Origin of the sequence: Gilliamella sp. W8145 (assembly GCF_016101145.1) — a bacterium.
In the GTDB taxonomy this organism is placed as follows: domain Bacteria; phylum Pseudomonadota; class Gammaproteobacteria; order Enterobacterales; family Orbaceae; genus Gilliamella; species Gilliamella apis_A.
Window position 1 is genome coordinate 288,357 of record NZ_JACFRC010000002.1, and the last position, 40,919, is coordinate 329,275.

Below are 40,919 nucleotides of genomic sequence, written 5' to 3' on the forward strand. Positions count from 1 at the left end.
CCAATGATTATTGACCGTGATGTTGCTGTAATGAGTGATTTTGGTGCTGGTGCCAATATTGATCATAAACATTATTTCAATATCAATTGGGAACGCGATGTTGCTTTACCTCGCATCGAAGATATCCGTAATGTAGTTGAAGGCGATGTTAGCCCTGACGGCAAAGGTACATTGCAAATTAAACGTGGTATTGAAGTTGGACATATTTTCCAACTTGGTACTAAATATTCAGAAGCAATGAAAGCAACAGTGCAAGGTGAAGATGGACAAAATCATGTGATGATCATGGGTTGTTATGGTATCGGCGTTAGCCGAATAGTTGCCGCTGCAATCGAACAATGCCATGACGAACGTGGAATTATTTGGCCAGAAGCCATAGCACCATTTAGCGTTGTTATTATTCCAATGAATATGCACAAATCAGAAAGAGTACAGGCGACTGCAGAAAAACTCTATGCCGATCTACAATCTGCCGGTATTGAAGTACTATTTGACGACCGTAAAGAACGCCCTGGTGTAATGTTTGCTGATGCTGAATTAATTGGTATTCCACACACTATTGTTATTGGTGATCGTAACCTTGATAATGGTGATGTAGAATATAAACATCGTGCTGGTGGGGATAAAGAATTGGTAAAAGTAGATCAAATCCTTGAATTTATTAAAAGCCGTCAACAATAAACATAACAATAGACAATTGTAGTAATGATAAATAGAACACAACAAGTAATAGCTCACTTTGGTTTGCAAATCGCCAAAAGAGTGAACATTATATTGTTGTGTTGCTTGATTTTTTTTATTAGCAGTTGCCAGTCAAATATTAATTCCAACCTCATTCCAAATAACTTTTATCAAGTATCTAACGATATATATCGTTCTGAACAACCCTCGTTAAAACAGATAAAACAGCTTGATAAACTCGGCATTAAAACCATAATTAATCTGCGATTATGGCATAGTGATCGAGATAAAGTTGTCAATACAGGCATCACTGAGGTTTGGATCAATATGCGAGCAGGAAATATTTCTGATAAAAAAATAATTCAAATCCTTAAAACAATCAAAAATTCACCTAAACCGATATTGATTCATTGTTGGCATGGCAGTGACCGCACAGGCGTAGTTGTTGCTATGTATCGCTTAATTTTTCAAAACTGGAGTAAACATCAAGTTATTGATGAATTAATGCAACCTGAGTTTGGACATCATTATAATATTTATCCCAATATCAAAAACTATATTGAAAATGTTGATGTAGAACAAATTCGCCACGCAGTATTTGAATAACATTCATTATTTAAGATTATTAAATCGAGTAAATAAAATAATATAGAAGTAATAGCTCAAATTGATAAAATATTCAAAGTGATATTGTCTTTTTTTTAAGCTAGAATACTTAATTATCAATCTTTTTTATGAGTTAAAAGTATGTTAAAAAAAGCAATCGCATTAATAGTATCTACGTCGTTATTATTGCAAAATGCATCGATCGTTTATGCAGATAACATTAAGCTACCCGATATGGGCACCGCAGCTGCAGCTACATTAAGCATCGGGCAAGAAAAAGAGATGGGCGATTATTATATGCGCTTGTTACGTGGTAGTGCTCCGATTATTAATGATCCGGTTTTAAATCAATACATCAATGATTTAGGAAAAAAATTAGTTTCCAAATCTGAATCAGTACAGACGCCTTTTCACTTTTATGTTATGAGAAGTAATGTACTTAATGCCTTTGCTTTTTTTGGTGGCAATGTCGTCGTTCATTCAAGATTAATATTAGATACCGATAATGAAAGTCAATTAGCATCGGTAATGGCTCATGAAATCGGGCACGTGACACAACGCCATTTGGCTCGAGCAATGGAGGCTCAAAATAGTAATAGTCCATACGTTTGGGGGGCAACACTTGGCTCGTTATTACTAACTTTAGCCAATCCAGAAGCGGGTATGGCGGCAATGACAACTACTATGGCTAGTTCAACACAAAGTATGATTAGTTTTACCCAATCAAATGAACAAGAAGCGGATAGAGTTGGGCTTAGAACATTAACTAAAGCTGGATTTGATCCTTATGCTTCTTCTGAGTTTCTACAAAAACTTGCCGATCAAAGTCGCTTTAGCAGTAAGCCACCTGAAATCTTAATGACTCACCCTTTACCTAATAGCCGTTTATCCGATATTCGTAATCGTTCATTACAATACTCAAAAAAGAATGTTACGCCATCTTTAAATTATTATCTAGCCAAAGCTAGAATAGCAATATTGATGAGTAACAAAACTAATGCAAGATTATTGATTGAAGATTATCGTAAACTGAATAATGAACAAAGTAGAATGGCGGTAATTTATGCTAATGCTTTAGTTGATTACAATAATAATAATTACCAAAAAGCCAAACAGCAATTACAACCATTACTGGATAATGAGCCCAATAATATTTGGTATATTGATCTAATGACGGATATTGATTTAGCACTTAATAATAGTAGTACTGCTATTAGTCGTCTTCAATCAGCATTAAAAAGATCACCTGATAGTTCCGCATTGCAATTAAATTTAGCTAATGCCTATGTAAAAGCACGCAATTACCAACAAGCAGTAAGTTTATTACATCGTTATACTTTTGATCATAATGATGATACTAACGGTTGGGATTTGCTAATAACCGCTTATGGTGGACTCAAGTCAAGAGCTCAAGAGATGAGTGCACGGGCTGAGTCAATCGCTCTAGAAGGAAATTTTACTGACGCGATTCGATTATTAACTAATGCTAAAACTCAAGCAAAAGGTAATCAAACCTTAATTGCAAAAATTGATGCCAGAATTAATAAATTAAAACAATTGCAAAAACGTTATGCTGTTTATAGTAGAAGATAAACTCACATTTCAGGCTAATGCTACTAATAGCATTAGCCTGAAAATGTCAAAGAACAATAGTAATTAATCGTCTAAATGATCAACATTATTATAAAATTTAACTGAAAATTCGCCATCTTGTTGATCATTGTTCTGTTTATAATTAACCACGCTAATACTGGTATTTAACATTCGAGGAAAATAGTTTTCATCACGATGTTGACGCCAATCACCACCATTTAAAACACAAAGTAATATTCGTAACACCGTACCATGCGATACAACTAAAATATTACCATTATCTTGTGGCGCATTTTTGACAATTTCATTTAAAGCATTTTTCATACGAGAAAGGACATCAAGATAATTTTCACCTTGATTAATAGATGCATCAAACTTTTCTGGTTCAGTTAAATAGGTATTAAATTCTGGGAATTCTTTTTTTAGTGAAGGTACATGTCTCCCCTCCCAAAGCCCAAAATCCATTTCTCGCAAACCTTCCAGTTCAAAAGTAGGAATTACATTATCATTTTCATTAATAATATAGTCCCGAGTTTCCATTGCTCGTTGTTGAGGGCTAGAATAGGCTTGTATAAATGGCGTATTTTTTAGATGCTTTCCGGTTATTTTGGCACCTAAAATGCCATTTTCAGTAAGAGGCGAATTTTGTGACCCCTGCATCTGATCTTTAATATTCCATTCTGTTTGACCATGTCTAATTAAGTATAAATTAAGATCTTTCATGCTTATTAATTACCTTCTCATTTTAATCATTCTGTTTGTTGATATTTGTCATCTCTAATCTTTGTCAAACAATTTTGCAATACATCATCCAACGGAGCATTTAATTGCATCTCTTGTAAAGTTTTCGGATGAATAAATTTTACATTAGCGGCATGTAAAAATAATCGATTAAGTTTACTATCAGTTAATAATGCATCAAATTGACTATCACCATAGCGATCATCAAATGCAATTGGATGATTAGCATATTGAGTATGCACACGAATTTGGTGCGTACGACCAGTTACTGGGCTTGCCTTAACTAAGGTTGCAAAACCGAAACGTTCTTCTACTTTAAATCTCGTTTCTGAAGGTTTACCTTCGGCATTGACCTTAACCACTCGTTCACCACTTTTAAGAACATTTTTTAGTAATGGTGCTTGTACAACTTTACATTCAGAAGGCCAATTACCTTTCACTAAAGCTAAATAATTTTTTTGCATCTGTTTCAAACGTAATTGTTCGTGCAGTGACTTTAACGCAGAACGTTTTTTCGCAATCAATAAAATACCTGATGTTTCGCGGTCAATTCGATGCACTAATTCTAAAAATTTTGCTTCTGGTCGTAAGGCTCTTAATCCTTCAATAACACCAAAACTTAGACCACTACCACCATGTACGGCAATTCCGGATGGTTTATTAATGGCCAGAATAACATCATCTTCATAAATGATCGCTTTCTCCAAATCAGCAACTTTATTTAGTTTTGTGGAAATCTCAGGCACCGTTTTTTCAGAAACGCGTATAGGAGGGATGCGCACTTGGTCACCAATAGCTAACTTGTATTCTGGTTTTATTCTTTTTTTGTTAACACGGACTTCACCTTTTCTAAGTATGCGATAAATCATACTTTTAGGCACACCTTTAAGATATGTAATGAGAAAATTATCAATGCGTTGAGCCTCATTTTCTTCACTAATTGTGACAAATGAGACTTGTTGTTTTGTTTGTTGAACTTTTGAGTCCATAAGAAAAGATTAATCCACCGTTTATAAATAAAAGTCGTTTCACATTATTAAAAAATAAACTACACTACTACTGGCTAAAAATTAATATCGATTAATTTCAATAAAATGAATTTAACACGATTATAACGGAATCCGGAGGAATAAAACAGTATGTTATCTCTGCTCAATCAATACTCTCGCGGTAGAGTTGCTTGGTTTTTATTATTTCTTTCCACCTTTATTTTTGAAATAACCGCTCTCTATTTTCAACATGGCTTAGGTCTAGCCCCTTGTACATTATGTATTTATCAACGTTGTGCAATTTACGGCATTATGCTTGGTAGCTTAATTGGGCTGATTGCGCCTAGCAAACTAATTTTTCGTTTAGCGGGTATTTTGGTGTGGTTATTTAGTGCCATTAAAGGTTTTAACTTAGCAATGTTTCATGCCCATTTACAGTTTGAACCAAATTTAGGTGATACCTGTGCTATTAATGTGCAATTTCCTTCTTGGTTAGCATTAAATGAATGGTTGCCAAGCATGTTTAATGCTTATGGCTCATGTGCAGACAAAATTTGGTCTTTTTTAACTATTGAAATGTCGCAATGGATGATCATTATTTTTGCTTGTTACCTTTTGGTGAGTTTGGTGATACTCTTTTCTCAACTCTTTTCACCGAATAAAAAGTCAATCTGGAGTAAATAAACTTTTCGACTAGCACTTTTTGGTAAGTTTGTTAGAATGTGTGGCAATTTAATTTTACAAATTATCACACATTCATGCTTTTGGAATATCATCCCCCCATTGATCCGTGGCTAACTATTTTATATCAAGATGATCATATTGTTGTTGTTAATAAACAACCCGGTATATTATCTGTTTCAGGCAATAAGCCACAATTTATAGATAGTATTATCCATCGTTTACAACAAAAATATAGTTATGTTGAATCAGTCCATCGTCTCGATATGGCAACCAGTGGTATCATGGTTGCAGCTTTATCAAAATTGGCTGATAGAGAAATTAAAAAACAATTCCGCGAACGAATACCCAAAAAAAATTATATTGCCGTAGTTCATGGCCATCTTGAAAATGATATTGGCCAAGTCGAATTACCATTAATTTGTGATTGGCCTAATCGCCCACGGCAAATGGTTGACCACGAAAATGGCAAATATGCATTAACCCATTATCAAGTTATTGCTCGTAATGATGATAATACCACTAGAGTTGCACTATTTCCGTTCACAGGACGCTCCCATCAATTACGAGTTCATATGCAAGCAATCGGACATCCAATATTAGGGGATAAATTTTATGCTCATCCTGAAGCATTTTCGATGTCAAAACGATTATTGTTACATGCACAACTACTCACAATAAATCACCCTAAAACTGGGGAGAGTATGACATTTTGCTGTGAGCCTGATTTTTAAATTTTAAGCAATATTTCTATCAGTAATATTCAATTTACTAATAGCGATATAACACAAATTAGTTATGGAGTCATAAAATGCAAAAAATTGTTTTAGCTACCAACAATCAAGGAAAAGTCAACGAATTACAACAACTTTTAGCCAACGCAGGCTTTGATGTTGTAGCCCAAAGTGCATTCAATGTTCCTGATGCTGAAGAAACCGGTTTAACATTTATTGAAAATGCTATCTTAAAAGCTAGACATACTGCTAAGCTGACACAATTACCGGCGATTGCTGATGATTCTGGCTTAGTTGTTGATGCGCTCAATGGTCAACCAGGCATATATTCAGCTCGTTATGCTGGAGAACATGGCAATGATAAAAGTAATAATGAGAAATTATTACTTGCATTAAAAGATGTAGCAAAAGAAAAAAGAACCGCATCCTTTTATTGTGCACTTGCTTTTATGCGACACGAAAATGATCCAACGCCTATTATTTGTTTAGGAAAATGGAACGGATTAATTTTGAATGAACCACATGGCAATGGTGGATTTGGTTATGATCCATTATTTTTTATTCCAGAACTTAATTGTAGTGCAGCAGAACTCACCAAAGAGCATAAAAGCCAAATTTCTCATCGAGGACAAGCACTTAAACAATTAATTGCCAAAATAAAAACTGAGTACTAGCCAGATAATCTGGCTTTTCAGATCGCTGTTTATTTTCAATAATTGAACATTTTGAACTAAACAGTATATACTAGAACACCAATTATTTTGGAGTTGATATTGTGATATTATTGATAGTTAGTGGCCGTTCAGGTTCGGGTAAATCAATTGCATTACGTGCACTAGAAGATATGGGATTTTATTGTGTTGATAATATTCCTATTGCATTATTGCCCCAACTGGCTGAATCATTAAAAGATAATAATACCCCTGTTGCGGTCAGTCTAGATATTCGAAATTTGCCTGATCATTTTGATTTTAATCATGATATTCTCCAACGTTTACCTTCTTCTGTCACACCTGAAATAATCTTTTTTGATTGTAGTCGTAATACACTGATTCGACGTTATAGCGAAACCAGACGAATACATCCACTTACCAATCAAAAATATTCATTAGAAGAAGCCATCGATCGAGAAGAAACCTATTTAGAGCCTTTAAAATCACATGCGAGTTTGATGATAAATACCGACAACCTTTCTGTTCATGAGTTATCAACTATTCTTAGAACCAGAGTTTTAGGTAAAAAAGAACGAGAATTAACCATGATCTTTGAATCATTTGGATTTAAACATGGTTTACCCGTCGATGCTGATTTTGTGTTTGACGTTAGATTTTTACCGAATCCCCATTGGGATATCAATTTACGTCCATTAACCGGCTTAGATGAACCAGTTAAAAACTATTTATTAAAACATGATGAGGTAGCGAATTTCATTTATCAAACCGCCAATTATCTACAACAATGGTTGCCAATGTTAGAAAAAAATAACCGTAGCTACCTGACTATTGCCATTGGTTGTACTGGTGGGCAACATCGCTCTGTATTTATCGCTGAACAATTAGCCGAGTTTTTTAAAGCGCAAAATAAACAAGTTCAAATTCGTCATCGTACGCTTGAAAAGCAATAACTGTTGTTATTCTAGAGAATTAAGATTTGATATATCTATAAATCGTTTTTTATATTTTTCAAATATATCTTTAATTGTCGGTTTAAGTTTAGTTTTAGTTCGTGGTGTTGTGATCAACTGACTAACTTTTACTAGTTCAATATCGTCAGGTAAATTAGCTAATTTTGTACGTAAGACATTCACGGTTTGTGGATGAGGGTGACCAATAGCAATGGCATGTCCATTTTTTTGAGCTATTTTTATTGCCAAATCAAACTGCCGAGCAATAGCATATTCTTTTTGTTGATCATCTAAAAATACATCACGTCCAATAACCGCTATATTGTATTCACTTGCAGCATTTTTAACTTGAGTCTTACCTATTGTTTTACTATCTAAAAAAAACATTGAATAGTGACTTAACGCCTTCATGACGTTATGCATACCATTTAAATTTGCAGTCATTAAACTGCCCATATGATTATTCACACCAATGGCATAAGGTACACGCGAGACTGCATCATCAACGATTCTTTTTACTTCTAACTCACTCATATAGGGAAATAAAGTATCTTTCTCTAGAGGTTGTTTCCCCAAAGGAGCCATGGGTAAGTGAATAATAACATCATTACCATGTTCATGAGCAATGGTCGCAATCCGTCTAGCATTCGGTGAATGAGGTAGAACGGCAATTGTGATGTTGTTGGAGAATGAAATAATCTGTTCTTCATTGTGCTGGCGATAACCAAAATCATCTATTACTAATGCTAATTTTGCTGCTAATACATTCTTAGCATTAAATAATAAAAATAATACTCCTATTTTTAACAGATGTTTTATCATTTTAGCCAACCACTTGGATCTAATGCTTTACCATCTCGACGAATTTCAAAATAAAGGCCAGAGGTATTTTGACCACCACTGGAGCCAACAATAGCAATGGGTTGTTGAGCCCTAACTTTTTCACCTACTTCAACTAAAACTCGTTGGTTATAACCATATAAACTCATATCGCCCTTACCATGTTCAAGTGCAACAACAAATCCATAACCTTGTAACCAACTAGCTAAGATAACTCGTCCATCAGCAATGGCTTTAACTTGAGTACCATCTCTAGCATCGATGACCATCCCTTTCCAACGAAGTTCACCTTGTAATGCTTCACCAAATCGATGAACAGTATTTCCATTTACTGGCCAATTAAATTGGTGTTGTGGTTTACCAATACCACTGACTCGAGCCATTAATGCCCGCTCATTAGCATTAAGTGTGTAATTGGTATTCTTTTGTTGTTTTTCTTCTATATTTTTTGCTTGCCTAGCCTCTTCTTCGGCTATTTTTCTGCTTTCTCGTTCCGCTTGGGCAATTCTAGCCTGTAATTTTGCTTCATTATCTTTTAGCTCGTCTAATTTTTGTTGATTTTTCTGCATTGAGGATTCAAGTAGATTGATAGTTTTTTTACGATTTTGGTGATTTTTTTCTAGGGCTAACTGTTCTTGTTTCTGCTTAGTATTCAATGTTTTTTGCGTGCTCTGTGTCTTTTTCAAAGCCGTTTTCTTTTCACTAAGTTGTACTTGTGTTTCGCGAAGCATATTTATTTGCTGTTGTCGTGCTTCATTAATATAACGAAAATAAGTAATAAGACGCTCATTACGCTCACTTTGTTCGCTAGCAAAAATGAGTTTAAAGTTGGTGTTTTTTCCTAGCTTGAATGCACTTTCTAACTGTTTTGCTAACTCATTGCGTTGTTGTTGTTGTTTAATTTTTAAATCATCGATTTGCTTAATTAAAGAAATGATTTCACTATCTAGCTTTTTAAGTGTAAGACTATTTTTCTCAATTGATGTTAGTAATTTTGCTATTTCTGTTTCTTGCTCTTTAAGATCACTCATTAATTGAGTTCGCTCTTTTTTTTGCTCTGCTAAACGTTTCTCTTGTTCTTCGATTGAACGACGTAACGATTGTAATTGTTGATTATCATCAGCATACACAAAATGTGTATTTATTAATCCAATAAAAAATATAATCAACAGTTTATGATAAATAGACATGGCCTTTTTATTTTTGATTTTTTACCAAGCAATATAGATGACTTCACTATACCGATAAATGGCTAAAGATGCAAAATGAAAACTATCTTGTGTAGCTTAATCAATATAAAGTAATTAGGCATTTCACAAGCACTAATAAAAAGTATAAAATGTAGCACTATTTAATTTGTAGAAAAAATTAATTCAACCATAAAGATAACATCATGCAAAAGTTTAATGTCAAAACCTTTCAAGGGTTAATACTTACGTTACAAGATTACTGGGCTAATCAAGGTTGTACAGTGATTCAGCCATTAGATATGGAAGTAGGTGCCGGTACTTCTCATCCAATGACGTGTTTACGAGCACTTGGTCCGGAACCAATTAATGCTGCTTATGTTCAACCATCTCGCCGCCCAACTGATGGTCGTTATGGTGAAAATCCGAATAGGTTACAGCATTATTATCAATTTCAAGTTATCTTAAAACCATCACCAGACAACATTCAAGAACTCTATCTAGGATCGTTAAAGGAACTTGGTCTTGATCCAACTATCAACGATATTCGTTTTGTAGAAGATAACTGGGAAAACCCAACATTAGGTGCATGGGGATTAGGTTGGGAAGTATGGCTAAATGGCATGGAAGTAACTCAATTTACTTACTTCCAACAAGTCGGTGGGCTTGAATGTAAACCAGTCACCGGTGAAATTACCTATGGATTAGAACGACTAGCAATGTATATCCAAGGTGTAGATAGTGTTTACGACTTAGTTTGGAGCGATGGAGCATTCGGTAAAACTACTTATGGTGATGTTTTTCATCAAAATGAAGTCGAACAATCAACCTATAATTTCGAATACGCTAATATTGATTTCTTATTTTATTGTTTTGAACAACATGAAAAAGAAGCAAAATTATTACTTGAATTAGAAAAACCGCTGCCATTACCAGCTTACGAACGTATTTTAAAAGCGGCGCACTGTTTTAATTTATTAGATGCTCGTAAAGCGATTTCGGTAACTGAACGCCAACGTTATATATTACGAATCAGGACATTAACCAAAATGGTGGCTGAAGCATATTACGCATCTCGTGAAGCACTAGGATTTCCAATGTGCCAAAATTCAAGTTCTAACCAAAATGCAGCAAAGTAGGAGTTGATATATTATGCAAAAAACATTTTTAGTGGAAATCGGTACTGAAGAGTTACCACCAAAATCGCTCCGTTCTTTAGCTGAAAACTTTGCAGCTAATTTTATTGAACAACTTGATAATGCTAATTTAGAACACGGTGAGGTACTTTGGTATGCATCACCACGCCGTTTAGCGTTAAAAGTTTTGAATTTAAATGATACTCAACCAGATAGCCAAATCGTTAAAAGAGGCCCTGCAGTCAATGCAGCATTTGATGCAAATGGTAACCCAACAAAAGCAGCCGAAGGTTGGGCTCGTGGTTGTGGAATTGATATATCACAAGCAGAACGAATTCAAACCGATAAAGGCGAATGGCTATCGTATACTCACAATCAAAAAGGACAACCTGTTGTCAATTTACTTTGTGATATGGTTAAAAATGCCCTAAATAAATTGCCGATTCCTAAACCGATGCGCTGGGCAGCTCGTCAAGTTGAATTTATTCGACCTAGTCATACAGTCACGATGTTATATGGCGATGAACTAGTACCTGGTATCATTTTAGATATTGAATCAAACCGAATCATTCGTGGTCACCGCTTTATGGGCGAGCAACAATTTACTATTGATAATGCTGACCAATATCCTGAAATTCTTGAGCAACGCGGAAAAGTTGTCGCTGACTATGACAAGCGAAAATCAATCATTAAACAGCAAGCTGAAGCAGCAGCAGCTAAACTTAATGGTAAAGCAGACTTAACAGAAAGCTTACTTGAAGAAGTTTCATCATTAGTTGAATGGCCAGTGGTATTGACTGCTAAATTTGAAGAAAGATTTTTAGAGGTTCCAGCTGAATCATTGGTATATACCATGAAAGGCGATCAAAAATATTTCCCTGTTTATGACAAACAAGGAAAATTGTTACCAAATTTCATTTTTGTTGCCAATATTGAGTCCAAAGATCCGCAAGTTGTTATTTCTGGGAATGAAAAAGTCGTTCGTCCACGTTTAGCAGATGCTGAATTCTTTTATAAAACAGACTTGAAACAAAGCTTAGAAGATCGTCTTCCTCGCCTTGAAACGGTTTTGTTCCAACAACAACTAGGTACAGTTAAAGATAAAGCACTCCGCATTGAAGCCTTATCCGGTTTTATTGCTGAAAAAACTGGAGCTAATGTTGAACAAGCCAAACGAGCAGGAAAATTAACTAAATGCGATTTAGTCACCAATACTGTATTTGAATTTCCTGAAACGCAAGGCATTATGGGACGATACTTAGCGATTAAAGATGGTGAAAGTATTGAAGTTGCCACAGCTATTGAAGAACAATACAAACCACGTTTTTCTGGTGATGAGTTACCAAGTACAGCAGTTGCCAGCGCAGTCTCAATTGCTGAAAAAATGGATACATTAGCGGGTATTTTTGGTATTGGCCAACATCCCAAAGGAGATAAAGATCCTTTTGCGCTTCGTCGTGCAGCTATTGGCGTATTACGCATTATTGTTGAAAAAGATTTACCTATTGATTTAGTCGAATTAGCTAATTTTACCACATCATTATATGGCGATAAATTAACTAACCAAAATGTTGTTGAGGACATTGTCAACTTTATGCAAGGTCGATTCCGAGCTTGGTATCAAGAAAAAGGATTTGCTATCGATACGATTCAAGCTGTACTCGCCATCAATCCAACCAGACCAGCTGATTTTGATGCCCGTGTCAATGCAGTAACACATTTTAGAACGTTGCCAGAAGCTTCTTCATTAGCTGAAGCTAATAAGCGAGTATCAAATATTTTATCGAAGACCGCAGATACTATTCCTGAAAATATTAACGCTTCATTGCTCGAAGCTGGTGCTGAAGGCGAATTAGCGATGCAAATAGCGGTATTAACAGATAAGTTAGCTCCTTATTTTACTAAGGGACAATATCAAGAGGCTTTAGTTGAATTAGCATCACTTAAAGCACCTATAGATACCTTTTTTGAGAAAGTTATGGTAATGATTGATGATGAAAAAATTAAACTAAACCGATTGGCTCTTTTAAAGAAATTACAAAATTTATTTTTAAAAGTTGCCGATATTTCATTATTACAATCATAATTATTAAATTGAATTTATACTCCGTGGTAATACTTGTATTACCACATAGAAGGAAACATGATGGATTCACAAAGAAACCTTTCATTTACAGCTATTTTTCAACAAACGATTAACTTTATCCGTAATCGATTTTCCCTAATAGCGATATCAAGTATTGTACTTGGGTTAATTAATACCCTAATTATAAATTGTGTAATTGATCTCGAACGCCTATTGGTAGATTTAGAATTATTTAATCAATTCGGTATGGTCACCAATTATGTTATGCAATCCCTCCTAGTTCTATATTTAGTGAATGTAGTTTTGGTTTCAATCATATTGAGCATTATCAGTAATTTATCAATGAGTAACAAACTTAATCCAAGCTTAATATTCTCGCGAATACTATCAATATGCCTGAATATACTTGGTTTTTCTGTTTTATATATGTTAATTTGTATTCCTATCGTTATTGTATTCTTACTGGTCCTTAGCATAATAGGATTGCTTCTACCCCAAATGGTATCATTACTATTAATATTGATGATAGGTTGCACCGCTTTAGTAATTTATAAGTCGATTTTTAATTATTTTCTCGTTTCAGCAGCACAACCTAACTCGATGCCTTTTTTTCAAAGATTTAGTGCCTGCCACAAGTTTTTCTTCCAAAATTGGAAAGCGCCTGTTTTAATGATTTTAATCAGCGTTATTTTTACTGGAATACTGAGTGGTATAAGTTCTTTATTAGGAAAAAATATTGTTATTGATGTTATATCTACCTCACTAGCTGTGTTTGCTGATTTCTTTATATTTAGCTTCTTTTATCGTTTATACAGCGTAAATAATAGTATTGAATCGACAAAATTAGACGATAATGACAAACTAATAATTTCTTAATTATCATTAATCCCTATTAATAAAATTTAATAGGGATTATTAATTTCTAATTCTCACCGAAAATCTTTATGTTACGGTTATTATTATGACGCCAGCCATTAGATTACTAAAAAATCAGAAAATAAAATTTAATATTCATCAATATCAGCACGATGCCGATCAGACTCGTTATGGTCAAGAAGCTGCCAATAAACTTGGATTAGAACTTAATATTGTTACCGGTCAAATATTTAAAACCTTAATCGTGAGCATCAATGGTGATAATAAGACATTGGCAGTTTGTGTTCTGCCTGTTGATTGTTCTTTAGATCTAAAACAAGTTGCTAAAATACTAGATTGTAAAAAAATTGAGTTGGCTGATCCACATTTAGCACAAAAAACGACTGGTTATGTAGTGGGTGGAATCAGTCCTTTGGGTCAAAAAAAATTATTACCGACACTGATTGATATTAGTGCTAAACAGTACCAGACAATGTTAGTTTCAGGTGGCAAACGAGGATTAGAAATCGAAATATCCCCATATGATTTAGCCAATTTATTAAATGCCAAATTTAGCAAATTAACCACTTAAATAACTATTGAATTGATAAAGATTGATAATAATTATGAAAAATTAATAGACTGAAGAATAAAAAAGAAGAGAATTTGATATATTAACAACAAGGCCATAACTTATCCATGTATGGCCTTTGATGCTACCCTATCAATAATGATAGGAAAAAAGCAAACAATAATATTATTTGATTGCTTCTTTTAAGCTTTTACCAGAAACAAATGCTGGTACTTTGCTTGCTGCAATTTTAATTTCTTTACCAGTTTTTGGATTACGACCAGTACGAGCTTTACGAGCATTAACTTTAAATGTACCAAAACCAACTAGTTGAACCGGCTCACCAGCTTTTAGTGATTCAGTGATAGCAGCAAGAGTTGCTTCTAACGCTGTTTTAGCGGCAACTTTAGTAATATCAGCTTTACTAGCGATAGCATCTACAAGTTCTGTTTTATTCATGGAGATATCCTTACATATTTATTTTATTGTTAAAGTTAACATTTTTAGCAAAATTTAATCACTTAATTTTGCTTCTGTAAACATCATTCAGATTACATTGCTGTTAAATGTAGTCTATATTTGTGTAATGTTAAAGAAAAATTTAATAAAAATTAAAAAAATCACTCCGCAAGCGATTTAATCGCTCAAAAAAACACCAATATTACTCGTTTTAGTAGATCTTATATCCTCCTTTAAGCCTTTAATTAGATCAATCATTTCTTTGTTTTCATTACTTAATAATCGAAAAATATCCCATTGTAAGTCAAACTCTTCAATAACACTAGGTAATTGCGATTGTTCTTGCTCCGAAAGTTCAATATTGTCCCTTGTCATTTCAAATTCAGCTACCGTTGTTGCCGAGATACTACTTACTTTAGCCGAATGTTCGACTATTTCACCACTGATATAAGAATGTAAAATCTCACTCAGCGCCTGACAAGCATCAATAGCTGGATAAACCATATACGGACTATCTTCATTGAGGATTGGAATTATCAATTCCAGTTTTTCGAGTTGTAAATCAAAATTGATTTTAACATTTTCTACTAATAATGACTCCCAAATTAAATCAAGAATTTTTTTATAGCCGACAGCTGATTGTTCATCTTGTTGTAAATGGCAATAATAAACAAAGTTTGGATACATTCGTTCACATAAGCAAACCATGAATAAACGCTGTTGCCATATAGCTAACTTTGCTATTCTTAATTGAACTGGATTTTTAATCATAAGTGGAACCTTTTGGACTGTTGATGTACTGCTTTTACTAAATATTGTACATGCTCAATTGGTGTATCTTGATGAATACCATGCCCTAAATTAAAAATATGGCCATTATAGTGACCAAAATCAGTCAGCACCGATTCAACTTGAGACTCTATGGTTTCTTCATTAGCGTACAATATTGAAGGATCTAAATTACCTTGTACAGCAATATTACCCTTTTGAGCAATTAGATTCAAATCTACAGTCCAATCAACACCTATTGCATCACTTCCTGATTTACAAATTGTATCCAACCATAATCCCCCCCCTTTGGTAAATAGCGTAACAGGGACATAAGAAGTAATATTGTTACTTTTCTTACCACGCTTTAATTGCGAAAGAATTAATTGCATATAATGCAAAGAAAATTCACGATAACTCTGATGGCTAAGTACTCCACCCCAAGTATCAAATATCATAATCGCTTGCGCACCGGCATCAATTTGTGCATTTAGATACAGTGCCACACTATTAGCCAATTTTTCTAATAATAGATGTAACGCTTTGGGTTCGCAATAAAGCATTTTCTTTATTTTAGTAAAAGCTTTACTACTGCCACCTTCAATCATATAAGTGGCTAATGTCCATGGACTACCAGAAAAGCCGATTAAGGGTACTTTCCCGGCCAACTCTTGTTTAGTTAAACGAATAGCATCCATCACATATTTAAGTGATTGTTCTGGATCGGGTATTGGCAATTGTTCTATATCTACCAAACTAGAAATTGTTTTTTCGAATTTGGGGCCTTCACCAGCTTCAAAATACAATCCAAGTCCCATAGCATCGGGAATGGTTAAGATATCAGAAAAGATAATTGCAGCATCAAGTTCAAAGCGTCGCAACGGTTGTAAAGTCACTTCACATGCGAGTTCTGGCGTTTGACACATTGTCATAAAATCGCCGGCTTTTGCTCTAAGCTGTCGATATTCAGGCAAATAGCGACCAGCTTGACGCATCATCCAAACTGGCGTGTAATCTACCGGCAAACACTGTAATGCGCGTAAGTAACGATCGTTTTTCAATTGGCTCATCTTTTAGTTCTATAAATTTGCTAGTTGGTAATAAAATAGTTAAAGCGACATTTTAGTTAGCTAAAAAATAGTTTATGCGACAGTTATTTTCGTTCCGCAGGCTGAGATAATATACGCTGCGCATAACGAATTAACGTTTCGGAAATATTTTGCATTACACTACTTTCAGGAGCAAAGCGATGCCAATACAGCATCCGTCTTTGGAATAAACCTTCAGTTAAATTAACTAATTCCCCTGTTTTTAACTCTTGCTCTACTTGTAACATAGGAATCATACAACATGCAGAACCTTGTTTAGCTAACTGAACAAAAGCTTCTGACGAACTAGTGATATGGCAAATTACACTGCCTGGTGTCAAATTAAAATTTTCCTGTAAAAATGCTTGATGCATATCGTCTAAGTGATCAAAAGCGACCGCTGGTGCTTTTAAAAGTGATGAACGGGTTACCCCATTCGGAAAATATTTTTTTGCAAATTCAGGCGAAGCAACAAAGATATAATCTAATGCGCCTAATAAATCTGATAAGCATCCTGGTAAAGGATTTGGTTGAATACTAATTGCCGCAACAACAGTACCTAAACGTAAAAGTTCTAAGGTATGCTCTTCATCTTTAACTTGAATATCAAAACGTAAAATATTTTTATCAAGAACTGGTTTTAATGCTGGTAAAAACCATGTTGCTAAAGAATCAGCATTAATAGCAATTGATAGTGACAATGGGGTTGTATTTTGTTCATTATCACCTAACCATTGCTGCTCTAATAATTCAACTTGATGCAATAATCCGAGAAGATGCTCGCCTTGTTTGGTCGCTTTTGGAGGAATAGTTCGTACTAATAGTTGCTGACCAAAAAAGCTTTCCAATTGCTTAATACGTTGCGAAACCGCTGGTTGTGTGATACACAGTTTATCGGCCGCTCGTTCAAATCCTCGTTCTTTTATCACTGCATCTAATGCTTGTAATGCTCTATAATCTGGACGCTTCATAATCTCTTTACTAATGATTTGATCTTTGCTTGGTCATTCAAGCTATTTTTATTTCGCAAAAAATTTGAAATCGATCTAAAACTTTATAGATTTTCTTAAAATACTAATGATTTTTGCTTTCCAATTGGTTACTATGCCATATATTGAACAATTTTGCTTTTAAAATTTTAAAATTTTTTTGATCAAAATCATATTTACATACGGTGATATCATGACACAAGATGAACTAAAAAAGGCTGTAGGCTGGTCAGCGCTAAAATATGTTAAGCCTGATTCATTAGTTGGCGTTGGAACTGGGTCTACTGCGGCGCATTTTATTGATGCACTTGCGACAATAAAAGATCAGATAAAAGGAACTGTCTCTAGTTCAGAAGCATCAACTGAAAAATTAAAAAGCTATGGAATTCCCGTATTAGATTGTAATGAAGTAGATAGCTTAGATATTTATGTCGATGGTGCCGACGAAATTAATCATCATATGCAAATGATTAAAGGTGGTGGAGCAGCACTAACCCGTGAAAAAATCGTATCAGCTTTAGCTAAGCAGTTTATTTGTATCGTTGATGAATCTAAAGTTGTCGATGTCCTTGGCAAATTCCCTTTACCAGTAGAAGTCATTCCTATGGCTCGTTCTTATGTTGCTAGAGAATTATTCAAACTTGGTGGCAAACCAATTTATCGCCAAGGTGTTATTACCGATAATGGTAATGTCATTTTAGATGTTCATGATATTGTTATTGCCAAGCCAATAGAACTGGAAAATCGTATTAACAGCATTGCTGGAGTAGTTACTGTTGGATTATTTGCCAATAAAGGGGCTGATATTGCCTTAGTCGGTACTAGTTCTGGTGTAAAAGAATTAACAAAATAAAAAATTGCATTTTTGATGGATAATTTTGTGTTTACAATCAATTAAAATATTAAGCATAGAGAGGAATAAATGGCTGTTCAGGCATTAACGAAAGACGAAAACAAGTTTCTATTACTTGAAGGTATCCACCCTAGTGCAGTTGAAACACTTAAATCGGCGGGCTTTAACAACATTGAGTATCATAAGGGCGCACTATCTAAATCTGAGCTTGAAACAGCTTTAAAAGATGCCAGATTTATTGGTATTCGTTCCAGAACCCATTTAACTAAAGAGATCATCGATGCAGCGCCAAAATTAGCAGGTATTGGTTGTTTTTGTATTGGCACTAATCAAGTTGAACTTGATGCAGCGACAGTTAAAGGTATTCCGGTTTTTAATGCGCCATTTTCAAATACTCGCTCTGTAGCGGAGCTGGTATTAGCTGAAGCAATATTATTACTTCGCCGAGTACCTGAAGCTAACGCTAAAGCCCATCAGGGTAAATGGAATAAACTAGCCACAGGTTCGCACGAAGCTCGAGGTAAAAATTTAGGTATCATTGGTTATGGCCATATTGGTAGCCAGTTGAGTGTATTAGCTGAATCATTAGGAATGAATGTCTTTTTTTATGATATTGAAACCAAATTATCACTAGGAAATGCCAAACAAATTCCAACAATGCGAGAATTACTTGCTATCAGTGATATTGTCAGTATGCATGTTCCAGAAAATCCAACCACAATTAAAATGATTAGCCAGCCTGAAATTGATATGATGAAAACAGGTGCAATATTGCTCAATGCATCACGTGGTAGCGTGATTGATATCGAAGCGCTAACACAAGCTTTAGAAACCAATAAACTAAGTGGTGCTGCAATTGACGTTTTCCCAACGGAACCTGCTACCAATAATGATCCTTTTGAATCACCTTTATGTAAATTTGATAATGTTATTATTACCCCTCATATTGGCGGTTCAACCAGTGAAGCACAAGAAAATATCGGTATTGAGGTTGCAACTAAATTAGCGAAATATTCCGATACTGGTGCAACCCTTTCAGCGGTTAACTTCCCTGAAGCTTCATTACCGATTCCAGCAAAAGGTTCAAGCCGTTTTATCAATATTCACCATAATCAACCTGGGGTATTAACGGCTATCAATACATTATTTGCTGAACAAGGTCTAAATATTTCTGCCCAATATCTACAAACTGATGCTAAAATAGGTTATGTCGTTATTGATATTGATAGAGTTGAACAAAATAAAGCCGAAGAGTTATTAATTAAGCTGAAAAGTGTTACAGGTACAATTCGAGCAAGATTATTGTTTTAATTTTTATCATTAAAAATGATTTGGGTCGTTATTATTTAAGAGATTAAATAATAACGACTTTCCCAAAAACATATACTCGAAAATTCCATAACGCTATTCAGTAAAAAACTGGTAACAATTTAGAACAATTTTAATATAATAGTAAAAATGTAGCGTTTGTTACCAAATTTAACCAATAATTTCAGGCTAAAAACCCCTTTCCTCAATTTTTTTGATTTATATATTTATAATTATTTTGCTTATCTCATGATTTTAGATTTTTAAAAATAGTAAATAGCATCAGTCAAGATTGTCATTCAGAGTTAAAGTAAGTCAACAAATATTAGTTTAACAAATAAATTTAATTATCTAATTTATAAAAATATTGATGCTATAAATGATTTAAAATGGCTTTAATTTGATCATAATTTGCAAAATTAATTATTATTTTGAAATTGATTTTTAACGATTTAGTAAATATTTTTTTGATTAATTTATCCATAGACTATTGATATAACAGCAATAGTTAATAATGACTGTTTTTTACTGATGAGTTGGCGTAATTTGATATTACAAAGTTATTTTACTTTTCAATTAACAGGAGAATCTAATATGGCTAAAAGTACGACTTCGGCAAAAAAGCTACAACAAGCAGCTATTTTGTTTCCAACTGATTTAGGTCAAAAGGCATCAAAAGATATTTCCGGTGCCATGAACTCTGTATTAGCAGATGTATTTGCTTTATATTTAAAAACCAAAAACTTTCATTGGCATGTAAGTGGTCCTCATTTTCGTGATTATCATTTAATGTTAGATGATCATGGAGAAGAGTTATTTGCAATGACTGATCCAATTGCTGAACGTGTCCGGAAATTAGGCGGTACAACTCTACGTTCAATTGGTCATATTTCAAAATTACAGAGTATCTCTGATAACGATGCTGATTTTGTTGAACCATCGGATATGATAGCTGAACTCTGCCAAGATAATATTAAACTTACTACTCGTATGCGTGTAGCCCATGATATTTGTGATAAATATAATGACTCGGCAACAGCAAGTTTAATTGAAGAATGGATAGATCAAACTGAAAAACGCGCATGGTTCTTATTTGAAACAGGCCGTAAATTGGACTCTTCTGGTCACTAAAATCTAGTGGCGATGAGTGATCATCCCGAATAAGAGACACATATTGTGTCTCTTTATCTTTTGAATAAGGGAGAATTACAAATGAGTAAAAAAATTGCTGTACTTGTTGGTAGTTTACGTAAAGATTCCTACAATTTAAAAGTCGCAAAAGTATTACAACAGATAGCGCCACAATCACTTTCTTTAAATATTATTGAGATTGGTGATTTACCGTTTTATAACGAAGATATTGATGTAGATTCACCACCCAAATCTTATGAACGTTTTCGTCAACAAATTGCCAATTGTGATGGTGTTATATTTGTGACACCAGAGTATAATCGAGGCTTGCCGGCAGTGATTAAAAATGCTTTAGATGTGGGTTCTCGCCCTTATGGTAAAAGTGTTTGGTCGCAAAAACCAGCTGCGGTAGTTTCTGTCTCTCAAGGTGCTATTGGTGGTTTTGGTGCAAACCATCAATTACGACAATCATTCGTTTTTCTTGATATGCCAACACTACAACAACCAGAAGCTTATATTGGTAATATTAACAGTGCTTCTGATGAAAATGATGATATTAGTGAAAAAACTAAAGCATTTCTTTCATTGATCATTAATAGTTATACTAATTGGGTTGAAAAACTAAGTTAATAATGATTTATTTTAATATCCACAGCCAATATAATGAGTTGTGGATATGATTAAAGTTATTTAAAACAGATTAAATGAAAAATTTCCAACCTTGCAATGAACAAGAATTATTAAACCGAGCCAGACTCGCTGCAGGTTATAGTTTCGGTGAAATAGCTAACTATTTAAATATTGCTATTCCAGCTAATCTTAATAAACAAAAAGGATGGGTAGGTAATTTAATTGAAACTTTTTTAGGCGCTAATGCTGGTAGTAAAGCCGAACGTGATTTTGCTAATTTAGGTATCGAATTAAAAACCATTCCAGTTAATAAACAAGGTAAACCACTCGAAACCACTTTTGTCAGTGTCCTCCCTTTAATGGCTAATCATGGTGTAATTTGGGAAACAAGCCATGTGAAATATAAACTAAGTAAAGTTCTGTGGATCCCTATTGAAGGAGAACGAAGTATACCACTAGCCCAGAGAAAAGTTGGCCACCCCATATTATGGACACCAACTGAACAACAAGAGCAACAACTTAAACAAGATTGGCAAGAGTTGATGGATATGATTGTACTTGGTCAGATTGAAAAGATTACTGCCCGTTATGGTACTTATTTACAGATTCGCCCTAAAGCTGCTAATGGAAAAGCTTTAACTGAAGCTATTGGTGAAAACGGCCAAATTATATTAACGCGTCCACGAGGATTTTATTTAAAAAAATCATTTACGTTACAAATTTTGCAAAATGCGAATTGTTATATTTAAAGTGGGTCAACAATAGTATTCATCCCCCTTTAATCTTGCTTATCTTTTCTATTTTCAATAATGCTATTTCTTCCATAAACAATAAGCAATTTTTTATCTTCTGCATATAATCATATTGATATTGATATTTATATAGCTATCGTTTATCTCAAATTAATAATTAGGCCATCTTATATTTAGTCAAAATAAAAAAGTCCAACTTGAATAAATTGGACTTTTTAAACTTGATATAGTTAAACTAAATCAAACATTAAAATTTTCGAATTTCTTTGATAATTATAAAGTTGTTTCTTTTTAATAGGCAGGTCATCGACTTCAGCTGGATTAAAGCCTTTTTCACGAAACCAGTGAATACTACGAGTAGTCAACACAAAGATCTTTTCTAACCCCAAATTGTGAGCCGTTTCTGCAATTTTTTCTAATAATAGATCACCGCGTGACGAGTTTCGGTATTGAGGATGAATAGCTACACAAGCCATTTCGCCCATTTTTTCTTCCGGATATGGATAAAGAGCTGCACAGCCAATCGTCATATTATCACGCTCAATAATGGTAAATTTATCAATTTCAATTTCTAACTGTTCTCTTGAGCGTTTAACCAAAATACCTTGTTCTTCAAGTGGACGGATTAATTCTAAAATACCACCGATATCATTTATCGTTGCGGTACGGACTTGTTCTGAATGTTCCATTGACACTTGAGTTCCAATACCATCACGAGAAAATAGTTCTTGCAGAATAGAACCATCCACTAGATAACTGACTAAATGGCTACGACGCACACCATTGCGACATGCTTTTGATGCAGCACGTAAAAAACGCGCTTCACTAGATAAATGCTTACCACTTTGCTCTTTGTTATTAACGTAATTATCGGCATCAATCGGAAACAGATCGGTAATAACATGATTGTTTTCATCAAGCACACCTTGCTCAGCACAAAAGCTTACTAATTTCTCAGCTTTAAGGCGAATAGCAACTTCAGCGGCAACATCTTCGGACGATAAGTTAAAACTTTCACCAGTAACTGATACCCCTACAGGCCCTAATAATACAATTGATCCTCGGTTCAATTGTTCATCAATTGCCTCATTGTTAATTCGCCGAATTTTCCCAGTGTGACAATAATCCACTCCGTCATCAACACCTAATGGCTGTGCAATAACAAAATTACCGCTAACAACATTGATATGTGCACCTTGTAACGGCGTATTATTTAAGCTCATTGATAAACTTGCTGTTATATTGAGCTGTAATAATCCGGTCACCTGTTTAACAATGTCTAAAGTTGCTGCATCAGTAATTCGAGTATTTTTATGATATCTAGGTTGGATATTATGACTTTTGAGTGATTCATCTATTTGGTTACGAGCACCATTCACAATAACCAATTTAATGCCTAAACTATGCAATAAACCAATGTCACTAATAATACTTGCATAATTATGACTCTTTAGCACTGCACCTGTTAATAAAATAACGAAAGTTTTTCCTTGATGAGCATTAATATAAGGTACCGAATGCCTTAAACCATCAACCAATTCAGTTGTTCTTTCTTTCATCTTATCACCACCAAAATGAATATTTATTCATATTTTTTGTATTTTTATTTATTTTTTAGTTAATAGCAAGTCTTTTTTGATAAGTTCAACAAGCTAAAGTTCGATACTGACGTAGGAAAAAACTTTTGTTAAATTAGCTAGGAATTGACAAAACATTAATTTATTAACAATGCTTATAGACAAGAGCCGTCATTAAGACGGCTCAGTAATTATTTTAGTTATTCGAGTGATTCACATTTAAATCTTCTTCATATCAATAACTTTAATAAATCTGCAGTAAACAATTAGTCCTAGTAAGGTACTCATTACGGCCATTATCAAATCAGCTAAGATAGCATAACTAACATTAATTTCGGCCAATTCAGGGATAACTCTCGGGATAATAAAGAAAGACAGGCCACTGAAAGTATACATACAACCCACAGCAAGCCCTTTGCGAGTTGGAAACATTTGTTGCATCACAACTAAGGTTAATTGTAAAACACCTCCAGCAGCAAAAAATCCCATCCCGATTGCGGTGATTAAACACATTAATGGCGATAGGTCAAAATAAAATAATAGTAAAACCAATGATGACATTGCAGGTAAGATAAAAATACAATAAATTGGTTTCAAGAATTTTTTCACTATAAAAGCAGTGATAAAGACAGAAACGATTGAAGCAGAACTATAAAAGCTAATAAGCTGTTTAGCTTCAATTGTTGGCATATTAACCGCTTTAATCGCAATCGCCGGTAGCCATTGCCAAATGATCACAAAGGTTGCGGTGGTTGTGAATCCCATAATTATCAATAAAAAGCCTTCAAAAGCAAAATTTGGTTTACGAATAAAGTAATCATCAGAACCTTGATTACCTTTAATTCTGGTATCTTTAGGTGGAAATTTTTTTGGTAGCAAATTAATTGCATTAATAATTAGATAGGCAGTAAAACCTAAAAATGCCCATCCATACCAAATATCGTATTTATAAAATAATCCAACAATTAGTGGCAGAATAAAACTTCCCATTGAGATAAAAGCTTTAATCAAAACACTTGCCGAACCAGACGAGCGAGGAAAACATTCAGTTAATGCAGGCATAGACCCTGTATCTAAGAAAGAGTTACCTATACCGATGGCAATAGCTAAACAAAACGCAATATCCATATTATGACAAAATGGCATACTGACGAAAAAGACAATATAACAAGCCATACCTAAATAGATAAATAATTTTCGTCCAAATTTATCAGATAGCATTCCACCGACAAACATTAATAAAATTTTTCCAATACCGATTCCTGATGCAACATAGCCAAGACCGACATTTACATCGGTATTAAGCTGTTTTGAAATGCTTTCTGCGAACTGCATAATAACAATTAAAGCAATACTTTGTATTATGTAATTAGCATATATAGAGCCAGCAATCCCATAAGAATTGACTCTTTGATTATCCATGTGTAAAACTCCAATATTAATTTAACTAGTTTAGCGACTTAAGAAACGTAATCGCAATTAATATACAAGTGTTCACTACTATCTGAAAGTAATATATATCAATTACTTACTGTTAATAGACTATTTTATTTGCTGTAATTCAAGAATCTTCACAATTATTAAATTTATGATATTTAGATTGTTTAAATTACAAATTGATGTACTAACATTATACCGAGGTAAATAATTTATATTTAAATAAAAAAATGGTTATTTGATTAATTATTCTGCAGTTTTTCCAATATGTCAGTAAGAATTAAATTTTCCTCTTGGTCAACATTAACAACATGATGAGCGGCATCGTGATATAGAGGTAAGCGTTCAGCAAGCACTTTCTCCATCTCATCGGATATCGACATACCCGTCAATGATGGTCTCTGAGCTACATTTGGATCTTTCATCAAACGTGCCGCTAATGTCGCTGCAGGAGCTGAAAGAAAAATAACTGTGCCGTGTTGTTTCATAAACTGACGATTTTGCTCAGCCAGTACCATACCACCACCAGTTGCAATAACTCTATTGGGTTTAGCTGTCTCAATAAGCACTTGGCTTTCTCTAGCTCGAAACCCTTCCCAGCCTTCTTTTTCGACAATTTCCGCTACAGTTTTTTGCGTTGTTTCGAGTAAATGACAATCTGTATCAATAAAAGAAAATGATAACTTATTGGCTAACATTTTACCCATTGTTGTTTTGCCAGCGGCTCTTGCACCAACTAAAAAAATTGTTTTCTTCATTGTGGGTCCTTTTAAATATACAGATCTGGAAATAAGTTATCTATGCTAGAGATTCATTTAACTTTTTGCAATATTTTTTTACAGTCTAATTTAACATCATCGTAACAATATGATTTAAATAAATATAATACAAAAATAACTGTAAATAATTTATTACACATTCAATTTTAATCATAGCCTATGTGTCAAATATAGTCATTAACACAATTTTTCTAACCCTCTAAAATAGAGTTCAGTGGCAATCGATTGATGTAATCGCCATTGCAAAACATCTAAGTCAGGGTTAACTTTTTTGAATTCTGGATAACTCATAAAATAACGAATGGTGTTACTACCTACACGATCATTAATGCTGTTTATAATCAGTTTTATTTTCTCGTTGCGAAAAGATTTTAATTCTTTCATAGCTATTGCCACATTTTCAGGAATAGGCAATGAACCGTTTTCCCACTCACGCCATGTTTCGACATCAGTCTTACCAATGTATTCACTGGCTTCTGACACTTTTAACATTAAAAATCGGCGATACGCTTGTAATTCTAAATTAGTCATAACTACTCCTTTTTAATCAATTTTAAATTTATTAAACATGGTTACTTTATTGCTTCCATAAATATTTAAAATGATGATTAAATACCTAAAATCTTAAAATATCGCTCTCATAAAATGAGAGCGAGGCTATTTATAATTTTATTTTCCTGCTAAGGCATCAATTACAGCTTGTTTTGCTTTCTCAGAAAGATCTTTACCGGTCCATATTTTAAATTGGGCATTTGCTTGACCAATAAACATTTCTCGACCAGAAATCGATTCCCATCCGGCTTTTTCTGCTTCTTGTCTAAATTTGGTATTGTATGGTGTATATACTATATCGTATGCAATCCCTTTACCTTTAAACCAAGCTTGTTCGTAAGGTGTCTGATCTTCAAATTTGCCTTGCATACCTAATGGGGTAGAATTGATAATAATTTGCGCTTCAACTTTATCTCTATCTTCCCATGCAACCGTTTTAAGATTAAATTCTTTAGCCAATGCCTCTGGAAGATCAGTAACAATATCCGTTACTGTAATGTCATGATAACCAAGGTCTTGTAAACCAACAACCGCAGCCCTAGCCGCACCACCAGCGCCAAGTAGTAAAACCTTCTTATACTCAGCAGGTAGTTTTTTTTGTGCTAATGGTTGCATAAAACCAATAATATCAGTGTTATCACCGCAAAGTTTGTCACCATCCCAATAAACTAAGTTAGCTGCTCCCGCTTTTTTGACGTGTTCGGTAACTTCATCTAAATAAGGAATAATAGTTTGCTTATGTGGAATAGTGACACATAAACCACGAATATTAAGTAATCTTACTGATTTAAATAAAGTAGCAATATCTTCGGGTGGTGTAGGAAATGGTACCAATACGGCAGGAATACCATAATCTCGGAATGATGTTGTATGAATAAGTGGGCTCATACTATGCCCTAATGGATAACCGATAATGCCATAGATACTGTATGGCGTGAACTGACTCATACTATCTCCTTGAAAGTAAGAAAATTAGGCCTAACAGATAATATCTGAATTCAATAGTATTAAAACATATTTATTATAAAATTAAATAGTTTTATATTGCACAACTCAACATAAGCTACGATATAATAGTTTTATTAATAATAACAACTCTCGGTATATTTATTTTTTTCAATTAGAAACTTATTTTTAAGCATAAATAAGATAATGCTTGAGAATTTGCCAGTAAAAGCGTATACTTCGCTACCTCATTATTATGGGTGTAGTGTGAGAGGTGAGACTGCTTCTCAAAAGAACTGCAGCGAACTAAAAGCCTGACGAGGTTAATTCCATTAACATATTACGCCCTAGGCTTAAGCATAGAAATTTTGGAGAATTATTGACATGTCACGAGTATGCCAAGTAACAGGAAAAGGTCCTTTAGTGGGAAATAATCGTTCTCATGCGATGAATGCTACTAAACGTCGTTTTCTACCAAACCTTCAAACTCACCGTTTCTGGATTGAGAGTGAAAAACGTTTTGTAAAATTGCGTGTATCAGCTAAAGGTATGCGTACTATCGATAAAAAGGGTATTGATGCAGTTTTAGCTGAACTTCGTGCCCGTGGTGAAAAGTACTAATAAGGAAACCATATCATGGCTAAAGGTGTACGTGAAAAAATTAGATTAGTTTCTTCTGCTGGTACCGGTCATTTTTATACCACTAGCAAAAACAAAAGAACCATGCCTGAAAAAATGGAGATCAAAAAATATGATCCTGTTGTTCGTCAGCATGTTGTTTATAAAGAAGCTAAAATTAAATAGTTTTATCTAGCAATAAAAAACCCAGCTTAAGCTGGGTTTTTTTTATATTTTGAATAATCTCACCATTAAATTTATTAAATTAGATGTATAAAAAAGCTTCATTTACCTGAAGCTTTTTAGAGTAAATTTCTATTTTAAATATTCTTGCTCATAGGCTCTTGCCTTTTTATCATCAAAGACATGCTCCCAACGCGCAATAACAATTGCCGCTAATGCGTTACCCACAACATTAACAACTGTTCTACCCATATCTAAAATTCGTTCAACACCCATAATATAACCGATACCTTCAAGTGGAATACCAACACTACCAAGTGTTGCTGATAATACTAAAATTGAAGCGCCTGGCACTCCAGCAATTCCTTTTGATGCAATCATTAATGTTATTACAATGATAATTTGATCTAAGATACTTAAATCCATACCAAATAGCTGTGCTAAGAAGATGACCGTGATACTTTGGTATAATGTTGAACCATCAAGATTAAATGAATATCCAGTAGGAATAACAAAGCTTGTGATCGCTTTTGGTGCTCCATAGGCCTCCATCTTTTCAATGATTTTTGGTAATGCTGTTTCTGAACTTGCTGTAGAAAAAGCAATAACTAATTCTTCCTTCAATATTTTTAATAAGGTAAAGATATTGAACTTACATAGTTTACAAACTGCACCTAATATCAATAATGTAAAAATGATCATTGCAGAATATACAGTTAAAATCAGTTTTAATAGCGGTAGTAAAGAAGCAAAGCCATATTTAGCAACGGTTACGGTAATTAATGCAAATACACCAATTGGAGCATAACGCATAATCATATTGGTCACTTTAAACATAGTATCTGAAACTACTTTCAAGAAGAACACAAATGGTTCGCGTTGTTTATCTGGTAAAGACATTAAACCTAAACCAAAAAATACACAGAAGAAAATAACCGGTAAAACTGCGCCATCAGTCATTGCTTTAAATATATTTGCTGGAATCATATCTAAGATCATGACAATCAAACCGTGAGGTTTGCCACTTAACTCTTCGGCTGCTTTAGTATATTTACTAATATCAGTTGTAGCTAAAGTTGAAGAGTCAATACCTGCACCCGGTGCAAAAACATTACCCCATAAAAGGCCTAACAAAATAGCAATTGTTGTAATGATTTCGAAATAAAGAATGGTTTTAAATCCTAATGTTCCTAAACGTTTAGATCCACCTATTCCAGCAATACCTAATGTCAGTGTACTAAGAATAATTGGTAAAACAATCATCTTAATTAAACGAATAAAGATATCACCTGCTGGTTGAAAAATATTAACAATTGAAAATTGGTAATATGAATGTAACGCATGATTAGGATCCGCTAGTTCATATAGAAAAGCACCAACAGCTACACCTAAAATCAAGGCAATTAATATTTGCCATGCAAGATTAGTTAAGATTTTTTTTATTAAGAAAGACATGTAATTCTATTCCTTATCACTGTTTTAGAAAATAAAAAAGGATTAGTCTGTGTGGCTAATCCTTTTTTATAATTAAAATTATTGCTCGGATTCTTGGGTTGAATCATTATTATCCTCACTCTGTGGCGATAGTTCCGATTCAACATCATCCTCTGTTTCAGCAATTCGCTGTAATCCGACAACCTTCTCATTTTCAGCTGTTCGAATCAACGTAACCCCTTGCGTGTTTCGTCCAACAACACTAACTTCTGATACTCGAGTTCGTACTAAGGTTCCGGCATCAGTAATCAGCATGATTTGGTCGGTTTCTTCAACCTGTACTGCACCAACTACAGCACCATTTCGCTCACTCACTTTAATAGAAATTACGCCTTTCGTTGCTCGTGATTTTGTTGGATATAACTCTTGTTCAGTACGTTTACCATAACCATTTCGAGTTGCGGTTAAAATTGCCCCATTACCACGAGGGACAATAAGTGAGACAACTTTATCATCACCTTCTAATTTAATACCTCGAACACCTGTTGCTGTTCTACCCATACAACGGACTTTATTGGCCGGGAATCGTACAACTTTACCATTGGCTGAGAATAACATAATATCTTCAGTATTGGAAATTTGCGAGACCTCATCACCATCGTCAAGCTCATCAACAATAACATCATCATTGAGTTCTTCATCATCAACAGCATCTGCTGTTTCGTTACTAGTTAAATCAACACCAATTAACTCATCATCATCACGTAAGTTAATAGCAATAATACCACCACTTCTCGGACGACTAAATTCAATTAATGAAGTTTTCTTAACCGTACCTTGAGCTGTCGCCATAAACACACAATGCTCATCATCAAATTCACGAACAGGTAGAATCGCTGTAATACGTTCATCTGCTTCCAATGGTAATAAATTAATAATTGGACGACCACGGGAGCCTCGACTGGCTTCAGGTAATTGATAAACTTTCATCCAATATAATCTGCCACGACTTGAGAAACAAAGAATCGTGTCATGAGTATTTGCAACCAGTAATTTTTCGACAAAATCTTCTTCTTTAATTTTCGTTGCCGATTTGCCCTTACCGCCCCGACGCTGAGCTTCATAATCAGATAACGGTTGGTATTTTACATAACCTTGATGAGAAAGCGTAACTACAACATCTTCTTGAGCAATAAGATCTTCAATATTGATATCCGCACTACTTGCTGTAATTTCAGTTCGTCTTGCATCTTGGAATTGATCTCGAACAGCTTCAAGCTCTTCGCGAATAACTTCCATTAGTCTTTCTGGACTCGCTAGAATATGTAACAAACCAGCAATTTGAACTAATAGTTCTTTATATTCATCAAGAATTTTTTCGTGTTCCAGTCCTGTTAAACGATGTAATCGAAGATCTAAAATTGCTTGGGCTTGAGCTTCAGAAAGATAATAATGGCCATCACGAATACCAAATTCAGGTGCTAAATCTTCAGGACGAGCGGCATCATTACCCGCTTTTTCAAGCATTGCCGCAACATTACCTAGTTGCCAAGCTTGCGATAATAATTTAGCTTTCGCTTCAGAAGGAGTCGCCGCAGCACGAATTAATTCAATAACAGGATCGATATTAGCCAATGCTATCGCTAAACCTTCCAACACATGCGCTCGTTCACGAGCTTTGCGAAGTTCATAGATAGTTCGACGCGTTACGACTTCACGGCGGTGAAGAACAAACGCCTCGATCATTTCTCGTAAGTTTAATAGTTTCGGTTGACCTTTATGTAAGGCAACCATATTAATCCCGAAAGAAACCTGTAGTTGAGTTAATGAGAAAAGATTATTTAAAACGACTTCGCCAACTGCATCACGTTTGATTTCAATAACAATGCGCATACCATCTTTATCTGATTCATCACGCAATGCTGAAATACCTTCAACTTTTTTGTCTTTAACTAGTTCAGCTATTTTTTCGATCAGTTTTTTCTTATTAACTTGATAAGGGATCTCATTAACAATGATCGTTTCACGACCACTATGATCATCTACTTCAATCGTCGCCTTTGAACGAATATAAATAATACCACGGCCAGTTCGATAAGCATTTTCAATACCTTTACGGCCATTAATTAAAGCAGCAGTAGGAAAATCTGGACCATGAATATATTCCATTAATCCATCAACAGAAATATTTTCATCCTCAATAAATGCTAAGCAACCATTGATAACTTCTGCTAGATTATGAGGAGGGATGTTGGTTGCCATACCAACAGCAATACCTGACGAACCATTAATTAATAAATTAGGAATGCGAGTTGGCAACACGTCAGGAATCATTTCTGATCCATCGTAGTTTGGTGAAAAATCTACTGTTTCTTTATCTAAATCAGTTAATAATGCACCGGCAAACTTTTGCATGCGAATTTCGGTATAACGCATTGCCGCCGCAGAGTCACCATCGACAGAACCAAAGTTACCTTGGCCATCAACAAGCATATAACGTAATGAAAATGGTTGTGCCATACGAACAATGGTATCATAAACGGCTGAATCACCATGTGGATGATATTTACCGATTACGTCCCCAACAACACGAGCAGATTTTCGGTAAGGTTTATTCCAATCGTATCCAGCTTCATGCATTGCGAATAAAACCCGTCTATGAACAGGTTTAAGTCCGTCGCGGACATCAGGTAAAGCTCGCCCAACAATAACAGACATCGCATAATCAAGATAAGAGGATTTTAATTCGTCTTCAATATTGACGGGGGTTATTTCTTTGGCTAGTTCGGTCATAACACCAGGTTCTCTTATTAACTTAAATCTTAAAATAGTTCATAATTATAGCATAAAAATCGCTATTAATGCAGAACAAAACTGTTTTTATTTCAACTTATTCTGTATGAATAAACAATGTATTTTCAATTAATTGGCTTAAGCAGTTTAAAATCATTGCATGCATTTCATAAGCCATCACCTTTTTATAAGATGGAATTCTAATTTCAATATCATTTTGGCCAAGTAATCCGATCACTTCTCCACCATCAAATGCAGTTAAGGCAACAATTTTCATATCTTTAATTACAGCTTCTTGAACAGCACGAATAATTGAACGGCTATTCCCTTCACAAGTTGAAATAACTAAGATATCACCTTGTTGACCTAAAGCTTGAATTTGTCGAGCATAAATTTCTTCGTGATTAGATATCGCACTTAACAATACATTATCAGAAACTAATGCAATAGCCGGAATACTCGGTCTTTCAATATCAAGACTGGTAATTAACCGAGAGGTAAAACTTTGTATATTTGCAGCAGCTGAGCCATTACCACATCCCATAATTTTATTACCATTAAGTAATCCTCCAACGATAATATTAGCCGCTTTTTCAATTGAAGAGCCTAGAGATTCGGCCATAACAATTTGAGTTTGAATACTTTCAGTAAAATAATTTTTTATTAAATCTTGCACGTTTTTCACCTGATCATTAAAACGCATTAATTATCCATTTTTGACTTTTTCCCGTTATGGCAAAAACATCAAACCTAAACTCTGTATCTTCAATATTTAAGTTATTATTTAACATCCAAAGTTGAGCTGCCTGTTTAATTTTGTTTTGCTTAGTTAGCGAAATAGTCGTTTCAGCCTCGCCAAAGTTAGCATTTTTGCGATATCTAACTTCAACAAAAACCAAACAACTCTTATCTCGCATGACTAAATCAATTTCACCAATTTGATATAGGCTATTTTTATCAAGCAACACCAGCCCTTGATTGACTAAGAATTGGCAAGCAATATATTCATAATGCTTGCCGATATCTTTATTTTTCGTTCTGTTCTGAGGACGATTGGGATGTAACATAGGCATATTGTTGCCATGCAAGAGATCGAGTCACTTCACATTGATTACTGGTTGATAATTTACCAGTCATTCCAGCTAAAAAATTAGGCTGATAAGAGTCTAATTGATTAAAGCGATTAGCCAATCGCCAAGCATCAATTCCCATAGCGTATAATCGAGTTAAAGAATAGTCTTTTTGAATATTACTAGGAATCATTGCCGTTGTTTTTTCTGATGAATTAATAATCAACGGAATGTCAGAATATTCAGTTTGATTCATATCATAATTAAAGTCATTCGAAGCATTTGCCACATGACTTTTAGAACTTGAATAAAGTGCTATGGATGAAGAGCCATTACCTATTGTCTTTCCCGCTCCCATATCTAGCATTGGTTTTATCAAGGTTAATTCATCATAAGATGCATAAACATAAATTGCATCAAATCCAGAAGAAGAACCATTTGAGGACATTGAAGCCGAGCCATCATCATTATTAAATGCAATCGGACTACCGGTTAAACTTATACCGCTACTATGATTAATATTGGCACGTAGCGTATTTAAATTACCAACATATTGCACATAAGCTTGTGAACCATTAGAAACTTGCGACCATTGTTTAGCAAAACTTTGAGCTACTCTTCTGCCCAACTCATTTTGTGGTATAACTAACAATGGCTTTTGTTTGTTTTGTGCAAAAATATGATCAGCAGCATCCTTTGCTTCATCTTCAGGAGATAACGCAAAAAAGCACATTTTGTTAGCGGAAACAGTTCCATCATCAACTTTATTTAATGCTAACACAGGAATAGATGGCGCTAACTGCTTTATTTGGCTCACTTCAGACTTCAATAATGGACCAACGATTAAATCAACATTTTGCTCTTGCGCTTGCTGTATTAAATTATCCATTGGTACTGATGTTGTATCTAAAACAATAACATTTTGTTGTGGCTCTTGTGGATAAAACTTAGCCGCATCAACATATCCTTGACGAATAGTGTTACCAAATATTCGAGAAGACCCACTCAGTGGTAATAATAAAGCTACTTTTTTGGAATTTACATTATCAACAGCAAGCGTTTGTTCACCAGTTATAATAGCAACAATATCTTGTGCAGGATGATTAGGATATTTTGCAGCCCAATCTAAAATAGCTTGTTTTAGTTGATTTTTGCGATTGGTATTTTTTGCTTCAAGGACTTCTGGACTATCACCATCTTGAACAGGCGCTTTCTTATTATTACGTTGATATGTGTAACTTAAATCAATCCACCCTTTCAATGTTAAGTCATTTTCAGGTACAGAAATTTTACTTAGTTGATTTGACGATAATTTACTAAAAAAATTCCAGGTATTATTTAAGGTTTGTTTTTTTAATTTTTCTGGTGCAAATTTTTGTAAAGATAAGTAATCATACGCTTGCTCATTAAGCTTTTTAGCTTTTCTATCTAAGGCTAATTTGATTGAATAATAACGATATGATTGTGAATCATTTAATTTTTCGATAGTTAATTGACTAAGATTAAATGGTTGTCCTTTTCTAATTGCTATTTCACCTTGAGATAACAATTGGTCTTTTTGTTGTTCTGCATTAAGATTAGCCGGTAGTTGAGATAATAATTTATTTGCTTGAGAAAGTTTATTCTCATTTATTAATGCTCTTATCGCCAATAACTGCCAATCGATTTTAGCACTTCCAGAGCTAGTATCTACCTGCGACAAATAATAATTGGAATCTTTAGTTTCATCATATTTAGCACTCTTTGATGAGTTAAGATGACATCCAACTAAAAGTGAAAATAATGCTAAAATAACAATAGCATAAAAGGATTGTTTTAATTTCATACACATTCTCTTATAATTTCTCATCCCCAAATTCGCTGTACATGTACAGTGACTTCTTCACGATCATGAAAAAGTTGCTTAGCCTGAATTTGTACATTTATTTGGTTGTTATTTAGTTCTTCTATTAGTAATTGTAAATTTTGTTTTACTTCTTCATAACGTTTTTTCATTGGTAGTTTGAGATTAAAAATTGCCTCTCGACACCAACCATTAATTAGCCATTTAGCTATTAACTCTGTTACTTTGGCTGGTTTTTCAACCATATCACACACCAGCCAATAAATATTATGCTTTTTAGGCATAAATTTAAAGCCATCTTCACGATAATGTTTAACTTGTCCTGTTTCCATTAATTTTTCATTCATAGGACCATTATCTATAGCATATACCATCATACTTCTTTTGACTAATTGATAAGTCCAACCACCTGGACAAGCCCCTAAATCAACAGCATTTAAACCACCTTTAAGTCGTTCATCCCATTCTTCATAAGGAATAAAAATATGAAAAGCTTCTTCCAATTTTAATGTTGAACGACTTGGTGCATCAGCTGGAAATTTTAACCTTGGTATTCCCATATAAAAAGGAGAGTTATTTTGACTCAGGGAATAGCCAACATAACAACTATTATTATTGATAAATAATAAATGAATAACTGGTCGTGATGGATTTTGTACTTTTAACAGAATACGTTTGTTGCGTAATGCCTGACGAAGTGGAACAGTAAACTTGCGACAAAATCCTGCTAATTGCTTACCATCATTAGTATCTGCAACTTCAACACGTAAATCGCCAGCTTTATCAACAGTACCCGATAAAACATTAATTATTGGCGTAATACGATCTTCAGTTGATAAATTAGCTAATAAATCACCAGCAACAAACATTTGTCTTGCAAAAATTAACGTTCGAAATGAAATTTGTTTAATTAATAATTCAGCTTGATCGTCTTGGTAACACTCAAATATTACATAACCACTATTTTCTTTAACCTTGGCAAAACCAAATATTTCTTTTTGTGCGGCTCTATCCGTTATTTCTGCTGCACATTCTTTTTCAAACCCTGGTCGACAATACAAAATTATTTTGTTCAGTTTTTGCATATTCTTTCTTTCAATTATTTGAAAATATTATAAAGTCATCAAACTAATCTGATTGGACTTTATTTGTATATAAAGGCGCCTCACCTTTAGGACGAGTTTTAAAGCGTCGATGTAACCACATATATTGTTCTGGTGCTTTTAATATTTCGTGTTCAATCGCTTTGTTCATAAAAGTAGCCGCTAGCACATCATCATCTATAGGATAGCCTTTAAGCTCAGGTGTAACGTAAACAGTATAGTGCCCATTCTTTTCTCGTTTAGGCGTGAAAGGAATAATTGCAGGCTGACTTAATTTGACTAAAATTCGAGTTCCAATGGTCGTCGCTGCTTTTTCTACCGCAAAGAGTGGTGCAAAAACACTATTTTTAGGACCATAATCATGATCTGGCGCATACCAAAGCAATTCACCATTCTTTAAGGCTCTTATCATGCCTTTAGTATTATAGCGATCTAACATATATTTATTCGATTTTAAACGCCCTTTTAATTGTACATAATCCATAACAGGGTTGTCGTTTGGTCGATAAACACCTACACCAGGATGACTCATACCTAAAATACGTGCACCGAGTTCTAGCGTTAAAAAGTGAATACCAATTAACAAAACACCTTGTCCAGACTGTTGTATCTGAATGATATGTGAATCACCTTCAATTGAAGAGTGTTTTTTAAGTCTTTTGTCAGACCAGAACCATGCCATACCAGTTTCAAATATAGCAAGTCCTGTAGAAATAAAATTATCTCTTAATATTTTATCTCGTTCTTGTTCAGATTTTTCAGGAAAGCATAATTTTAAGTTTTGCCTTGCGGTCTCTTTACGCTTACCAATTAATTTCATCGAAAGTAATCCTAAACCTTTTCCTAATTGATAAATAACCGGATATGGCAGTAAAACGATCAAATATAAAATAGAAATGCCAAACCAGGTTAACCAATAGCGAGGATGTAATAATCGTTTTGTAAAAATAGGATGAATTTCTTGATTTTGACTCATATTAAGATTAAATAACCATTTAAACAAAGTTAGTCATTATATACCAATATCTTCTGTTATGCGGCAGAAAAATAAAATAATCAAAGATAACTAAAGTGCTTATCATGAAGTTGTTTGAAAAGATTACATAAAAAACACATATTAAGGATTAAATTAATTAATCCCTAATAATCAATTTCTACTTATAATTTAGAAAAAATATACCCTAAAATAGCGTTCCTCAAAATTTGTTAAGCTTTAAATTGCTACTGGCGCTTTTATTGCTGGATAAGGATCGTAATCAACAATTTCAAAATCTTCAAATTCATAATCAAAAATTGTAGGTGGTCTGCGTTTAATAACAAGCTTAGGCAAAGTTTTTGGCTCACGGCTTAATTGTAAATGTGTTTGTTCCATATGATTGGAATACAAATGGGTATCGCCACCTGTCCAAACAAAATCACCGACTTCTAAATCGCATTGTTGAGCAATCATATGAACTAATAACGAATAACTAGCAATATTAAATGGTAATCCTAAGAATACGTCACATGAACGTTGATAAAGTTGACATGACAGCTTACCTTGAGCGACATAAAATTGAAACAGAGCATGACATGGTGCTAACGCCATTTGATCAAGCTCACCAACATTCCATGCTGAAACTATCATTCTTCTAGAGTCTGGATCATTTTTAATTTGTTCGATTAGTTGCGAAATTTGATCTATTTGTCGACCATCCGCAGCACCCCAAGCGCGCCATTGTTTGCCATAAACAGGTCCAAGATCACCATTTTCATTGGCCCATTCATCCCAAATTGTTACTTTATTATCTTTTAAATAATTAATATTAGTATCACCTTTAAGAAACCAAAGTAACTCATAGATGATTGAACGTAAATGACATTTTTTTGTGGTCACTAATGGAAAACCATCTTGCAAATTAAATCGCATTTGATGACCAAAGATCGATAAAGTCCCTGTACCAGTTCTATCCGATTTAGCCGTTCCTTCGTTTAAAATTTTTTGCATTAGTGATAAATACTGTTTCATTTTTTAATAGCCTTATTGTTAAATCTATATGCATATAAAAGCATCAAGATACCACCAATGATCATAGGGAGACAGAGAATTTGTCCCATACTGATTATATTTAAAAATAATCCTAATTGTTCATCGGGTTGTCTAAAGAACTCAATTATAAACCTAAATATGCCATAACAAACTAAAAACAGTCCTGAGGCTGCACCAACTGGACGAGGTTTGCGAATAAATAAATTTAAAATAATAAATAATACTATACCTTCAAATACCATCTCATAAAGTTGTGAAGGGTGACGTGGCAAAACGCCGTTTAATTGGCTGTATAAAGAAAACCATTCTGGATTTGCTTGGACAAACATAAAATCAGCATGTGATGAAGTAGGAAATAACATACCGATTGAAGAGTTAGTTACTCGGCCCCACAATTCACCGTTAATAAAATTACCAAATCGGCCAAACATTAAACCGAGTGGTACTAATGGAGCCACAAAATCAGCTACTTGCATAAAGGTCTTTTGTGTTTTTTTAGCAAAGATAGCAATAACACAAATGGCACCAATCAAACCGCCATGGAAAGACATCCCCCCTTCCCAAACTCTGAATAGAATAGTAGGCTCTTCAAGAAATGCATCAAAATTATAAAATAATACATAACCTAAACGTCCGCCAATAAAGAGGCCCAAAAACCCCCAGAATAATAAGTTTTCAACTTGTTGTGATGTCCAATTGCTATTGGGTTTATTAGCACGACGTTTAGCTAAAAACAAGGCGCCAAGCACACCAAATAGGTACATGGCACCATACCAATGTAATGAAATAGGGCCGATTGAGAAAGCTATTGGATTAAAATTGGGAAATTGTAAAAATTGATTCATTTTTTAACACGCTGTTTATTTTTTCGTTTGTGAGCAAAGAAGTTAAACCGTTTTTTCTTAGAAAGATTTGTTACAGGTTCTTCTACTTCAGATTGTATAGTAAATGCAGGCAAAGAAAACTCCTTCATTGCTTTGCGATATACATCACGCTTAAAAGCAATAACCTGCCGTATAGGATACCAATAACTTACCCATTTCCAATCATCAAACTCAGGAGTTGAAGACATATTCAAATTAATCACTGAAGTATCAGAAATCAATTCTAATAAAAACCACTTTTGTTTTTGACCAATACATACCGGCTGATTATCCCAACGAATCATGCGTTTTGGTAATTTATACCTTAGCCAACCATTGGTCACCGATAATATTTTAACATCTTTAGGTAGTAATCCTACTTCTTCATTTAGTTCACGAAACATTGCCTGTTCTGGCGTTTCATTAAGTTTTATTCCGCCCTGAGGAAATTGCCAAGAGTTTTGTCCATAACGCCGAGCCCAAAGCACTTGACCATACCTGTTACAAATAACTATTCCTACATTTGGACGGTAGCCATCATTATCAATCACTGACTACCTCAAAAATTTATTTTTTATATTGTTAAATTGTTTCACACATATAACAATAAATAAATAGGAAAATGATACTAATAGAGTAAATATAATATTATACAGCCGATTTTGGTGATAATTTAATAATCGTTATAATATTAATTATCGCAAAGGTAACTTCTATAGCTAAACTACCTAAAGAGCCTATCCATAAGCTATATATTATCCATAAAATACTACTTAACAATATTAGTAATCGCATCTTTTGTTGTTCAAATCTAAATAATGCAATTGTTACTAATGTTGTACCAATAACCGAGAAATAATGTATAAATTGTCGCCAATCAGGCGTTGTGAAAAAGTAAAATATCCACATCAATCCGATAAAAAACATCATGGCTAAAAAATTCTTGGTATAAGTTGATGTGATGTTTCTAAAAATATTTACTATATTAAGTATAGCCGCAGGATAGGATTCTGGTCCTAATAAATAAAAATGCACAGTCATAATAATATTAACAATGGTTAATTGCCATCGAAAAGCATTATCATTACGTTGTAAAAAAGCACTAACTCCAACAAGATAACCTAAAATACCAATTAATTGCGGAATTGTTGTATATTTTTCAATAAAATCAGAGCCAAAAAACTGGTATAAAAAGTTTAAATTATCCACTATTTACTCCTTAGACAAATGGCTTTGATAAATAACTAACAAAAAATACATTAATCCTAAAATGCAAAAAAGCCCAGCATCGCTGCTGGGCTCGTATATTTAAAAGTCTGGCGGCACCCTACTCTCACATGGGTAATACCCACACTACCATCGGCACTACGGCGTTTCACTTCTGAGTTCGG

General features: G+C 34.1%; 42 protein-coding genes (1 of these 42 only partly in view). 18 read left to right on the forward strand and 24 right to left on the reverse strand.

All coding sequences use genetic code 11. The features are described 5' to 3' along the window. The 3 genes from proS to H3T80_RS08820 all read left to right on the forward strand — a co-directional run. A protein-coding gene (gene proS, locus H3T80_RS08810; protein ID WP_198201443.1) for a proline--tRNA ligase crosses the window boundary here: on the forward strand, positions 1 to 681 show its 3' portion. 1,035 nt of this gene lie to the left of the window's left edge; only the last 681 of its 1,716 coding nucleotides appear in the window; the start codon falls outside the window, past its left edge; it ends in the stop codon at positions 679 to 681. Positions 682 to 705: 24 nt separating this feature from the next. After that, entirely contained in the window at positions 706 to 1,287 is a 582-nt protein-coding gene (locus H3T80_RS08815; protein WP_198201444.1) for a tyrosine-protein phosphatase, read from the forward strand. A gap of 141 nt (positions 1,288 to 1,428) precedes the next feature. Continuing rightward, the gene (locus H3T80_RS08820; protein ID WP_198201445.1) at positions 1,429 to 2,880 is read left to right on the forward strand and encodes a M48 family metalloprotease; all 1,452 of its coding nucleotides are present in this window, start codon (positions 1,429 to 1,431) and stop codon (positions 2,878 to 2,880) included. 63 nt (positions 2,881 to 2,943) lie between these two features. Here H3T80_RS08820 and H3T80_RS08825 read toward each other — a convergent pair whose 3' ends face one another. Together H3T80_RS08825 and rluC are read right to left on the reverse strand one after the other, a co-directional pair. Beyond that, complete coding sequence (locus H3T80_RS08825; protein ID WP_198201446.1) at positions 2,944 to 3,603, reverse strand: histidine phosphatase family protein; 660 nt, start codon at positions 3,601 to 3,603, stop codon at positions 2,944 to 2,946. A 26-nt stretch (positions 3,604 to 3,629) separates the two neighbouring features. Continuing rightward, a complete protein-coding gene (rluC, locus tag H3T80_RS08830; RefSeq protein WP_110448676.1) occupies positions 3,630 to 4,610 on the reverse strand; it encodes a 23S rRNA pseudouridine(955/2504/2580) synthase RluC in 981 nt (326 codons plus the stop codon). Between the two features lie 150 nt (positions 4,611 to 4,760). Here rluC and dsbB point away from each other — a divergent pair, with 150 nt between their 5' ends. The 4 genes from dsbB to rapZ all read left to right on the forward strand — a co-directional run bounded on the left by dsbB (position 4,761) and on the right by rapZ (position 7,649). Further along, positions 4,761 to 5,294 carry a disulfide bond formation protein DsbB gene (gene dsbB / locus H3T80_RS08835; RefSeq protein WP_110448675.1) on the forward strand — a complete coding sequence of 178 codons (534 nt, stop codon included), beginning with the start codon at positions 4,761 to 4,763 and terminating at the stop codon, positions 5,292 to 5,294. Positions 5,295 to 5,368: 74 nt separating this feature from the next. After that, positions 5,369 to 6,025, forward strand: coding sequence for a bifunctional tRNA pseudouridine(32) synthase/23S rRNA pseudouridine(746) synthase RluA (gene rluA, locus H3T80_RS08840; RefSeq protein ID WP_110448674.1), 657 nt, complete (start codon positions 5,369 to 5,371; stop codon positions 6,023 to 6,025). Positions 6,026 to 6,102: 77 nt separating this feature from the next. Next, a complete protein-coding gene (locus H3T80_RS08845; RefSeq protein ID WP_198201447.1) occupies positions 6,103 to 6,699 on the forward strand; it encodes an XTP/dITP diphosphatase in 597 nt (198 codons plus the stop codon). Positions 6,700 to 6,800: 101 nt separating this feature from the next. Next, the gene (gene rapZ / locus H3T80_RS08850; RefSeq protein WP_110448672.1) at positions 6,801 to 7,649 is read left to right on the forward strand and encodes an RNase adapter RapZ; all 849 of its coding nucleotides are present in this window, start codon (positions 6,801 to 6,803) and stop codon (positions 7,647 to 7,649) included. Positions 7,650 to 7,655: 6 nt separating this feature from the next. Here rapZ and H3T80_RS08855 read toward each other — a convergent pair whose 3' ends face one another. Both H3T80_RS08855 and envC read right to left on the reverse strand, forming a co-directional pair. Next, positions 7,656 to 8,471 carry a divergent polysaccharide deacetylase family protein gene (locus H3T80_RS08855; protein ID WP_198201448.1) on the reverse strand — a complete coding sequence of 272 codons (816 nt, stop codon included), beginning with the start codon at positions 8,469 to 8,471 and terminating at the stop codon, positions 7,656 to 7,658. Further along, complete coding sequence (gene envC, locus H3T80_RS08860; RefSeq protein WP_198201449.1) at positions 8,468 to 9,679, reverse strand: murein hydrolase activator EnvC; 1,212 nt, start codon at positions 9,677 to 9,679, stop codon at positions 8,468 to 8,470. The genes H3T80_RS08855 and envC overlap by 4 nt, the downstream gene beginning before the upstream one ends. A gap of 203 nt (positions 9,680 to 9,882) precedes the next feature. Between envC and glyQ the strand changes: the two genes are divergently transcribed. From glyQ to ybaK, 4 genes are all read left to right on the forward strand, one after another. Next, complete coding sequence (gene glyQ / locus H3T80_RS08865) at positions 9,883 to 10,815, forward strand: glycine--tRNA ligase subunit alpha (RefSeq protein WP_198201450.1); 933 nt, start codon at positions 9,883 to 9,885, stop codon at positions 10,813 to 10,815. 10 nt (positions 10,816 to 10,825) lie between these two features. Then, positions 10,826 to 12,898: a glycine--tRNA ligase subunit beta gene (gene glyS / locus H3T80_RS08870; RefSeq protein WP_367274783.1), complete on the forward strand. Its 2,073-nt coding sequence runs from the start codon at positions 10,826 to 10,828 to the stop codon at positions 12,896 to 12,898. Between the two features lie 57 nt (positions 12,899 to 12,955). Further along, the gene (locus H3T80_RS08875) at positions 12,956 to 13,774 is read left to right on the forward strand and encodes a hypothetical protein (protein WP_146208349.1); all 819 of its coding nucleotides are present in this window, start codon (positions 12,956 to 12,958) and stop codon (positions 13,772 to 13,774) included. Positions 13,775 to 13,859: 85 nt separating this feature from the next. Continuing rightward, complete coding sequence (gene ybaK / locus H3T80_RS08880) at positions 13,860 to 14,345, forward strand: Cys-tRNA(Pro) deacylase (protein ID WP_110448666.1); 486 nt, start codon at positions 13,860 to 13,862, stop codon at positions 14,343 to 14,345. A gap of 165 nt (positions 14,346 to 14,510) precedes the next feature. Here ybaK and H3T80_RS08885 read toward each other — a convergent pair whose 3' ends face one another. The 4 genes from H3T80_RS08885 to H3T80_RS08900 all read right to left on the reverse strand — a co-directional run bounded on the left by H3T80_RS08885 (position 14,511) and on the right by H3T80_RS08900 (position 17,610). Next, on the reverse strand, positions 14,511 to 14,783 hold the full coding sequence (locus tag H3T80_RS08885) for an HU family DNA-binding protein (protein WP_065558407.1): 273 nt from the start codon (positions 14,781 to 14,783) through the stop codon (positions 14,511 to 14,513). 177 nt (positions 14,784 to 14,960) lie between these two features. Beyond that, positions 14,961 to 15,554, reverse strand: a complete 594-nt coding sequence (locus H3T80_RS08890; RefSeq protein WP_198201452.1) for a YjaG family protein — start codon at positions 15,552 to 15,554, stop codon at positions 14,961 to 14,963. Continuing rightward, the gene (hemE, locus tag H3T80_RS08895) at positions 15,551 to 16,621 is read right to left on the reverse strand and encodes a uroporphyrinogen decarboxylase (RefSeq protein WP_110448664.1); all 1,071 of its coding nucleotides are present in this window, start codon (positions 16,619 to 16,621) and stop codon (positions 15,551 to 15,553) included. The genes H3T80_RS08890 and hemE overlap by 4 nt, the downstream gene beginning before the upstream one ends. 83 nt (positions 16,622 to 16,704) lie before the next feature. Further along, a complete protein-coding gene (locus H3T80_RS08900; RefSeq protein WP_065578265.1) occupies positions 16,705 to 17,610 on the reverse strand; it encodes a LysR family transcriptional regulator ArgP in 906 nt (301 codons plus the stop codon). Between the two features lie 211 nt (positions 17,611 to 17,821). Between H3T80_RS08900 and rpiA the strand changes: the two genes are divergently transcribed. The 5 genes from rpiA to mutH all read left to right on the forward strand — a co-directional run bounded on the left by rpiA (position 17,822) and on the right by mutH (position 22,299). After that, on the forward strand, positions 17,822 to 18,481 hold the full coding sequence (gene rpiA, locus H3T80_RS08905; protein WP_198201453.1) for a ribose-5-phosphate isomerase RpiA: 660 nt from the start codon (positions 17,822 to 17,824) through the stop codon (positions 18,479 to 18,481). 69 nt (positions 18,482 to 18,550) lie between these two features. Continuing rightward, on the forward strand, positions 18,551 to 19,792 hold the full coding sequence (serA, locus tag H3T80_RS08910) for a phosphoglycerate dehydrogenase (RefSeq protein WP_110448662.1): 1,242 nt from the start codon (positions 18,551 to 18,553) through the stop codon (positions 19,790 to 19,792). Positions 19,793 to 20,383: 591 nt separating this feature from the next. Beyond that, positions 20,384 to 20,920, forward strand: coding sequence for a Dps family protein (locus tag H3T80_RS08915; RefSeq protein ID WP_065578262.1), 537 nt, complete (start codon positions 20,384 to 20,386; stop codon positions 20,918 to 20,920). An 81-nt stretch (positions 20,921 to 21,001) separates the two neighbouring features. Then, positions 21,002 to 21,550, forward strand: a complete 549-nt coding sequence (locus H3T80_RS08920) for an NADPH-dependent FMN reductase (RefSeq protein ID WP_198201454.1) — start codon at positions 21,002 to 21,004, stop codon at positions 21,548 to 21,550. A 74-nt stretch (positions 21,551 to 21,624) separates the two neighbouring features. Next, positions 21,625 to 22,299 (forward strand): DNA mismatch repair endonuclease MutH, encoded by a 675-nt coding sequence (mutH, locus tag H3T80_RS08925; protein WP_065613776.1) that lies wholly within the window; start codon positions 21,625 to 21,627, stop codon positions 22,297 to 22,299. Between the two features lie 233 nt (positions 22,300 to 22,532). On the opposite strand, the gene argA is transcribed toward mutH, so the two are convergent. The 5 genes from argA to aroE form a co-directional block, all read right to left on the reverse strand. Continuing rightward, positions 22,533 to 23,861 (reverse strand): amino-acid N-acetyltransferase, encoded by a 1,329-nt coding sequence (gene argA, locus H3T80_RS08930; protein ID WP_110448659.1) that lies wholly within the window; start codon positions 23,859 to 23,861, stop codon positions 22,533 to 22,535. Between the two features lie 237 nt (positions 23,862 to 24,098). Beyond that, positions 24,099 to 25,301 carry an MFS transporter gene (locus H3T80_RS08935; RefSeq protein WP_198201455.1) on the reverse strand — a complete coding sequence of 401 codons (1,203 nt, stop codon included), beginning with the start codon at positions 25,299 to 25,301 and terminating at the stop codon, positions 24,099 to 24,101. Between the two features lie 257 nt (positions 25,302 to 25,558). Beyond that, positions 25,559 to 26,074 carry a shikimate kinase AroL gene (gene aroL, locus H3T80_RS08940; RefSeq protein WP_198201456.1) on the reverse strand — a complete coding sequence of 172 codons (516 nt, stop codon included), beginning with the start codon at positions 26,072 to 26,074 and terminating at the stop codon, positions 25,559 to 25,561. Positions 26,075 to 26,272: 198 nt separating this feature from the next. After that, positions 26,273 to 26,626, reverse strand: a complete 354-nt coding sequence (locus tag H3T80_RS08945) for a DUF1870 family protein (protein ID WP_110448656.1) — start codon at positions 26,624 to 26,626, stop codon at positions 26,273 to 26,275. Positions 26,627 to 26,764: 138 nt separating this feature from the next. After that, the gene (aroE, locus tag H3T80_RS08950) at positions 26,765 to 27,595 is read right to left on the reverse strand and encodes a shikimate dehydrogenase (protein ID WP_198201457.1); all 831 of its coding nucleotides are present in this window, start codon (positions 27,593 to 27,595) and stop codon (positions 26,765 to 26,767) included. Between the two features lie 381 nt (positions 27,596 to 27,976). On the opposite strand from aroE, the gene rpmB reads away from it, so the two are divergent. Next, entirely contained in the window at positions 27,977 to 28,213 is a 237-nt protein-coding gene (rpmB, locus tag H3T80_RS08955) for a 50S ribosomal protein L28 (RefSeq protein ID WP_034884345.1), read from the forward strand. Positions 28,214 to 28,228: 15 nt separating this feature from the next. Beyond that, the gene (gene rpmG, locus H3T80_RS08960; protein WP_034884348.1) at positions 28,229 to 28,396 is read left to right on the forward strand and encodes a 50S ribosomal protein L33; all 168 of its coding nucleotides are present in this window, start codon (positions 28,229 to 28,231) and stop codon (positions 28,394 to 28,396) included. 129 nt (positions 28,397 to 28,525) lie between these two features. Here rpmG and gltP read toward each other — a convergent pair whose 3' ends face one another. From gltP to H3T80_RS09015, 11 genes are all read right to left on the reverse strand, one after another. Further along, positions 28,526 to 29,836, reverse strand: coding sequence for a glutamate/aspartate:proton symporter GltP (gene gltP / locus H3T80_RS08965; RefSeq protein ID WP_181414705.1), 1,311 nt, complete (start codon positions 29,834 to 29,836; stop codon positions 28,526 to 28,528). Positions 29,837 to 29,926: 90 nt separating this feature from the next. Then, entirely contained in the window at positions 29,927 to 32,620 is a 2,694-nt protein-coding gene (gene gyrA, locus H3T80_RS08970; protein WP_110448653.1) for a DNA topoisomerase (ATP-hydrolyzing) subunit A, read from the reverse strand. Between the two features lie 97 nt (positions 32,621 to 32,717). Further along, positions 32,718 to 33,296 carry an SIS domain-containing protein gene (locus H3T80_RS08975; protein ID WP_086359253.1) on the reverse strand — a complete coding sequence of 193 codons (579 nt, stop codon included), beginning with the start codon at positions 33,294 to 33,296 and terminating at the stop codon, positions 32,718 to 32,720. 16 nt (positions 33,297 to 33,312) lie between these two features. After that, on the reverse strand, positions 33,313 to 33,693 hold the full coding sequence (locus H3T80_RS08980) for a YraN family protein (protein ID WP_198201458.1): 381 nt from the start codon (positions 33,691 to 33,693) through the stop codon (positions 33,313 to 33,315). Beyond that, positions 33,647 to 35,515: a penicillin-binding protein activator gene (locus H3T80_RS08985; protein ID WP_198201459.1), complete on the reverse strand. Its 1,869-nt coding sequence runs from the start codon at positions 35,513 to 35,515 to the stop codon at positions 33,647 to 33,649. Before H3T80_RS08985 ends, H3T80_RS08980 begins: the two co-directional genes overlap by 47 nt. Positions 35,516 to 35,535: 20 nt before the next feature. Beyond that, positions 35,536 to 36,609, reverse strand: coding sequence for a 23S rRNA (cytidine(2498)-2'-O)-methyltransferase RlmM (rlmM, locus tag H3T80_RS08990; protein ID WP_198201471.1), 1,074 nt, complete (start codon positions 36,607 to 36,609; stop codon positions 35,536 to 35,538). Between the two features lie 52 nt (positions 36,610 to 36,661). Next, positions 36,662 to 37,612, reverse strand: coding sequence for a Kdo(2)-lipid IV(A) acyltransferase (locus H3T80_RS08995; RefSeq protein WP_198201460.1), 951 nt, complete (start codon positions 37,610 to 37,612; stop codon positions 36,662 to 36,664). 237 nt (positions 37,613 to 37,849) lie between these two features. Continuing rightward, the gene (thyA, locus tag H3T80_RS09000) at positions 37,850 to 38,644 is read right to left on the reverse strand and encodes a thymidylate synthase (RefSeq protein ID WP_198201461.1); all 795 of its coding nucleotides are present in this window, start codon (positions 38,642 to 38,644) and stop codon (positions 37,850 to 37,852) included. Further along, the gene (lgt, locus tag H3T80_RS09005) at positions 38,641 to 39,510 is read right to left on the reverse strand and encodes a prolipoprotein diacylglyceryl transferase (protein WP_198201462.1); all 870 of its coding nucleotides are present in this window, start codon (positions 39,508 to 39,510) and stop codon (positions 38,641 to 38,643) included. Before lgt ends, thyA begins: the two co-directional genes overlap by 4 nt. Further along, on the reverse strand, positions 39,507 to 40,079 hold the full coding sequence (gene rppH, locus H3T80_RS09010; protein ID WP_198201463.1) for an RNA pyrophosphohydrolase: 573 nt from the start codon (positions 40,077 to 40,079) through the stop codon (positions 39,507 to 39,509). The genes lgt and rppH overlap by 4 nt, the downstream gene beginning before the upstream one ends. Positions 40,080 to 40,176: 97 nt before the next feature. Then, positions 40,177 to 40,737, reverse strand: coding sequence for a YgjV family protein (locus H3T80_RS09015; RefSeq protein ID WP_198201464.1), 561 nt, complete (start codon positions 40,735 to 40,737; stop codon positions 40,177 to 40,179). Positions 40,738 to 40,919: the final 182 nt, after the last annotated feature.

What these genes read in the sequence shown, in the direction of transcription:
- H3T80_RS08815 (WP_198201444.1), top strand. Translation starts at nt 706, where the DNA reads ATGATAAATAGAACACAACAAGTAATAGCTCACTTTGGTTTGCAAATC.
- H3T80_RS08820 (WP_198201445.1), top strand. Translation starts at nt 1,429, where the DNA reads ATGTTAAAAAAAGCAATCGCATTAATAGTATCTACGTCGTTATTATTG.
- H3T80_RS08825 (WP_198201446.1), bottom strand. Translation starts at nt 3,603, where the DNA reads ATGAAAGATCTTAATTTATACTTAATTAGACATGGTCAAACAGAATGG.
- rluC (WP_110448676.1), bottom strand. Translation starts at nt 4,610, where the DNA reads ATGGACTCAAAAGTTCAACAAACAAAACAACAAGTCTCATTTGTCACA.
- dsbB (WP_110448675.1), top strand. Translation starts at nt 4,761, where the DNA reads ATGTTATCTCTGCTCAATCAATACTCTCGCGGTAGAGTTGCTTGGTTT.
- rluA (WP_110448674.1), top strand. Translation starts at nt 5,369, where the DNA reads ATGCTTTTGGAATATCATCCCCCCATTGATCCGTGGCTAACTATTTTA.
- H3T80_RS08845 (WP_198201447.1), top strand. Translation starts at nt 6,103, where the DNA reads ATGCAAAAAATTGTTTTAGCTACCAACAATCAAGGAAAAGTCAACGAA.
- H3T80_RS08855 (WP_198201448.1), bottom strand. Translation starts at nt 8,471, where the DNA reads ATGATAAAACATCTGTTAAAAATAGGAGTATTATTTTTATTATTTAAT.
- envC (WP_198201449.1), bottom strand. Translation starts at nt 9,679, where the DNA reads ATGTCTATTTATCATAAACTGTTGATTATATTTTTTATTGGATTAATA.
- glyQ (WP_198201450.1), top strand. Translation starts at nt 9,883, where the DNA reads ATGCAAAAGTTTAATGTCAAAACCTTTCAAGGGTTAATACTTACGTTA.
- H3T80_RS08875 (WP_146208349.1), top strand. Translation starts at nt 12,956, where the DNA reads ATGATGGATTCACAAAGAAACCTTTCATTTACAGCTATTTTTCAACAA.
- ybaK (WP_110448666.1), top strand. Translation starts at nt 13,860, where the DNA reads ATGACGCCAGCCATTAGATTACTAAAAAATCAGAAAATAAAATTTAAT.
- H3T80_RS08885 (WP_065558407.1), bottom strand. Translation starts at nt 14,783, where the DNA reads ATGAATAAAACAGAACTTGTAGATGCTATCGCTAGTAAAGCTGATATT.
- H3T80_RS08890 (WP_198201452.1), bottom strand. Translation starts at nt 15,554, where the DNA reads ATGATTAAAAATCCAGTTCAATTAAGAATAGCAAAGTTAGCTATATGG.
- hemE (WP_110448664.1), bottom strand. Translation starts at nt 16,621, where the DNA reads ATGAGCCAATTGAAAAACGATCGTTACTTACGCGCATTACAGTGTTTG.
- H3T80_RS08900 (WP_065578265.1), bottom strand. Translation starts at nt 17,610, where the DNA reads ATGAAGCGTCCAGATTATAGAGCATTACAAGCATTAGATGCAGTGATA.
- rpiA (WP_198201453.1), top strand. Translation starts at nt 17,822, where the DNA reads ATGACACAAGATGAACTAAAAAAGGCTGTAGGCTGGTCAGCGCTAAAA.
- serA (WP_110448662.1), top strand. Translation starts at nt 18,551, where the DNA reads ATGGCTGTTCAGGCATTAACGAAAGACGAAAACAAGTTTCTATTACTT.
- H3T80_RS08915 (WP_065578262.1), top strand. Translation starts at nt 20,384, where the DNA reads ATGGCTAAAAGTACGACTTCGGCAAAAAAGCTACAACAAGCAGCTATT.
- H3T80_RS08920 (WP_198201454.1), top strand. Translation starts at nt 21,002, where the DNA reads ATGAGTAAAAAAATTGCTGTACTTGTTGGTAGTTTACGTAAAGATTCC.
- mutH (WP_065613776.1), top strand. Translation starts at nt 21,625, where the DNA reads ATGAAAAATTTCCAACCTTGCAATGAACAAGAATTATTAAACCGAGCC.
- argA (WP_110448659.1), bottom strand. Translation starts at nt 23,861, where the DNA reads ATGAAAGAAAGAACAACTGAATTGGTTGATGGTTTAAGGCATTCGGTA.
- H3T80_RS08935 (WP_198201455.1), bottom strand. Translation starts at nt 25,301, where the DNA reads ATGGATAATCAAAGAGTCAATTCTTATGGGATTGCTGGCTCTATATAT.
- aroL (WP_198201456.1), bottom strand. Translation starts at nt 26,074, where the DNA reads ATGAAGAAAACAATTTTTTTAGTTGGTGCAAGAGCCGCTGGCAAAACA.
- H3T80_RS08945 (WP_110448656.1), bottom strand. Translation starts at nt 26,626, where the DNA reads ATGACTAATTTAGAATTACAAGCGTATCGCCGATTTTTAATGTTAAAA.
- aroE (WP_198201457.1), bottom strand. Translation starts at nt 27,595, where the DNA reads ATGAGTCAGTTCACGCCATACAGTATCTATGGCATTATCGGTTATCCA.
- rpmB (WP_034884345.1), top strand. Translation starts at nt 27,977, where the DNA reads ATGTCACGAGTATGCCAAGTAACAGGAAAAGGTCCTTTAGTGGGAAAT.
- rpmG (WP_034884348.1), top strand. Translation starts at nt 28,229, where the DNA reads ATGGCTAAAGGTGTACGTGAAAAAATTAGATTAGTTTCTTCTGCTGGT.
- gyrA (WP_110448653.1), bottom strand. Translation starts at nt 32,620, where the DNA reads ATGACCGAACTAGCCAAAGAAATAACCCCCGTCAATATTGAAGACGAA.
- H3T80_RS08980 (WP_198201458.1), bottom strand. Translation starts at nt 33,693, where the DNA reads ATGCCTATGTTACATCCCAATCGTCCTCAGAACAGAACGAAAAATAAA.
- H3T80_RS08985 (WP_198201459.1), bottom strand. Translation starts at nt 35,515, where the DNA reads ATGAAATTAAAACAATCCTTTTATGCTATTGTTATTTTAGCATTATTT.
- H3T80_RS08995 (WP_198201460.1), bottom strand. Translation starts at nt 37,612, where the DNA reads ATGAGTCAAAATCAAGAAATTCATCCTATTTTTACAAAACGATTATTA.
- thyA (WP_198201461.1), bottom strand. Translation starts at nt 38,644, where the DNA reads ATGAAACAGTATTTATCACTAATGCAAAAAATTTTAAACGAAGGAACG.
- lgt (WP_198201462.1), bottom strand. Translation starts at nt 39,510, where the DNA reads ATGAATCAATTTTTACAATTTCCCAATTTTAATCCAATAGCTTTCTCA.